Annotated in this window: 51 protein-coding genes and 3 pseudogenes; 31 read left to right on the top strand and 23 right to left on the bottom strand. The window is 46.0% G+C overall.

Going from position 1 to position 57,671, the window contains the following annotated elements; genetic code table 11:
- Positions 1-66: 66 nt before the first annotated feature.
- From H8K55_RS10715 to H8K55_RS10705, 3 genes are read right to left on the bottom strand one after another with little or no spacing between them, the layout of a single operon-like run.
- Positions 67-1,017, bottom strand: coding sequence for a hypothetical protein (locus H8K55_RS10715; RefSeq protein WP_186942098.1), 951 nt, complete (start codon positions 1,015-1,017; stop codon positions 67-69).
- A 1-nt stretch (position 1,018) separates the two neighbouring features.
- Complete coding sequence (locus tag H8K55_RS10710) at positions 1,019-1,312, bottom strand: hypothetical protein (protein ID WP_186942097.1); 294 nt, start codon at positions 1,310-1,312, stop codon at positions 1,019-1,021.
- Positions 1,313-1,368: 56 nt separating this feature from the next.
- Positions 1,369-1,524 carry a hypothetical protein gene (locus tag H8K55_RS10705; protein WP_186942096.1) on the bottom strand — a complete coding sequence of 52 codons (156 nt, stop codon included), beginning with the start codon at positions 1,522-1,524 and terminating at the stop codon, positions 1,369-1,371.
- Between the two features lie 349 nt (positions 1,525-1,873).
- On the opposite strand from H8K55_RS10705, the pseudogene H8K55_RS10700 reads away from it, so the two are divergent.
- The 4 genes and pseudogenes from H8K55_RS10700 to H8K55_RS10685 form a co-directional block, all read left to right on the top strand.
- Positions 1,874-2,116, top strand: a pseudogene (locus tag H8K55_RS10700) (hypothetical protein); the annotation flags it as partial.
- Positions 2,117-2,485: 369 nt separating this feature from the next.
- Positions 2,486-2,866, top strand: a complete 381-nt coding sequence (locus H8K55_RS10695) for a hypothetical protein (protein ID WP_186942095.1) — start codon at positions 2,486-2,488, stop codon at positions 2,864-2,866.
- Positions 2,867-2,925: 59 nt separating this feature from the next.
- The gene (locus tag H8K55_RS10690) at positions 2,926-3,321 is read left to right on the top strand and encodes a hypothetical protein (RefSeq protein ID WP_186942094.1); all 396 of its coding nucleotides are present in this window, start codon (positions 2,926-2,928) and stop codon (positions 3,319-3,321) included.
- Between the two features lie 93 nt (positions 3,322-3,414).
- Positions 3,415-3,921, top strand: coding sequence for a YcxB family protein (locus H8K55_RS10685; protein WP_186942093.1), 507 nt, complete (start codon positions 3,415-3,417; stop codon positions 3,919-3,921).
- 191 nt (positions 3,922-4,112) lie between these two features.
- On the opposite strand, the gene H8K55_RS10680 is transcribed toward H8K55_RS10685, so the two are convergent.
- Positions 4,113-5,234, bottom strand: a complete 1,122-nt coding sequence (locus H8K55_RS10680; protein WP_186942092.1) for a serine hydrolase domain-containing protein — start codon at positions 5,232-5,234, stop codon at positions 4,113-4,115.
- Between the two features lie 167 nt (positions 5,235-5,401).
- Between H8K55_RS10680 and H8K55_RS22310 the strand changes: the two are divergent.
- The 7 genes and pseudogenes from H8K55_RS22310 to H8K55_RS10645 all read left to right on the top strand — a co-directional run.
- Positions 5,402-5,691 (top strand): annotated as a pseudogene (locus H8K55_RS22310) (helicase-related protein); the annotation flags it as partial.
- Positions 5,692-6,065: 374 nt separating this feature from the next.
- Positions 6,066-6,764 carry a hypothetical protein gene (locus H8K55_RS10670; protein ID WP_186942091.1) on the top strand — a complete coding sequence of 233 codons (699 nt, stop codon included), beginning with the start codon at positions 6,066-6,068 and terminating at the stop codon, positions 6,762-6,764.
- A 102-nt stretch (positions 6,765-6,866) separates the two neighbouring features.
- Positions 6,867-7,379 (top strand): P-loop nucleotide/nucleoside kinase family protein, encoded by a 513-nt coding sequence (locus H8K55_RS10665; RefSeq protein ID WP_186942090.1) that lies wholly within the window; start codon positions 6,867-6,869, stop codon positions 7,377-7,379.
- 778 nt (positions 7,380-8,157) lie between these two features.
- The gene (locus H8K55_RS10660) at positions 8,158-8,967 is read left to right on the top strand and encodes an alpha/beta fold hydrolase (protein WP_230408566.1); all 810 of its coding nucleotides are present in this window, start codon (positions 8,158-8,160) and stop codon (positions 8,965-8,967) included.
- A 559-nt stretch (positions 8,968-9,526) separates the two neighbouring features.
- On the top strand, positions 9,527-12,154 hold the full coding sequence (locus H8K55_RS10655) for a DUF4214 domain-containing protein (RefSeq protein ID WP_186942089.1): 2,628 nt from the start codon (positions 9,527-9,529) through the stop codon (positions 12,152-12,154).
- A 249-nt stretch (positions 12,155-12,403) separates the two neighbouring features.
- A pseudogene (locus H8K55_RS10650) lies at positions 12,404-12,808 on the top strand (helicase-related protein); the annotation flags it as partial.
- 592 nt (positions 12,809-13,400) lie between these two features.
- A complete protein-coding gene (locus tag H8K55_RS10645) occupies positions 13,401-13,799 on the top strand; it encodes a hypothetical protein (RefSeq protein ID WP_186942088.1) in 399 nt (132 codons plus the stop codon).
- Between the two features lie 290 nt (positions 13,800-14,089).
- Here H8K55_RS10645 and H8K55_RS10640 read toward each other — a convergent pair whose 3' ends face one another.
- Entirely contained in the window at positions 14,090-16,294 is a 2,205-nt protein-coding gene (locus H8K55_RS10640) for an NHL repeat-containing protein (protein WP_186942087.1), read from the bottom strand.
- Positions 16,295-16,660: 366 nt separating this feature from the next.
- Between H8K55_RS10640 and H8K55_RS10635 the strand changes: the two genes are divergently transcribed.
- Positions 16,661-17,290 carry a pyridoxamine 5'-phosphate oxidase family protein gene (locus H8K55_RS10635; protein ID WP_186942086.1) on the top strand — a complete coding sequence of 210 codons (630 nt, stop codon included), beginning with the start codon at positions 16,661-16,663 and terminating at the stop codon, positions 17,288-17,290.
- 337 nt (positions 17,291-17,627) lie between these two features.
- Positions 17,628-18,032 carry an excalibur calcium-binding domain-containing protein gene (locus tag H8K55_RS22040; protein ID WP_222612445.1) on the top strand — a complete coding sequence of 135 codons (405 nt, stop codon included), beginning with the start codon at positions 17,628-17,630 and terminating at the stop codon, positions 18,030-18,032.
- 654 nt (positions 18,033-18,686) lie between these two features.
- On the opposite strand, the gene H8K55_RS10625 is transcribed toward H8K55_RS22040, so the two are convergent.
- Positions 18,687-19,613 carry a phytanoyl-CoA dioxygenase family protein gene (locus tag H8K55_RS10625; protein WP_186942085.1) on the bottom strand — a complete coding sequence of 309 codons (927 nt, stop codon included), beginning with the start codon at positions 19,611-19,613 and terminating at the stop codon, positions 18,687-18,689.
- Between the two features lie 501 nt (positions 19,614-20,114).
- Here H8K55_RS10625 and H8K55_RS10620 point away from each other — a divergent pair.
- The 6 genes from H8K55_RS10620 (at position 20,115) to H8K55_RS10595 (ending at position 23,889) form a co-directional block, all read left to right on the top strand.
- Positions 20,115-20,549 (top strand): DUF1493 family protein, encoded by a 435-nt coding sequence (locus H8K55_RS10620; protein WP_186942084.1) that lies wholly within the window; start codon positions 20,115-20,117, stop codon positions 20,547-20,549.
- Positions 20,550-20,674: 125 nt separating this feature from the next.
- Positions 20,675-21,418, top strand: coding sequence for an AAA family ATPase (locus tag H8K55_RS10615; protein ID WP_186942083.1), 744 nt, complete (start codon positions 20,675-20,677; stop codon positions 21,416-21,418).
- A gap of 54 nt (positions 21,419-21,472) precedes the next feature.
- Positions 21,473-21,865, top strand: coding sequence for a hypothetical protein (locus H8K55_RS10610; RefSeq protein ID WP_186942082.1), 393 nt, complete (start codon positions 21,473-21,475; stop codon positions 21,863-21,865).
- A 145-nt stretch (positions 21,866-22,010) separates the two neighbouring features.
- Positions 22,011-22,646 (top strand): hypothetical protein, encoded by a 636-nt coding sequence (locus tag H8K55_RS10605; RefSeq protein WP_186942081.1) that lies wholly within the window; start codon positions 22,011-22,013, stop codon positions 22,644-22,646.
- A 177-nt stretch (positions 22,647-22,823) separates the two neighbouring features.
- A complete protein-coding gene (locus H8K55_RS10600) occupies positions 22,824-23,477 on the top strand; it encodes a hypothetical protein (RefSeq protein WP_186942080.1) in 654 nt (217 codons plus the stop codon).
- A 205-nt stretch (positions 23,478-23,682) separates the two neighbouring features.
- Complete coding sequence (locus tag H8K55_RS10595; protein ID WP_186942079.1) at positions 23,683-23,889, top strand: hypothetical protein; 207 nt, start codon at positions 23,683-23,685, stop codon at positions 23,887-23,889.
- A 227-nt stretch (positions 23,890-24,116) separates the two neighbouring features.
- Here the strand turns inward: H8K55_RS10595 and H8K55_RS10590 are convergent, their stop codons facing one another.
- Entirely contained in the window at positions 24,117-25,241 is a 1,125-nt protein-coding gene (locus tag H8K55_RS10590; RefSeq protein ID WP_186942078.1) for an MBL fold metallo-hydrolase, read from the bottom strand.
- A 114-nt stretch (positions 25,242-25,355) separates the two neighbouring features.
- Here H8K55_RS10590 and H8K55_RS10585 point away from each other — a divergent pair, with 114 nt between their 5' ends.
- Both H8K55_RS10585 and H8K55_RS10580 read left to right on the top strand, forming a co-directional pair.
- Positions 25,356-25,976, top strand: coding sequence for a TetR/AcrR family transcriptional regulator (locus H8K55_RS10585; protein WP_186942077.1), 621 nt, complete (start codon positions 25,356-25,358; stop codon positions 25,974-25,976).
- Between the two features lie 92 nt (positions 25,977-26,068).
- Positions 26,069-27,811, top strand: a complete 1,743-nt coding sequence (locus H8K55_RS10580) for a DUF4214 domain-containing protein (protein ID WP_186942076.1) — start codon at positions 26,069-26,071, stop codon at positions 27,809-27,811.
- 119 nt (positions 27,812-27,930) lie between these two features.
- Here the strand turns inward: H8K55_RS10580 and H8K55_RS10575 are convergent, their stop codons facing one another.
- A complete protein-coding gene (locus H8K55_RS10575; protein WP_186942075.1) occupies positions 27,931-28,680 on the bottom strand; it encodes a hypothetical protein in 750 nt (249 codons plus the stop codon).
- Positions 28,681-28,892: 212 nt separating this feature from the next.
- Here H8K55_RS10575 and H8K55_RS10570 point away from each other — a divergent pair, with 212 nt between their 5' ends.
- From H8K55_RS10570 to H8K55_RS10545, 6 genes are all read left to right on the top strand, one after another.
- Entirely contained in the window at positions 28,893-29,666 is a 774-nt protein-coding gene (locus H8K55_RS10570) for a helix-turn-helix domain-containing protein (protein ID WP_186942074.1), read from the top strand.
- Positions 29,667-29,815: 149 nt separating this feature from the next.
- Entirely contained in the window at positions 29,816-31,045 is a 1,230-nt protein-coding gene (locus tag H8K55_RS10565; protein ID WP_186942073.1) for an MFS transporter, read from the top strand.
- A 106-nt stretch (positions 31,046-31,151) separates the two neighbouring features.
- Positions 31,152-32,717, top strand: a complete 1,566-nt coding sequence (locus H8K55_RS10560) for a S41 family peptidase (RefSeq protein ID WP_186942072.1) — start codon at positions 31,152-31,154, stop codon at positions 32,715-32,717.
- 57 nt (positions 32,718-32,774) lie between these two features.
- A complete protein-coding gene (locus tag H8K55_RS10555; RefSeq protein ID WP_186942071.1) occupies positions 32,775-33,818 on the top strand; it encodes an oxidoreductase in 1,044 nt (347 codons plus the stop codon).
- A gap of 319 nt (positions 33,819-34,137) precedes the next feature.
- A complete protein-coding gene (locus tag H8K55_RS10550) occupies positions 34,138-34,740 on the top strand; it encodes a helix-turn-helix domain-containing protein (protein ID WP_329605021.1) in 603 nt (200 codons plus the stop codon).
- A complete protein-coding gene (locus tag H8K55_RS10545) occupies positions 34,740-36,038 on the top strand; it encodes a type II toxin-antitoxin system HipA family toxin (RefSeq protein WP_186942069.1) in 1,299 nt (432 codons plus the stop codon). The genes H8K55_RS10550 and H8K55_RS10545 overlap by 1 nt, the downstream gene beginning before the upstream one ends.
- A gap of 35 nt (positions 36,039-36,073) precedes the next feature.
- Here the strand turns inward: H8K55_RS10545 and H8K55_RS10540 are convergent, their stop codons facing one another.
- From H8K55_RS10540 to H8K55_RS10485, 12 genes are all read right to left on the bottom strand, one after another.
- On the bottom strand, positions 36,074-37,465 hold the full coding sequence (locus H8K55_RS10540) for an amino acid permease (protein WP_186942068.1): 1,392 nt from the start codon (positions 37,463-37,465) through the stop codon (positions 36,074-36,076).
- 332 nt (positions 37,466-37,797) lie between these two features.
- On the bottom strand, positions 37,798-40,959 hold the full coding sequence (locus tag H8K55_RS10535) for a DUF4214 domain-containing protein (protein WP_186942067.1): 3,162 nt from the start codon (positions 40,957-40,959) through the stop codon (positions 37,798-37,800).
- A 12-nt stretch (positions 40,960-40,971) separates the two neighbouring features.
- Positions 40,972-42,327, bottom strand: a complete 1,356-nt coding sequence (locus tag H8K55_RS10530) for a DUF1501 domain-containing protein (RefSeq protein WP_186942066.1) — start codon at positions 42,325-42,327, stop codon at positions 40,972-40,974.
- On the bottom strand, positions 42,324-44,021 hold the full coding sequence (locus H8K55_RS10525; protein WP_222612444.1) for a DUF1800 domain-containing protein: 1,698 nt from the start codon (positions 44,019-44,021) through the stop codon (positions 42,324-42,326). Before H8K55_RS10525 ends, H8K55_RS10530 begins: the two co-directional genes overlap by 4 nt.
- 249 nt (positions 44,022-44,270) lie before the next feature.
- Positions 44,271-45,971 (bottom strand): DUF1800 domain-containing protein, encoded by a 1,701-nt coding sequence (locus H8K55_RS10520; protein WP_186942064.1) that lies wholly within the window; start codon positions 45,969-45,971, stop codon positions 44,271-44,273.
- Positions 45,972-46,394: 423 nt separating this feature from the next.
- Positions 46,395-47,000 carry a DUF2306 domain-containing protein gene (locus tag H8K55_RS10515; protein ID WP_222612443.1) on the bottom strand — a complete coding sequence of 202 codons (606 nt, stop codon included), beginning with the start codon at positions 46,998-47,000 and terminating at the stop codon, positions 46,395-46,397.
- 24 nt (positions 47,001-47,024) lie between these two features.
- Positions 47,025-47,471: a nucleoside triphosphate pyrophosphohydrolase family protein gene (locus H8K55_RS10510; RefSeq protein ID WP_186942063.1), complete on the bottom strand. Its 447-nt coding sequence runs from the start codon at positions 47,469-47,471 to the stop codon at positions 47,025-47,027.
- Positions 47,472-47,570: 99 nt separating this feature from the next.
- A complete protein-coding gene (locus tag H8K55_RS10505) occupies positions 47,571-47,789 on the bottom strand; it encodes a hypothetical protein (protein ID WP_186942062.1) in 219 nt (72 codons plus the stop codon).
- 81 nt (positions 47,790-47,870) lie between these two features.
- Positions 47,871-48,248, bottom strand: coding sequence for a hypothetical protein (locus H8K55_RS10500; RefSeq protein ID WP_186942061.1), 378 nt, complete (start codon positions 48,246-48,248; stop codon positions 47,871-47,873).
- A 139-nt stretch (positions 48,249-48,387) separates the two neighbouring features.
- Positions 48,388-48,702, bottom strand: a complete 315-nt coding sequence (gene sugE / locus H8K55_RS10495; protein ID WP_186942060.1) for a quaternary ammonium compound efflux SMR transporter SugE — start codon at positions 48,700-48,702, stop codon at positions 48,388-48,390.
- A gap of 126 nt (positions 48,703-48,828) precedes the next feature.
- A complete protein-coding gene (locus H8K55_RS10490) occupies positions 48,829-49,347 on the bottom strand; it encodes a GNAT family N-acetyltransferase (protein WP_186942059.1) in 519 nt (172 codons plus the stop codon).
- Positions 49,348-49,454: 107 nt separating this feature from the next.
- Positions 49,455-49,889: a hypothetical protein gene (locus tag H8K55_RS10485; RefSeq protein ID WP_186942058.1), complete on the bottom strand. Its 435-nt coding sequence runs from the start codon at positions 49,887-49,889 to the stop codon at positions 49,455-49,457.
- Positions 49,890-50,233: 344 nt separating this feature from the next.
- On the opposite strand from H8K55_RS10485, the gene H8K55_RS10480 reads away from it, so the two are divergent.
- Positions 50,234-51,355: an SPFH domain-containing protein gene (locus H8K55_RS10480; RefSeq protein ID WP_186942057.1), complete on the top strand. Its 1,122-nt coding sequence runs from the start codon at positions 50,234-50,236 to the stop codon at positions 51,353-51,355.
- Between the two features lie 87 nt (positions 51,356-51,442).
- Complete coding sequence (locus tag H8K55_RS10475; RefSeq protein ID WP_186942056.1) at positions 51,443-52,525, top strand: TFIIB-type zinc ribbon-containing protein; 1,083 nt, start codon at positions 51,443-51,445, stop codon at positions 52,523-52,525.
- 72 nt (positions 52,526-52,597) lie between these two features.
- Here the strand turns inward: H8K55_RS10475 and H8K55_RS10470 are convergent, their stop codons facing one another.
- Together H8K55_RS10470 and H8K55_RS10465 are read right to left on the bottom strand one after the other, a co-directional pair.
- The gene (locus tag H8K55_RS10470) at positions 52,598-52,888 is read right to left on the bottom strand and encodes a helix-turn-helix domain-containing protein (protein ID WP_186942055.1); all 291 of its coding nucleotides are present in this window, start codon (positions 52,886-52,888) and stop codon (positions 52,598-52,600) included.
- A complete protein-coding gene (locus H8K55_RS10465; RefSeq protein ID WP_186942054.1) occupies positions 52,889-54,193 on the bottom strand; it encodes a type II toxin-antitoxin system HipA family toxin in 1,305 nt (434 codons plus the stop codon). It abuts the gene before it with no gap.
- Positions 54,194-54,675: 482 nt separating this feature from the next.
- Between H8K55_RS10465 and H8K55_RS10460 the strand changes: the two genes are divergently transcribed.
- Both H8K55_RS10460 and H8K55_RS10455 read left to right on the top strand, forming a co-directional pair.
- Entirely contained in the window at positions 54,676-56,010 is a 1,335-nt protein-coding gene (locus tag H8K55_RS10460) for a sigma-54-dependent transcriptional regulator (RefSeq protein ID WP_186942053.1), read from the top strand.
- A complete protein-coding gene (locus H8K55_RS10455; protein WP_186942052.1) occupies positions 56,000-57,310 on the top strand; it encodes a sensor histidine kinase in 1,311 nt (436 codons plus the stop codon). The genes H8K55_RS10460 and H8K55_RS10455 overlap by 11 nt, the downstream gene beginning before the upstream one ends.
- A gap of 26 nt (positions 57,311-57,336) precedes the next feature.
- Here the strand turns inward: H8K55_RS10455 and H8K55_RS10450 are convergent.
- On the bottom strand, positions 57,337-57,671 hold a 335-nt coding region (locus H8K55_RS10450), incomplete at its 5' end, for a transposase (protein WP_186942051.1).

Here is a 57,671-nt window from a genome sequence, read left to right as displayed (position 1 = left end):
CGCGGCATCCAGGATGAACATATTTAAAAGATAATTCTGGATGCCGGATTCAATCACAGTAGCTTATTAGGGTTTCTTGATAAACGCATCAATATCTTCTCGTTTAATGGCATCGACCAAGCGTTGTCGATACTCAAGCATACGGGCATAGCCGTGCGGGTTGTTTTTGTAGGTAACTTCTCGCACAGAATCAATCACGTTGTCGTAGCAAAATCCATTTTGTGCGCAGGATATTGCAAAGTTAAGATTGCTTTGATTACAAGGATCGCCGAAAGAACAGCGTGCTAAACGGATAGCGTTGCGCATATCGTCTTTTTGCTCCCCACTAAACTCTTCGCCATCAAACCAATACACTTTCGCTTTACCCGATTGGCTTAGCATGATTTCCTGTGTTAAGTCGTCAATCAAATATGGATCTTTAATGGAGAGAAATTTTTTAACTTGAGGGGAAATGACAGATTGCTTGCTTTCACGTAATGCAGAGCCTAATTCTATCCATAAATTGCTGCGGATATCGCCCTGTTTTTCGGCCAAATTACGTAAGACCTCTTCTTTTTGCCGAGTAACATCTTCTTCCTGTAAGCCTTGGCAAATATGTTCCGTTAGTCGCAAGGCATTGACACGCTTGGCATAAACTTGACTATCCATACCAGCTTTGAATGGGATTTCTTTCGGTAATTCCATCCTATGCCGACATAGCAGCATGCCTTGCAAAGCCATAGATATACCACCTTCCTGTGGTCTTTTCACGGCATTTTCCATAAAGATACGCATATTTTTAGTCGCGTAAAACTCGTGAGTAATTTGATCGGTGGATAGCTCTGATCTCGTAGGCATCGTGGTGTGACCAGTATCACCTGCGTTGGATGTTGACGTGGTAACTGCAGCTTGACTCACAGTAGAGGTAGGTGCAGCTTGAATCGGCACCATTTTTTCATTTTTATAAAAAAAAATAGACCCCACGATCATGCCGAAGATCGCTGCTACTACAATAAAAAATTTGGGTAACCGAGACATTTTAGTTTCCAGAAGCATCACAATTGGGACTTGGTTTTACTGAGGTATCATCAGTATTCTTTAGACTCTTTTCTACACGCGTTAACACTTTCAAAGACGAGTAACTACTCGGATTAAGCTGCCATTTTTCATAACTATTGTCCGCATAAATGACGGTAAATTCAAGTTTAGTATTGCTGAAGAAGGTGAAAAAAGAGCGGGTTAACACGGCAAAACTACCTGCCTTGACATTGAAATTCGCTACCACTTGATTCGCAGCTTGCATTCTATCTTGTTCTGAACTCGTAGAAGTCACTGTTCTATTTTCACCAGTGGCGGAACAGCGCACATCTTGATCTTTTGGTGTCGCTTTTAATTGGCGCGACGGTCGGAAGGCGGTGGTTGTTGTTGCGATGGATTTCGATTATGGGTATTGCCACCACCGCCTCCACCACCGCCACCGCCTCCTCCACTATTATCCCAATTACTTGCCCAAAGTCTGGTACCGACGACCTCAACTGTTTGCATTCCACCTGAGTCCTGCGCAAAAATTGGCGATGAAAAGAAACTTGACAGGACTAAAGCGAGAATTAGGCTGTGACGTGTAGTTGTTATATTGTACATTTAATGACTTTCAAATTATTAAATTAAATTGGATATTTGCATTGTTAAAATTAATTTACATATTAAATTTAATTAAAACAATTTAGTAATATTATATTAATATTTTATAGTCAACATATACATAATCCATACTCGTAGAACGTGATTTTGCTTTTTTGTCACCCTGACGATCACAAACTGGTACCCATTCCTAACTTATGCCGAAAAACATACATGCGAAGATAAAAGAAAATTTGGGGTCACCCATTCTTCTGTGCACCTCGACCCCTGGTGGAATCCCGCAGTAGAAGACCAAGCCTCAGACCGCGCCCACCGCATGTGCCAACAACGCCCGGTCACCATCTATCGCTTAGTCACGCAAGACACCATAGAAGAAAAAATCCTCGCCCTGCATGCGGAGAAACGCGAGCTGGCAGATAGTTTATTGGATGGTGGTGAAATGGCTGGACGTCTTGATACTGAGGCTTTGTTGCGTTTGTTGAAGGGTGGGGTTTAGGTTGATGGAGGTTGGTTTTGTTTTTCTGCTGTGCATATATGTCCTGAACGGAGTGACGACAGATGGTCGCCGACCTTCATGCTGACGGATTTACTTTACTTGGATGCCTATGATAAATGTACGCATGTAAGATGTGCCGTCAGTTGCTCAATTGGATACGGAATTCTCGAAACTCCCCCCCACTCGCTTTGTACATTTCCAATTACCCCTCCTTCTAACATAGGTTCTTTGTGTTATACCTTCTTGCGGTAGATATAACAAAGAAAAGCTAGGCTGGGTGCGGCTTTTGAGAGGATTGGAACTTCATTGCCTATTTTTCACTAATGTGTTAACTTTGGTTTTTTCACTTTAAAACAAGTTAAAGCTCATATGAAATTGTTCATCGGTTTCTTGCTGTTTTGCGTTTTGCTAAATGCTAAAAGCGCAGATCAAAATTCAATTCCATTGCATCTAAAAAATGGGGAAAGTGCTAGAAGGTCAGGGGCATTTGAGATCGCGATTTCCGAATGCAAAACGGGGATTGAAAAGCTGGGGGATCGATACTTTGACGAAGATGTTATCGACGACACCGGGCAAAAAATACTTCTTGCCGATATCAAAGTAGGTGAAAAGGAACTGAAAACAGCTTCCTTGCTTTATTGCAGTATGCTTGAAGAACGTATTGGTATTTACAATCGAAAATTAGAGAAAAAGAAGAGTCGACAGATCGACAAAGCTTTAACAGGTCAATCGACGGAGAATCGCCAATGACTATTTCACTTAAATTTTTGACCGTCGTGGCGATCCCGTCATCTCGGCGTTAAACCTCAATGTTCAAGTTCTGGCGTACCCCTGAATTTACAGATCCCGAGATCGGGATTCTCAAACGTGCGGGCAAAGGCATGTGGTATTCAATGTCAAAAGAAGGAGCACCAAGCATCACCGTAGAAGGTAGTAAAGATCGCCCGTTTCCGCAATCACTTGACGTAGCGCGTAGGCTTTTACGCGAAGGTAACCATATAACTTCTGTAGCTGAGGAGTTTTTAACGCAAGACTCGCAAGCTACGGAGTTTTTGCAGTCTGGTGGGAAACTTATTTGTGATGGATTTACCGTTTACGAGACACAGGAGTTCGCTGTAGAGTTTTCGCTTTCGGACTGGCCGGATGCCATGATTACAGTGCTGTTTAAAGGGGGCCAACCATGCGAAGTTCAGCTCGCAGACTGAGGTTTAACGTTTCATTCGTGACAGACGCGCAAATTAGCGCTTTCTTCGATTTTGTTCACGTGCGAGCGCGCCGCACAATTCGACGTAAGCACCATGAATACAACTCAGCGAATTGAAGCGAGCTTCTCCCCAAGCTTTCGAGAACGGATAAGTGCCGAATGGTCTCTCTTACTCCGTAATCCTATCGGTCTTATTGCTATGCTCGTATTTCCGGGAGCTGGCGTGTTGCTCGTCTCACTTTTATTGCTCCATCCCGATAAGGTGGCAAATGGCACTTGGCTCACTGCTCTCATAGCCTTTATCTTCTCACCTGCCATGTTCTTCTTCAACAGCTATCGCGCACACCGCGTTATGCAGGCTCAAGGACTGTTTACCTACGCATTTGATCAAGAAGGTATTCACATTTCAACGCCGCTCGCGCAATCGCTCCAACGTTGGCCCGCCATCATTCGAGTTCGGACCTCAGGCAACTTATTGTTTGTGTACTTTAGCAAGCGCTGCGCCTACTTCGTGCCCATGCGAGCATTTGTCGACTCAGATGCAGTTGATGCGATTGAGAAGCTGGCAAGAGCTGGTGGTGTCCCGAGAGTAGGCGCCTGACAACGCATTCGCGCCGAAGCCGCTCAATTGAGATCACCCATTCTTTTTCAACAAAACGCGTCTCGTTATTTGATCAAAAATTAAACGTGACCGCACGCTTACCTTCGGTTACGCCAACCAACTTCCACATAACAAATAATCCTCAAACGCTTTAGTTTTCTGTGCTTGTGAGAATATTTCACCTTGCAAGCTTACTTCAAGGTTTGCAAGAAACGCGCTATAACCGACAGCAGTTTGTTTGTGCTGTCTTCACCTTGCGCTAAGGGGATATTCCATTGCATCGCCGTAGCGATTGCGATCCGCAAATCAGGTACCAGAATGGCCAATTGTCCGCCGAATCCCCAAGCCAGCGATATTGCATGACCGCCCAAGGTGCCAGTCCACCATAGATAGCCATAACCGATTTTAGTTAGAGAACCAAATGCGCTTAGATTTGCAGAACTAGTCAGACTACTGGCAATCCAGCTTGCAGGGACAACTGAGTGACCTTGCCATTGACCACCATCGAGTGCCAGCCAAGCTAACTTTAAAAAATCACGCGTGCGCATTTGTAAACCAAACGAGCCGTGGTTGTTGCCAGTCGCATCATGTGACCAAGCGACCTGCTTAATGCCTAACGGCTCAAACAAATTACGCGTGGCGACTTCCAGTTCACTCAGGCCGTAGGCATGAGCTAGGATCGGTGAGGGTAAATGAGAGGATGCAGAGTTGTAATTCCACGCTGGAGGGTTCAAACCACTAATAGGAAGACTCAGGGCTAAGGATGCCAAATTGGGCTCTGTGAACATGGACGGAATATGTGCATCGTCATCCCACGCTTGCCCAGTGCGCATTTGAAGTATCTGCTCAAGCGTGATAGTGCCCGCTACTGAATTAGGTAGCTGCGCCAATTCCTTTGGCAGCAAACTTGCCAACGTCGCATTAACGCCACTGATCTTGCCGTCGCGTATCGCCAGACCAATCAATAAGCTACTAACGGTTTTGGTAGCAGAGCGTACGTGTCTAAGATCGGAAGACAGCGCATCGGCGTAATAACGCTCCCCGATCAACTGCGCATTACGAACCACCAACAAACTACGCATCTGCGGTATGGTAGCAGCGTCAACCAGAAAGGTCTGCATAGCGGTATCGGCAATACCTTGGCTTGCCGGCGCAGCCATCGGCCAATCATCGGGCGCTATCGTGGTTCTTATTACTTGTTCGCGATCAATCTCAGGTTTATCGATAACATTGCTACCATTACTTCCGCCACCGCACGCCGTTAACCAAGGAGCGAGTGCTCCCAGCAGACAAACATCTCGCCTTGTCACCATATATGATGTTCCAGTTAATTATAGAAAAAATATAAAGTAACATGCATTGCGACGTATAACCTAAGCTAATTTTCCTCACGTGAAAAAAATTGGGGTCACTCATTCTTCGAACAGCAATATTGCAAAAATTGAGTCCAACATTAATACATTTCCCCAAAGAGGCCTTACTCAAAGCCGGTGGCACAGGCCTCAACCTAACCGCCGCCGACTACGTGATTCACCTCGATCCATGGTGAAGTCCCGCAGTAGAAGACCAAGCCTCAGACCGCGCTCACTGCGTGCGACAACAACGCCCCGTCACCATTTATCGCTTAGTCACGCAAGACGCCATAGAAGAAAAAATCCTTGCTCTACATGCAGAAAACGCGAGCTGGCAGATAGCTTATTGGATGGTGGTGAAATGGCTGGACGTCTTGATACTGAGGCTTTGTTGCGCTTGTTGAAGGGTGGGGTTTAGGTTGCTGGAGGTTAGTTTTATTTTTCTGCTGAGCATGCATGTCCTGAACGGAGTGACGACAGATGGTCGCCGACCTTCATGCTGACGGATTTACTTTACTTGGACGCCTGTTATAAATGTACACATATAAGATGTGCCGTCAGCTGCTCGATTGGATACCGTATTCTCGAAACTACCCCCACTCGCTTTGTACATTTCCCATTACCCCTCCTTCTAACATAGGTTCTTTGTGTTATACCTTCTTGCGGTAGATATAACAAAGAAGAGCTAGGCTGGGTGCGGCTTTTGAGAGGATTGGAACTTCATTGCCTATTTTTCACTAATGTGTTAACTTTGGTTTTTTCACTTTAAAACAAGTTAGAAATAGGCAAACAATGGATGCAATAGTTACCCTAGCGAATCAAATCTCTTCACACATCGAAAAGCAAGACTGTAAAAAAGCTGCGTATTGCTTATTGGACTTGATCGAAGAATTGAGCAAAACCAAACCCGATTCTGACGTTGCAGATAAGCTATCGGAACTGGCCATCCAATTGTACTCAACCTTAGCAAGTGATCAAGGTTTTATTGGCGCCTCCGATGAATTGAAGTCCGCCCATGCAAAGATTGAGCATCTCGAGGTAACATTTATTAGTGCAAGAAAGTGGTTTGTTGATATTTTCGAAAAAGTAAATTTAGTAACAGTGCATCCTCCTGGTGCATTTCTTCGACCTAACAGCAATGAGGCCAGATTCAAACGAATCTCTGGAAACGATAGCTATGACTACTTTTTCGATGCACTTATAACTGACATAGAAGCGCATTGTCAGTTTGTTTTCGATCTCTCACTAAAATGGTCATTCATTAACGGCTTTTGCTATATCGAAAAAGGAAAACTCAATATTTATGCAAAAGCGCGATTTGAACTCTTGGATGGGCATAAAAAGCACATTCAAGATATCAATCAAGTTTTAGTAGAAGCAAAGCCACTTCTCTTAAAAATGCGGGAACTTGAAATATGTTCCCGTAGGGCTAACGAAGAGATGCTAAAAATTAAAAGTGAAATTTTCCGCCTTACTTCAATCAATTTCTAACATGACAGTCGATCGGAATCGCGAATGAGGCTTTTCTTCTATTTATTTTCGGTGAGCGCGATCCGCTCACCTCGGCGTTAGCCATCACCCGAGATTTCCAACATGCCTATAGTTCGAATAGTTGAAGGCCCCGTGGGAGCGGGAAAGTCGACGTTTTCCGGTTCGCTCGCCGCCCGCACTGGCGGCGTGCATATTGCTCTTGATGAATGGTTCGCAAAATTGTTCAGTCCAGATCGACCGGAGGGTGACTTCATCCCTTGGTACATCGCTCGAAAAGAGCGTCTTTTGGGGCTTATCTGGGCCCACAGCAAAATCGTTTTGGCTTCTGGATCAGACGTAATTCTCGAGCTTGGTCTCATACAGCGGCAGCCGCGAATTGACTTCTGCCGTAAGGTCATTAACGAAGGTTATAGCCTAGTGATGTATGAACTTGATGCACCCAGAGAAATACGACGAGCCCGCGTCCACCATCGCAATTCAAATCACGGGCCTACGTTTTCCATGGTCGTCCCAGATCACATCTTTGAAATAGCTAGCAATATGTGGGAGCCATCGGACGAACTTGAACGCGATGAGTACAAGATTGAATACGTACCGTCACGATTTATCGCTTAGTCACGCAAGACACCATAGAAGAAAAAATCCTCGCCCTGCATGCGGAAAAACGCGAGCTGGCAGATAGCTTATTGGACGGTGGTGAAATGGCTGGACGTCTTGATACTGAGGCTTTGTTGCGTTTATTGAAGGGTGGGGTTTAAGGTGATGGTCTTTTTATCCGCTGTGCGTCGATTTGCTGAGTGAAATTGCGAACTATGATTATCTACTTTCCTACTGATGGATTCACTTTGCTTAGCCGATTTTGATCAATTTTCACGTAAGAGATGTGTCGTAAGATTCAAAATTGGACGCCGTATTCTCTGATCTGAATTAACACGTCTTTTTTAATCTTTCAGTGCTATTTCTTCGACAGATAGGTTCTTCTTGTTATACCGTTTTTGAGTAGGTATAACAAAAAAAGCAAGTCGTGGTGCGGTTTTTGAGCGATTTGGAACTTTGTTGATAGATTCTTAAGAATGTGTTAACGTCGGTTTTTTCACTTTAAAACAAGTTAAAGAGCTTATGTTCCAAGCGCGAATCTCAACATGGGTAGTATTGGTAATCTTGGCCCCGTCAGTTTACGTAACGATCAATTTATTGGGCACATACTTGGAAGCTGTTTTCGGGAGGCAGGCTGCACAGTAGCAGTTCGAATTTTTCTATACTCCAATTCCGATCATGTTGGGACTATTTGCTTTTGTCGTGGCTTATCTTTGTAAAGCGAATCGTGTATTAACCGGTGTTTGCATTGGAGTCTCGACTCTTCCTTGTTTGTTGTATGTTTTGGTAAAGCTTCATGCATTCTAAGCAGCTGTTTAACATGACGGTCGATAATGACGCCGTGTTATTGTCAACCTTTCGTGCAAACTGCAACTCGCGGCGCACATCACTTTTGCGTTTGAGAGCAATGGCAACGCTAGTCTTACTGCCCGGAATGGACGGAACCGGCGATCTGTTTTCGCCCTTTATTGATGCGCTCGGCGACAGGGTGAAGACCGTCGTTATCCGGTATCCCACTGACAAGGCGTTGAGCTATGAGGCACTAATTTCCTTTGTCAGGAGCGCATTGCCGCCAAATGAGCCCTACGTGTTGTTGGGTGAGTCTTTTTCGGGGCCCATCGCAATTTCGCTTGCGGCAGAAGCGCCCAAGCACCTTAGGGGCATTGTACTCTGCTGCACGTTTGCCCGCAGCCCGAGGCCGGCCCTGTCACCGTTCACGCACTTGGTGGCCGCATTGCCCTTGAACCTTGCACCTTCGTCAGCCCTTGCCTGGGCTCTGTTGGGCGTATTCAGTACGCCATCACTGCGGGCTGCGATCACGAATGCAGTGCGCCAAGTTTCGTCGGCGGTTCTACGGCGCCGATTGCTTGCTGTCGCTACCGTGGACGTTACCGGTTTGCTAGCTCAGGTCCATGTGCCGTGCTTGTACCTCCAAGCAACGCAAGACCGGTTGATTCCAGCGCGTGCCGCTGCTGAAATAACCAGTGCAAATCCTCGCATTGCAGTGGTACAAATCGACGCACCGCATTGCATGCTTCAAGCCGCTCCTGCTGCCGCAGCGCAAGTCGTAGCACCATTTTTCGGCCAAGTTGTGGCGGCCCTCTAACCCATCGTTCAAGCGGACATACTCCGGTGCTCCTCCGCTGGGAGTCATTTCATTTTTGCCCGGCTACGTCACTCTGTCGTATGCCGGTTAACTCAAACGTTAGAGTCTGTAATGATATTAAAAAAATTGTTGGTTTTATTGTTTTTAACCTTTGTTTCAAAGTTTGCGTTCTCATCTGATTTCAACATTGGCAATTGGCGACTCGGGATGTCGAGAAGCGATGTCACTTCTGTCCATAACGCATCGCCATTTAATCCAGTCGCCACTACGGGTGGGCACGAAACCTCATATCCAATATTAGGCGAACCTTCGACAGTTTCTTTTGTTTTCAATAAAGATACATTGAGCTACGTCCAGGTTTTTGCCTACGAAGGTAAGGAATTTAAAAATGCCAAAGATGCAGCAATGCGAATATTGAAATTATTCAGTTCAGTGTCTGATTGCTTCGGGATTCATGCCCGTCTCTTTTCTATTATTCAGACCAAAATTTCGCATTATAGTTATTTCATGTTTTGCAAGTTATACTTGCGGCTAATCTTGACTATTCATTAGTTCCCCAATGTCTATCTATAACCTCAATCATTCATCTGAGCGCGAACTCGCACTGAAACTAGTCGCTGGCGATACCATCAACTTTACAGAATCACTCGACTTTATTCAGTTATATGAAGGATTGGCACATCTTGGATACATGCTGATTCAATACCGTTTCATTGGCGAATCGGAAATTCATAATTTACGTTTCGAGGGACAGTCCATTACACGCGATTCCTTGAGTTTGCTTCATTTCGTGCGAGCCGATGGAGGATTAATCCAGTTTTCATCAAGTGACGCGTTGATCAATGGTAGTGCAGCAGTCGACCTGCTTTATGCCTCTGTTGGTGGGAGCAATATTTTTGCTGGCGCAGGTAACGATGAAATCATTGGTGGGATTGGTAATGATAAGTTGTATGGTGGTGAAGGCAATGACAGGCTATTTGGCGGAAGTGGCGACGATGGTTTATTTGGTGATCAAGGCGACGACATTCTATTTGATGATGGTGGCAATAACCAATTATATGGTGGAGCCGGAAAAGATGTATTAACCGTGAGAGGCACGGGGGCCAATTATCTCGATGGCGGCGATGGCGATGACACACTGTTCAGCTCTGATAGCTCGGATAGCTCAACTGAGGCAAATCAACTGCTCGGTGGCACTGGAAACGACTATTTATTTGGCCGCGCCACCGACCTTCTGTTCGGCGGTGACGGTGATGATTATTTGAGTGGAGGCACGTTGCTTGATGGCGGCGATGGCGACGATCGACTTGATGCGACAAGATCAATTGGCGGTACTCATTTGATCGGAGGCAATGGCAAAGATCATCTTACTGGAGGTTTGTTTGACGACCTTCTACAAGGAGGCGATGGTAACGATGTCATTTTGGATTACAGCGGCAATAACACAGTAGATGGAGGCAGTGGTAATGACTTCATCTTTATCGATAACGGTGCACATCAGCAAATTGAAGGTGGTGCCGGTGCAGACGTCATCATAACGCTTGAAGGTGATAATCTGATTTCAGGCGGCGCAGGAGCAGATCTACTTATCGGCGGCGATGGGATGGATAAGATGGACGGTGGAGACGATGACGACTATTTTATCGGAGGAATCAGCGAGGTCACCAGAGACTATCTTTCGCTGTTCGCTTCGAATGCTGTACATAGTGGCTTCGGAAATGATGTCATTGATGGTGGCGCGGGATTTGATCTTGCTTTGTACCCTGGTCCACAATCTCGCTATCAGATTAGTCAAGTCGACGGCAAACTCATTGTCATTGATAGCTTGGGAGAATTCGGGCGCGATGAGTTGACGAATGTTGAAGCACTCATGTTTGAACATGATACCCTCGCATTCGGCATCGATACCACCGCAGCAAAATTGTACCGCATGTACCAAGCCGCCTTTGATCGTATGCCAGATGCTGATGGTTTAGGTTATTGGATGCGTGAGATGCAAGTGCATAAAGCCAGCCTTTATCAAGTGGCATCGGATTTCATAGGGTCACCGGAATTTCAACAAATCTACGGCAAAGATTTAAATATCGAACAGATTTTGTATGGGTTTTATCAAAATATTTTGGGACGAGCACCTGATCAGGCTGGACTAAACTATTGGAAAAATGAAATTGCAATAGGCAGCTTGGACTTGGCCGGCGTGCTGATCAATTTTTCAGAAAGCCCTGAAAATAAGGAGTTAACAAAAATCGCCATAGAGCAAGGCATCCATTTCAACTACGCGATGCCGTATTTTCAAAACGACTTACACGCAACTGATGATGTGCCGATTTTTTCCAATTTGAATAATATTATCTTGTGGGGCGATGCTAGCAATAATGTGCTTGCGGGTGATGTCGGCAATGATCGCTTACTGGGCGGCGCAGGCAATGATTTGCTGATGGGACGTGACGGGAACGACAGGCTCGATGGTGGCGAAGGAAATGATCAACTACTGGGTGGCAACGGTAATGATAATTTATATGGTGGTGCGGGCAATGATTTTATCGATGGCGGAGATGGCATTGACTTCGCTTACTTCGGTGCGATTGAGCCAACACTATTGGGCATCGAAAATTACACTTACTCAATGACAGGTGGTGTACTCACCGTGCGGGATAATAGCAACGCGATGAACGTCACTCAATTGAGAAATGTCGAACGCATTGCATTTCCGATGTCCTTTCAGCCAAACGGGGTTTCGTCACGGCCAAGTACAGTAATCGCCTTTGATGTCGATGGTGTCGCTGGCGACGTGTACAAATTGTGGCATGCTGCGCTAGGGCATGACACTTCCATCAGCGATGAAAAGCATGTATTAGGTTATTCAATCAATCAAGCAGATAGTGGGCGAAGCTTGGAAGAAATTGCGGAAAACATGCTGACAATTATCGAATCATTTCGCCATCCACAGGGATCGGTTTCTGACCTTCAATTTATCAGCGAGCTCTATCAATCGTCGTTTGATCGCGATGCAGATACTGCCGGTCTACAATACTGGTTGAATGAATTATCGAGTGCACACATGACTCGTGCTCAAGTGCTCATGTCTTTTGCACATAGTCCTGAGTTTTCCGCAAAGATCATCGGATCAATGGAATCAGGGATAGAATACGTATATGACGTTACACCAAGTCGTCCAGGAGTCTGATTTTGACATTGACCGAACTAGAGTCTCTAGCTCTATCTTCTTGCAAAATCACAAGAAAAGAGATCAGCTCTAACATTAATACGCTTCCCCCAAAAAGCCATAGCGGCATTCTGAAATGGCAAGGGTATTAAGGATGGAATTTGACGGATCGGTGTCTTATTGCCGTGATTGGTTGATGATGCATTTTGAATGTATAGGTGTTAGAACTGACCCGATTCTTTACTAGAGCTGACCTCAATCTTTCTTTGGCTGGATGAACAAGGCATCGCCTATCAATATCTCGATGGCAGCACGCCCGCCACCGAACGCAAGAAACGCGTTGATGCATTTCAAGCAGGCGATGGCGGTATCTTTTTAATCAGCCTCAAAGCCGGTGGCACAGGCCTCCACCTAACCGCCGCCGACCACGTGATTCACCTCGATCCAAGGTAGAATCCAGCAGTAGAAAACCATAGCTCAGACCGAGCCCACCGCATGGGCCAACAACGCCCGATCACCATTTATCGCTTAATCAGGCAAGACACCATAGAAGAAAAAATCCTCGCCCTGCATACGGAGAAACGCGAGCTCGCGGATAGTTTATTGGACGGTGGCGAAATGGCCGGACGTCTTGATACTGAGGCTTTGTTGCGCTTGTTGAAGGATGGGGTTTAGGGTGATAACTTTTTTAGCCGCTGTGCGTCGATGTACTGAGTGAAATTGCGAATGATGATTGTCTACTTTCTTATTGATGGATCCACTTTGCCTGGCCGACTTTGATCAATTTTCACGTAAAAGATATGTCGCAAGACTCAAAATTGAATGCTGTATTCTCAGACTTTACTCCACACGTCTTTTTTAATCTTTCAGTACTATTTCTTCGACACATAGATTTTTCTTGTTATACGTTTTTTGATAGGTATAACAAAAAAGAGTAAGGCTGAGTAAGGCCTTTGAGAGGCATAGAACCATCTTGCAAATTATTTATCGACATGTTAACTTCGGCTTCTTTGAGTTTAAAACAAGTTAGACTTTTCGAAAACGTCAGACAAAGATAGTTGTTGAAGATCAAAAATATACAGATGATCGAAAAAAACAAATTGAAGGAGTTAAAAAAGATGCTTAAGAATATCGCTGTGGGCTTAGGATCTGGCTTGGTCGTCGGTGCAATGGCAGGAAATCTCCCGAACTTTCAATTTTGGTGTTTTGTAACTGGCATAGCACTTTTAAACTTTGCGCACTTCAAATCAAAATCTAGCGAGAATTGATGGTAACTATTAGAACTTTTTTACTCATTCTCGTGGTCGCCGTGGCAGGCTGCGGAGGAGATGGTTCGCCGGCAGTACCGAGCGCAAACCAGTGCCCGCTGATTACTGTAAAGTCGGAACAAACTCAGGGCGGCTTTAGTGGCTGTGTAGTTCCATCAAGTAGTACGCAACCTGTCAATGTCAATGGCGTCAATACAGAGATAGGATTTTGGGTTCGTGGATATGGACCAAATGGAACTCAAAGCAGCGACCTACGTTTCTACATCATCGTCCGCCATTTGTATGCTAATGGCTTGGTTGAATGCTCGTTCGATATTGATGGAACTGTCTTGGGCGAGAAAACACACGTTTGTCAGGCGCCTATGGGAAACGTACAAATATCGGTTACGCCGCAGTAGCTGCAATGTCGTTGGCGCATAGCCAACTTGCGACCTAACTCTTTACCTCGAAAATGAGGAAATAATTACGAAGGCTCGCAATTGGAATTGCCAAACGGTGCTTAAAAAGAAAAATTGGGGTCACCTATTCTTTTCTTATACCAATTCGGTTCAAAACAAGCCGCAGAGGGGGAGGAGATTTTTTAAGTCACTTCTCTGCGCTCTCTACGGCTAAGTTGTTGAATTGCTTTGCTATAGCTTCGGCTAACTCACCACCGCTATGTCGTCTAGCCTGTGGTCAATACTCAGCCTCACAGCTGTATTTTTAACAGAGAATTCTCAGTGTATAAATACATCACATCATTTTGATCAACGTGCATGCCCGAGACGAATGAGATGCTGGTCGGTAGCTTACCCAAAGCTACGCCGCGTATCCCTGAGATGCCTACCACGTTGGAAACCTGCCCCTGAGGCGTAATTTTGCGGATCAAGAAATTGCCGCTATCCGACACATATAAATTGCCATGCTTATCAAAACACACCAAGTTGGGCTCATTGAAACTGGCCTGACTGGCTAACCCATTTTTATCGCCCGCCACTTTAGGTGTCCCTGCAAATGTAGACACATAGCCATCGGGTCGAATTTTGCGAATAACATGGTTAAATGCATCAGCCACGTAAAGATTATTTTGTGGGTCGCGTGTGATGTGCATGGGGCCATGGAAACGGGCTTGGTGGCCGGGACCATCGACATGGCCATGCTCGTCAATTGATCCTGCTAAGGTAGTGACCGTGCCATCGGCAGATACCTTACGTACTAAGCCACCTCGGGCGCGACTAAACCAAAAAATCTGATCATCGTCCCACCTCGTAAACTTTTCACGGTCTATCAGATAAATATTGCCTTGCTCATCAAAAACATGCGCCCGAATATTATTAAAGATCGCATTTTCACCTTTGCCATCTTTGGGATCAGGATTGATTAGTTTGTAACTGTAATCGTCGGGGAGATGAGTCTTTCCGGCTAAAACAGCAAATTCTTCACCATAGCTCACCTTGCGTTTAAACCAAATTTGATCCGGGGCAAGAAAATATTGCGCGCCATTTGGAGCCATATAGGTCGGTGCTGATGGAAAAGAACTTTTATAAATGCTTCGTGTCGTGATTTCACCCTGTGTATTAATTTTGCTATATGCACGTTCTTGAGTGGTCCATGGAAGAAAGTCGATATGAATACTTCCAGATGTGTCTACAGCGATCTCTTGTAATCTATCAAGAGGGAGATCTATCCACGCGCTATTATCAGCAGGCACAGGAAATTTACTAAAGTTAAGATACGGCACATGTTGTGGAGCTGACGTTTTACCAGCGAACGTATTAATTGAATAGAAAGAACCAGAATATGGTGGAGATTCAAGCTTTATTTTTCTTAGCGCATGATTAAATGTATCCGCAAAGAAAATTCCATCGGTCACATCAACAGACTGTGTTGAACCGAATGCTAATTGGCCGGGTGAGTAGCCAACACCACTGTTACCAAGTTGAATAAAACCTGGATTGAATCGCACATCGTCATAGAACGTTACATTGTCATAGGTGGTTAGAAAATTTCGGCTGTAGTTAAGGTCAAAGACATTATTTAATTTAATCAATCCACGTTCCGACATTGCGTACAGGTCGATGCTGCTCATGAATAATGAACCAGTAAATGAGCCATACTCTGCAAATGTTAGTGTTTTAACTTCGCCTTGGGTATCGATAGTTCGTATTATTGAATAATTGTCAACAATAACTAATCTTGGGCTTCTCGCCAAAATATTGTCTTCCATTGCGATACTCGTTAACTTGCCAAAGCGCGCAGTGTCTAAGCGACCATCTTGTATGCGTTCGTCGCCTGGTTTGCCTGCAATGGTTGAAACTTGGCCATCCGGTGATATTTTTCGGATGCTGTGATTCTCCCTATCCCCTACATAAATCGCGTTTCTTCGTTGATCTATAGCGAGCAAGCCCACTGAACGAAATTGTGCTTGGTCTTTTGTGCCATCTCTATACCCGCAGCTTGAACCCGCAAATACACTGACTTGTTCACTCGGTGTCACTCTTATGATGCGGCAATTTTCTAAGTCGCCAACATAGACGTTTTCATCCTTATCCAAGACAATATTTCTGGGTAAAATTTCAACGGGGTCGGTTTCTGACCAGCGTAAATCATTGGGCAGCAGAGAAATGCTTTTTATTTGACCATTGGGAGTTAGTTTGCGCAAAGCGCCGCTTGGCGAGCTAATGGTATAGGTTGTCCCATCGGCAGTAATTGCCAAGCCTACAGGCCGGTAAAAGCGCCCAACTCCCAAGTCACTATTGCCTTCGCCACCCAAACTTCCCGCGACGAATTCTAAGGAAGGCGTTGGTTTCACGGCTTTTTCCACAACTACGGTGTGGGTCTCACCGCCTCCGCATGCGCTAAGTAAGAAAACAATTAAATAAAGGTAATTCGAAAAATGTTTTTGTGACTTCATCTTTTTTCTATGTATTTTAATATAGTGCATTTTAACTTAATGACTACGTTAAGTGTTTCGCAAAAAGTCTCATATGTATTAGGGTCTGTTATGAAAGGCAAGAAACCAGAGCCGTGATAGTCAAAGTGAGCCAGCTTTGTCAAAGCAAGAGGAAGCGAATCAAAAGAAGTATCAAGACAAGCTATCTAAAGAAGCGCAAAATAATTGCATGCGCTCCATTTTTCGTATCTCTTCCGTTACTGTATTAACAGTTCCAATAGCTAACTAGACGATGGACAGGGAATCGCTGACAATGGCTGCTCTACTATTTCAAATTTCGATGTCGGCGATCCCGGCATCTCAACGTTATACGCTTCCAATTTACCCATGACTCACACAGCAGAGCAATACATCGTTAGCACACCGGAACAATTGGCCTCGCTTTTCGGCGAGATTGGTGAGGCGTCGCTGAAAAAAGAGGTGTCGTTCGTGCATCCGCATTATCGGGCACTCATTGAAGCATCTCCGTTCGCCGTGTTGGCAACGAGTGGTCCTGATGGGCTAGATGCATCACCCCGTGGTGATCCTCCTGGTTTCGTGATCGTCAAAGACGAACACACCTTGCTAATACCCGAACGCAGAGGCAATAACCGCGCCGATAGCTTGCGAAACATACTCACTGATCCACGGGTCGCTTTGCTGTTTCTCATTCCCGGTGTAGGCGAGACATTGCGCGTCAATGGTCGCGCCAGCATCACTGCCGACCCTGAACTACTGCAATGCTTTTCAATGGAAGGCAATTTACCCAAGTGTGTGCTTATCGTCAAAGTCGAGGCTGTCTTCTTTCAGTGCGCGAGGGCAATTCAACGTTCCAAGTTGTGGCAACCTATTGCACCAGATGCCAAGTCCCAAATCCCAAGCGCTGGCACGATGTTGGCGGCTCTTACAAATGAGCAAATCGACGGTGAGAAATACGACCGTGAACTACCCTCAAGGCAACGAGCTACGCTCTACTAAGGTTGTTGGCACCGTGGGTAAAAAGCGTGTAACAGGACATTTGACTTCGCTTCGCTGGACGCGCAGGCACGTGCATTTCAAATTAAGGTTAAAAGATAATTGAGCAGATGGAATTAACCGAGAGAATTGCAGAGCTTGAGCAATGGTTGGGACTTCGCTTGCCCGAACAGTATGCAGAGTTTTTACTTAATCATCCCAAGAAAATTTTTGGTGATCGAAAAAGAATGGGGTCATCCATTCTTTCCGCTTCCGAGATGCTTAGAACCTTATTGCAAATTATTTATCGACATGTTAACTTCAGTTTCTTTCACTTTAAACCCTATTAGATTGCACCATCATGTTCAATATATCATCGCTGCTCATGGCAGCTGCTGGTCTCGTATTAGCTGCCACTTGCGTCGAGGCTGCACCAATGAACAAGTGCATCATCAATGGTGCCGTCACCTATCAACAGAGGCCTTGTCCCTCGAACCAAGCTCGGAAGCCCCCCACGTTAGAAGAACTCAACGCTGCTGAGAAGAAGCGACGCGCTGCGGCCGCTTCCGCGGCATCAGCACGCCCAGGAGAAGTTGCTTCTGCCCCAACCGCTTCGCCTGGCAACTTTAGTTGCGATGGTCGGCAGTATTGCTCTCAAATGAAATCATGTGAGGAAGCAAAGTACTTCCTCGCCCACTGCTCTGGCGCCAAGATGGATGGCGATAAGAATGGAATTCCTTGCGAGAAGCAATGGTGCTCTCGCTAGCATCGCTTCAACGATTGGTGTGCGGTGCGGACTAACTCTTCAATCGAGAGGACGTTAAGTCTCATGACACTTTCAATGATTAGAAACAGTCCTGGCTTACTTAGTATCGCTACTGTCGCCATATTTTTTGCAATATGCTGGCTAAGTGGCGGGCTATCCAGCATCTCAATCGCATGCCTATTTATTGTTAATGCTCTTATAGGTGGTGCGAAAATTTCACAGCCATCAGTGTATTTTGGCGGTATAGCCGCGCTAGGTGTTAGTGCGTTCACGATTAGTCTATTTTTTGAATCAGTACGAAGCTCGGCAATAATTATGGTGCCGTTGCTATTCATGATTGTTCTGTTGTACTGCGCCATCGGCTATTTTTCAGGGCATTGCATTATGTTGATATGGACACGCATAACAAGACAGTCGAAGGTGAGACCGTGATGTCGCTAAACGCTGCGCAAGAAAACCGCATAAGTCAAATTAAGTTAGAAAACAACTAGCTCGACAGCCCCAGCAATTCGGCATGAATATGTTTCGACACAGCGTGATTGGAATAAATGACGACGGCATGATGAATCGCAAATCGCATCGCAAACCCAGATACAAGCATCAAAAAAACGGACCCGACGCTTCCGCAACGAGCCACGATTTGCAGTCGGTGATTCAGGTGCCGATTGGTTTGCGCGCCAACGACGCCATGCGGAATTTAATCCTCTGCATGAAACTACGTGGCTTTTGTTCTGCCGATTCCTGTACACGCTGATAATAGCTGCCGCCGGGAAGACTGACACGACTCCAACCCACATCGAGACTAGGTTGCTCTGCTGGAATACGGGCATAATGGCACACCAAACTCTTGCGTGTTGGTGGCGTATCGCTCGGCGACTGGATTGCGCCACCAGCGTGGATAAAATCACCGTGCCAAAACAAGATGTCACCCGGCTCGGCGCGGAAAGTCACACCCGTGAAACCGTTCTCTTGCAACCAGGTATCTAGCCAGCAAGTATAGGCTTCGTAGCTTTCCTCAAAGCCATCGAACAAGCTACGCTTTGGCAGTTTGTGAGAGCCTGGATAAATGATGAGCGCACCATTGGCTTCGCTGGAGGCTTCCAGTGCCAACCAAGAAGCAGCCAGCGTGTCGCGATCATACGGGCCGACATAAGGCGGACTAACCAGCACTTTGTCCGAATGAGCGCGCTGCTCGCTCGAGAACTTGTAAGTAAGCGTTTGCAAGCACGTGCCAGGACAGCCGTAAAGTGCATGGAGGAATTTGGCAATGGGCGATATCAAAATCAGTTCGCGCGCCAGTTCGGAATGGCTTTCGATGTCGATAATACGCGGTAATTTCTTGCCATCAGGTGGCGTGTTGGGTCCCTGGTAAATTTTGCCATAGAGTGAATAACTCAATCGCTCGTTATGGGCGATCTGATGGCCTACATCGCCCCAAAAGGCCTTCGCCAAAGCCGGATCAAAAGCCTTGCTGAACACGCAATAGCCATGCTCATTAAAATACGCCAACGCCGCATCAATCTGCTGCGGCTGAAAACGTTGAATCACATGTTCGCTACCTTGATTGTTTTGCTCCGCCATACTATTGTCCATCCCATTCATAAAAAACAAAAATCACTCGCGACTAAATTACAAAGGCATAAGGCGGCGATTCGCCGTTAAAGTATACAATTATCGCATCGCTAAGATTTTTTTGGGGACAGTCCACAGCTATTTTCAAACGTCGCAGGCTGAATTCAGAAATCACAATCACTTCGCACGCAAAAAATGGGGTCACCCACCTTTTACAAACGATGATTACCTGCTTTCAGGCTGTTGAGTTCACTTTGTATGAGCATGTAAGAGGCGTCGCAGCTCTCGTGATTGGATGTCGCATTCACAAGCCAAATCCCAATCGTTGTTTTACACGTCTAATTATCCTGTTCAGAATATAAGTTCTATCTGTTATACCTTTTTTCAGTAGGTATAACAGAAAAGAACAAGGCAAGACGCGGCTTTTGAGAAGCTTAGAACTTTATTGCAGATTATTTATCCGCATGTTAACTTCGGTTTCTTTCACTTTAATAGAAATTAAGCACTCGCATGACAACCAGCATAGAAGAAATTTATGAGTTTGTTGCGTTAGAAGTCGGTATCGAGAAATGTAATATTGAGCCGCATAGTGACTTGGAAATTGAACTAGGCATTGCAGGCGATGACTTCTCGGATCTAATGTCTTTTTTCGCTGAGAAATTCAATGTGAAAATGGACGCCTATCTTTGGTACTTTCATCACGCAGAAGAGGGGCTTTTCAATCTCGGTGGACTAATATTTAAGCCTCCCAATCAACGTGTCTTACGCATTCCAGTAACGCCTGCGTTACTGGAGAAGGCGGCAAATCTTGGATATTGGCCTGTTGAATATCCACAGCATAATTTGCCAAATCACCGCTATGATCTCCTTCTAAACAAGGTTTTCATACTGTTTTTTGTGTTGGTATCCGGTATCGCATGGTTATGGAATAAGAGAAGTGCTTAACAAATTGCTCAAGATCTTTCCTCGCTTCGCTCGTCACTGGACAGTCACAAACGGCGCATACTTCGCATTTTGTGCGCCGTTTGTCACTCCCCCTTAGTTCAACATTAAGCACCTGCAAATAGACAATGACACTTAACCGAAAACCCTACTTGCTCCAGGCCTCGTATCGACCAGACGCAGAACTCGACTTTGACTCATATCCGTTTTGCATTCCAGCAGTACGCGAACTAGAGAGTATAAAGTTTCATTCTGATGTCACTTTTTTTGTGGGTGAGAACGGTGCAGGTAAATCTACCGTCTTGGAAGCATTGGCTATCGCTCTGAGTTATGGGGCAGAAGGAGGAACAAAAAATGTGCAGTTCAAAACTACAGAATCAACGTCGTCCCTCCACTCCGCATTGCGGCTAGTGCGCGGACCGTGGCAACCTAGAGATGGCTATTTCCTCCGTGCCGAGACTTTTTTTAATGTGGCAACATACATGGATGAAGTCGGTTACCTGGGTGGCTATGACAACAAGTCATTGCATTCTCGCTCACACGGTGAGTCCTTCATGGCGCTTCTGATCCACAAATTACGTGGGCGCGGCCTCTACCTTATGGATGAGCCTGAAGCTGCACTGTCACCCAATCGGCAACTTGCCGCATTGAGCGCGATTCACCAACTAGTTAAAAATGAGTCCCAATTCATTATAGCAACGCATTCACCTATCTTGCTATCGTACCCAGGTGCGAAAATCATTCAGTTCGATGGGTATGGAGTATCAGAAATCAATTTTGAAGATACCGAACACTATTCAGTGACTCGCGACTTTCTAAACAATTATCCACGCCGACTTCAACAACTACTATCAGATGAAAATGAAGCGTAACTCAGTGTGAAACATTTTAAGTGATATTGATTAATCCACTTACCAATCAAAACCATGCAACGCGGCTATTACCTGCACCCCCATCGATTTCCCATGAACGCTGAAGGTGCATTCTACACACTTGGCATGCAATTCAAAGATGGCACGTGGTGTGGCGAATGCATGTCTTGCGGCACGCCAGAGAAGGAAGCTCCGACCTTATTAGCTTCTTTTTCCGACGAGTGTTCTGACACCTATTTCATTCGTCAACCCGAAACAGACCAAGAAGTTGTCATCGCCTGCAATGCTCTCAATGTCTGTTGTGTGAATGCTTTACGTTATGCGGGGCATGACCCAAAAATTCTAGCGCTTTTAGATCCGTCTGTTTGTGATCATCCGACTTTCTTCTCGCGTTTTAGTCTATTTCGCTTTTTTATACGCTTAAGATACTGGGGGCTTGGAACATGATTTATGATTTCGCATTCAACCTAGATACTTTAGAAAATGAGAAGGAAAATAGTGGACTCCAATTTCTTGCAATAAATTTCATTGACATGATCGGCATGTTGAGCTTCGATTTCTTTCACTTTAAAACAAGTTGGACTTCATAATTATGGGCTACTCCATTTCTTGGTTTGCTGTACGAAACAAAACCCCTGATGTCTTATTGGATGAGTTATTACTCAAACGCACAGGGAAGATGTCTGACTACCCTGAAGTGCCAATATCAGGCCGTTCACTTCCAAGTGGCTGGTTCATCGTTGTCTTCAATGACATCGAACATCCTTTGGTCAGCGCAATCTCGTTGGCAGCAGTTTCTAAGAACTGCGACGTCATCGTTTGCATGGTCAAAGAACACGTGATGGTATCCACATCTGCACTGTGGAAAAACGGCGAACAAATCTGGCATGTTGAGCACGATGCACAAACCAGCATCGACCATCTACAATCATCTGGTGATTTGCCAGACGACTATGCAACCATCGTACAAGAGTACGCTGCTCAGCAAGAAGATGCCGGGGGCAAAGAAGCCGATACAGATTACTTCTTCGAAATACCTCTACGAATTGCTCAAGATATAGTCGGCTTCAAGCATGATGAATCAGATTTCGAGGAAGAAAGTTTTGAAGAATTCCATACTACTAGATCCTCTACACAGCCCAAGCCAACAAAAACTCCGCGTCCGGCAACACCCGACAACCCTCAGGAAAATATTCTGAAAAGCAAACCGTGGTGGAAATTGTGGTGACATCCCAGTCGAATACGATGACCACAACTTGCACTTCATTTCTACGAAATCACATTAGGGCTGCAAATTCATAATCCGTGCTCTTGTGTAAGATTCGGAACACCAAATTGAGGACTTAGCAGTGTTCCTTACAGAAAATCGGCGTTGTTAACGCTTTACCAAATAATTGGAATTTAAATGAGACAAATAAATTTTCTATTCATATTCGCGATTTTAATTACTGGCAATGCATGTGCTGCAACTGAAAAGCGCAAGGTTTGCGACTTTCTGTGGTCCGAAAATGCTAAAAATTTAGAGCGGGATGTCGATAAACCTAATGAGGCTAAAAACATCTACAGTCAAGATAGAAAATCGTCAGTGAAGATTTCAAGAGATGGGATTTTCTTTGTAAGTAATGGCAAAGCTACTCATCTAAAAGAAATTGAATTCTATCCGTATTACAATGAAGTTTTGTGGGCAGAAGACTCAAAACGATTTGTCATTACCAGCTCCGATGGTGGATTGTCTGGCGGTTGGCATGTTTATGTATATGAAATAGACGAGAATTCTAAGTTGAAACGACTAAAGCTTCCAAACAAAGCAGTCAAGATAATTGATAAACTTCCGAATTGTGATGGAGGCTATTCTACAAATGTTGGCGCTATAAAATGGGAAAATGAGGGGAAAAATCTTGTTATTGGCTTAGTCGTGCCACACAATGGCGTATGTAAAAATGCTGGATGGACGTTGGGAATGAAGGTGTCGTTTGACCCATCGGAAATTGTTGAAAAATATTCAAAAAAAGAACTTCTTAGGCGCTTTTCAGATTCCACGGGATGTGAGCTCAAGTAGTCAAATAGTCGAACCATATACTCGCACGTTACCGCGACAAGATTCCCAAAAAAACGCCATGCCAGCCTTCTAAAATGGCATGGACATTAAAATTGAATTTGCAAGATAAGAATCTCATTGACGTGTTTGGTTGATCATCTTGGATTTTTCATGTTTGAATTAATTGACCCCTTTTTCGATTGATGCACTAGGTAAAGAGTTAAAAATGAAAATATTCAAATTCTTATATATGTTTATCATTTTAATTATTTTTTTTGAGACATCGAAATACTTTTTTGGAGAAACAAAAGGTATTTGGAAAGATGTTGCGGCAGCTGTTACTGGAGCAATTGGTGGACCTTTTGCCTTTTATTCTTCTGATATGGTTGCAAAATTTATATTTTTCCGCATTGAAAGGTTCAAGCCAAAATAGAAAATCGGCAGTTCTCTTACAAAACAATTTTAACCAATTGACTCAGAATAAGTAGAGGAAACGCGGCCTTTTCCTTTAGACGACAAGGCCTTAAATGTCGCAATACCACAAGGCCATAGTAAGCAGCTGTGCTGTTACAAAATGCAGCTGCAACACCTCATCTCAAAAAAGTAAAAAGCACGTCCTGGATCAAAATGGGGATGGCAAATCCACGCTCCCAGCCTTAATCATTGTTCAGCGATCACAGAGTATAGTGAAGCGATTTTAGGCCGTGCTTTGTTGGTTACTTTATTGGTTGCCTGCGTTGCGGGCAATTGCTCCAACCACCAACGTTGGCCCGCTTGCGCTTCCGCAATATCGACGGCTTCACCCATCATAGGCGTACTGATTTTGACTTGATGTCGCTGCGCCAGATCGACGATACGATCAAAGGGCTCATGCCATGCGTGCAGTGCCAGATCAAAAGTGCCATTGTGAATGGGTAGCAAACGTTTGCCGCGCAAATCCAGATGCGCTTGCAAGCTTTCTTCCGGTTGCATATGCACGTCCGGCCATTGCTTGTCGTAAGCGCCGGTTTCAATCAAGGTCAAATCAAAAGGGCCGTATTTGTCACCGATCTCTTTAAAGCCCGTGAAGTAACCCGAATCGCCGCTAAAGAAAATGCGCTGATCTTGATTTAAGATAGTCCATGAAGCCCATAAAGTTTGATCACGATCACGCAAACTACGTCCTGAAAAATGTTGCGCTGGCGTCGCCACCAGTTCCACTGCATTTTCAAGACCTTTAATTGAAGTGCTTTGCCACCACGCTAATTGCTGAATTTTTTCCGCAGGAAGGCCCCAAGCGATCAACCTGTCTCCAACACCAGTTGGCGTAATGAAGTGCTCCACTTTATCGGCGAGTTGCAAAATAGCGGCGTGATCTAAATGATCGTAGTGATCATGCGACAGGATCACTGCCTTAATCGGTGGCAAGTCGGCGATGCTGATTGGCGCATGATGAAAGCGCTTAGGTCCCATCCATTGAAACGGCGAAGCGCGTTCAGAAAACACGGGATCGGTTAACCAAAACACGCCCTGCATCTTCATCAACAAAGTCGAGTGCCCCAAGCGATACAAAGTGTTGTCTGGTGCGGTTAACAATTCTTCACGTGTTAATTCCATCACCGGAATACTACCTGCAGGTTCGGTATTCTTTGGTTTGCTAAAGAAGAATTTAAAGGCGATTCCCAAGGTCTTTAAAAAGCCTGGTTCGCGCAAGGCATGTGCATTTTTGAATTTGGCAGGCGTCACTTTTGTTGATGCTTTCTGATCGGATGCTAAAACAGAATGAGGGTCGCGGCGAACAGTCATAGGAAAACTCCTTCACCAATTAAAAAGTACACTACACAGTGTAGTTTCAAACTTTAAGAAAGTAAACTACTTAGTGTAAAATTTGTGTAATTTCTTAAATCTTGATTGAAAGCCATGTCCACGCCTCTCCGCCAAACCGATCGTAAACGTATTGCGATTTTGCAAGCTGCTATTGCTGAGTTTCGCAGTAACGGCTTTGAAGCCACCAGCATGGACAAAATTGCTGCCACGGCAGAAGTTTCCAAGCGCACGGTGTACAACCACTTTCCCGGCAAAGAAGATTTATTCGCGGCGATTTTGATGCACTTGTGGGAAAGCGCATCGGCACAAAATGAATTCACATATCAAAAAGAGCGCACGCTAAAGACACAGCTACAAGATTTCTTAAACAAAAAAATGCAAATGATGTGCGACCAAGACTTCATGGATCTAGTCCGCGTCGCCGTTGCCGCCACCATACACACGCCAGAGCGCGCGCGCGACATGGTGGACAAACTCAACAAGCGAGAAGAAGGTATCGTCACCTGGATCAAAGCAGCACAAACTGACAAAAAACTCAAAGCTGGCGATGCAATCTTGATGGGCGATATGCTGCAAGGTCAATTAAAATCCCTAGCCTTCTGGCCGCAAATCGCTATGGGACAGCCGCTGCTCACAGATGCACAACAGAAAAAAGTTATACAACTGACGGCGGACATGTTTTTGACGTATTACGAAAAAAAGCACGCATGCTAAGATAATGAAAAAAATAATTTTCTTAATATTTTTTATTTCATCATGCATCTTTTCGTGCGCCCGTTCTTAGTACTTTAACTCACACCGCCGATATGAAACTATCATTCTCGCCTCGCATCCTCACCTGCTATGCCTTACTCCTTCTGTTGGTTGCCTGTGGTGGTGAAACACACGAATCCCGCGCTGGCTTATCCATGACGCCAGCATCGCCACCGGTAGCAGATAATGTAGTAGAGCTCAGTGGGCAGCGGACTGATTATCTAATCACCCAAACCGCGACGCAGTTTCAAATAAAAAATAAGCAAAGTGGCGTGACGGCACTGCATCCTTTGAGCACCACCGTGTTTAAATTTTCAGATCTTAAACTCAACACGAATATGCAGGCCTTAAGCACAAGCATTCCTGCAAACGAACTCAAGATATTAGTTGAGCTGTACGTGGCTTTTTTTAATCGCGTACCTGATGCCGAAGGTTTAAGCTATTGGATCAACGAAAAGCGTGCTGGAAAATCGATAAAGGAAATTGCTGATATTTTTTATGGCGCTGCAATCTTATATAGCGAACAAACTGGCTATACCGCTCAAATGAGCAATGCTGACTTCGTTAAGATTATTTATAAAAACGTGCTAGGGCGTTCAGGACCAACCGCACCGCCAGAAGAAGATGTTGCTTATTGGGCCGGTGAACTCAATACGGGCAAAACCAGCAAAGGTGGTTTAATTCTCACCATTCTCGACGTCGCGCATCAATTCACCAATCATCCCCAATTTGGCTGGGTTCCCCAACTACTCGACAACAAATACACAGTTGCCGCCGACTTCGCAATCACACAAGGTCTGACCTATGTCAGTGGGCAAGAATCTATTATCAAAACCATGGCAATCGCCAATGCAGTCACTCCCACGAATATCACAGTGGCAAAAGACTTGTTCAAAGTCGTCGGCTTTGCAGCCGACATGCGTAAGTCGCCACCGCAATTAGTGGGTGAACCCAAGTTGACGATAGGCTCACCATCCTTGCTGGAATTAACTTTCGATATGGATATGGATGAAAGCTTCCGCACAGAGGGGGCATATACACATAAATCATCGGGATGGCGCAGTGATAAACGCACCTTCTTTATCGAAATGGAAGCGTACGAGGCAAATGGGCGAGTAACATTTTTTGGCACTGGCGTTACCGGTCAGCCTGCATTTAGTTCAGCCGAACACATCCCCATCAGTGAAGATATTGTCTTCTACTTTCCTAAAAGTGCGTCTCAATTGTTAGATCCCCCTGTAATCGCCAGCATCCCACAGTTCACCTCAGGTGCGACGCCGACATTAGAATTCAAGTTTGATAGTGCGATGCAAGCAAGTTACGCAGTGGAAGGCAGTTTTAACGCGAAAGCAATGTATTGGAAATCCGATAAGCGAAGTTTTGTGATCGAGTTTAGCGATTTTATTCCTGGCAGTGACGTAACCCTTAGCGGCGTTCGCAACGATGGCCAGCCTGGTTTCATCTCGACTGCTAATGTTGCAATGAACATGCCATTTATCTTCCGTTTGCCACAATCTGGCACACCGGGTTTTAGTAAAATCATCAGTGGCCCGACCTTCACCGCCGGAACGGATCCCAAGATCACAATCAGCTTTGATCGGGTGATGGGCCCTGGTTTTGTAGCCACGGGCGACTATGTTCCAAAATCATCCTATTGGACAGCCGACCGCAAGACTTTTGTAATTGAGTTTATCAGCTACACACCTGGTGGCACCATTCAATTTATGAGTGATGGATTTAGATCAGCTAGCGGTGATCCTATGGCGGAAACAGTGATGTTTAAGTTCCCTAACTAGAACCGTAAGGCGCAGTGATTTCATAGCACGCACTGGTCGTAAATAGTCATAGATAGTCGTGAGTAGTCGTGGGCAGTTGTGGGCAGTTGTGCGCAGTTGTGAATAAAGACTGACAAAATTTATTTCAAATCCTCGGTCTCAAAATAAATGACATCTCCAGACCGCCAATGCTTGCCCAATTGCTGTTGCAATGCCGTCGTTATTGCGCCTTTCTTGGGCAATGTCAGGTCTTGGGTGGTGACGACTATTTGATTTAACTTACGCTCAGATTTGTCTGCATTCTTGACGCTCATCAGCACATCAAAATCGGGTTGCCGGTCAATTTTCTTCATCAGAAATTGTGTACTCCCCTGCCCTATTACATAATAAATGCCTTCACCTTTTGTAGTTTCATTTGGCGTGAGCCGATTGAACACTAGTACTTCATCGACTAGCACTGTCTGCATTGCATAACGTTGCTTTCCGCCGCGTTCAAAGTGACCTTGAACTAATTTTCCAGTAAATTTTTTTAGCGCATTTGCTGTGTTTGTTTGCAAGCGATCCAAGTCAAATTCTTCTGGTTCTAAGGTCCAAAGTTCTTGCTTTTCTGCGAAATGTTTTTTGACTTTCGCATCAATTTTTTTGTCGCTAAAGTGAAAGCGAAAGATGACCTGTCTATCATGTGGTGCATGAAACATCGGTAGATGCGAGGCATACAAATCGTTCTTATCACCGAAAATCAACATGCCATGCAGTCCCCAATGAACGGGTTTTGCTGTAAGGATTTCTTTGGTCGAGGAGTTGGATTGCGCCGATGCGGAAAGAGAAAGGCTAAAGCCGATGCAGATTGCTAACAGCATTGTTCTTACTAGCTTGGTGGAGTAGCGCATCTTTGGCCTTCGTCTATGAATTAACAGATGTATGATCATAATCGAAATCAGCAAACCCGTTGGGCGGAGTCGTTTTGTAAGATATATGTAATCAAAAGAACAATGAAGACAAATAGATAGGCGCGAGGAGCCTTAATTGAATCCTGTGATATCGTTAACCCAGCGCGAAGACCAAATGATCAAACCACCACCAATTATTCAAAGACGTTTCCATGCCTCACATCGAGTACACCGTCGCTCAGCCTGATGCCTCATTGTCTCGATTTGTTGAGAGTTATTGGATGGTTGTTAATCGCTCTGAGCAAGGCAAGGATATCGTCGTCATGCCCGATGGCAGAGTCGATATTCACTTCCGCTATTCTGACGACATCCCTTTCCACATCAGTCTCGCCGGATTAGAGCAGCAAGCTTTCTATACCGCGATACCCGCGCACTCTGTCATGTTTGCAGTCAGCTTCCGGCTAGCGGCGGTTGAGTACCTACTCAATACAAGTATTGCGCCTATCTTAAATAGTCGCGGGCAATTGCCAGATGATTTTTGGGAAATGTCAAAAAGCGATCTTGAAGATTTTCCTCGTTTTTGCCAAAAACTTAATGACAAGCTTATTGACAAACTTTCGCAGCTTGTCAGCGCTCAACGCATGAGCGCCAAGCTCGACGCCAGAAAGTTAGCGATGTTTGATCTGATTTACGCAAGCAAGGGATCCGCCAGCGTTAAACAAATAGCTGAGGCGGCTAATTGGAGTAGTCGGCAGATCAATCGTTACTTCAATGAATGGTTCGGACTGTCACTGAAGACCTATTGCACCATTTTAAAATTCAGATCTAGTTTTCAACATATCAAAGAAGGCAAGCTCTTTCCCGAAAGCGAATTCTCTGATCAATCGCACTTCATTAAAACCATCAAAAAATACTCAGGTCACACCCCCAAAGAGTTATTCAAAAATGAAGATGACCGATTTGTACAATTGTCCGAGAGAGACTGAAGGTAAACTTGCTTAGCCTATAAAATTTGAACCGGCAATTTGAACTACCGATTTGAACCAACAATTTAAGCCAACAAAACAATTAGAACAATTCGGAACAGCTTTCATTCAAAGTCACTGAAAGCAAGACCCCCACATCAGGAAACTCCATGAAGCAAGAAATCAGTACAAGCTTTAGTACCTACCAAAAAATTATTATGCTGAGCCTGGCTTTCATCCAGTTCGCTATTATTTTAGATTTTATGATCATCGCGCCTATTGGCGACATTTTGATGAAAACCTTGAGCATCAGTACCGAGCAATTTGGTCTTGTTGTGTCTTCGTATGCTTTCAGTGCGGCGATCTCTGGCATTGCCGTCGCAGGATTTGTCGATAAATACGATAGAAAGAGAGTTTTATTAGTTTTTTTCACTGGCTTTATCATCGGCACTTTACTGTGCGGTCTATCGACGACCTACGTCGAGATTTTGGCATCCAGAATTATCACTGGCATCTTTGCAGGCGTCACCAGCTCCGCTATTTTTACCATCATCGCTGATCTGTTTGCGCCGCAATTGCGGGGGCGTGCCATGAGTGGAGTACAAATGGGATTTGCGGTGAGTCAAATTCTCGGCGTCCCACTCGGCATTTTTATCAGTAATAAGTTTGGTTGGAACAGTAGCTTTATTTTTATTGTTGTCCTGTCCGTATTGATGTTGATCGGGATTGTGTTTCTGTTTGAACCTATCAATGCACATTTACAAAAACAAAGCGACAAAAACCCCTTCTTGCATTTGTGGCATACCGTCAACAAGAAACAATACCAAACCGGCTTTTTGGCCATCATGTTCTTAGCAGTGGGTGGGTTTATATTGATGCCATTTAGCACGGTATTCTTGGTCAATAATGTCCACATTTCTTACGATAATTTACCTATCGTATTTTTGTGTACGGGCTTGTCGTCCTTAGTCGTGATGCCTATTGTCGGTAAACTTAGTGACAAATTTGATCGTTATCGCCTCTTCGTTTTTGGGTCGTGTGCAGCGGCCATTATGGTGACGATCTATACGCATTTATCGGTCTCACCGCTATGGTTAGTCATTGCCATTAATATGCTGCTATTCGCAGCAATCATGAGCAGGATGTCGCCCGTGATGGCATTAAATACCATGGTGCCAAAACAAGAAGACCGCGGTGCCTACATGAGTATTTCTTCTTCACTACAACAGATTGCGGGCGGCGCGGGATCGATCATTGCGGGCATGATCGTCTTCCAGCCAACAACCAGCAGCCCTTTGCAGCATTTTGACATTTTGGGTTATGTAGTGATCGGCATATTCGCGATGTGTATCTATCTGGTACATCGTATGTACTTAAATATTCAAAAGAACGCTGCCTGATTTCCAAGTTCGCTTTGCATGGCAGAAGTAAATAGGCATTTAGAAAATATTAGCTCTCCGCTTATAATTTGAGTTCATGCAAACTCATTCAAGCAAATAGATCTCAATGTCTGCCATCCCAAAATCATCTGCACATCTGCGCGGCGTGCTGTTTTTCTCGGCACTCGCGCTGTCCTCTCTGGTAAGTGCGCGTAGCACCGATACCAATTCAGATCAAGCGTATAAGGCCTTACCGAATTCACCAGCGGCATGGTCTGCGGCTGCGCGCAACGATATCAAGATCGCTTATCAAGAAACTTACGATAATCATCCCGGTGTCTATGACGCGCAAAATCCGAACTTCCGCAAAAATCTGCAGCGAGCCAAAGAGCGTGGTTTAGCCCTGGCAGCGAAGGTGACAAATGCGGCTGGCTATAAGGCCGCGATTGAACGTTTTAATGTGAGTTTGCAGGATGGTCATGCGGGTGCTTACACGAATTTAACTGAAACAGATTTACCTCCACTGCGCTGGCCTGGTTTTATCACGGTGTGGCGTGGTGACAGTTTGTATGTGTATGCCAGCGAGGCTGGTGGGCCTGAATCTGGCGCAAAAGTACTTAGCTGCGATGGTGTCAAGACGCGTGATTTGGTGATGAAGAATTTATTTGCGTTTCGCGGTATTGCCAGTGAACCGGGCGCGTGGTGGGTGCTGCCTCGTGCGATATTTTATGACGTGGGCAATCCGTTTATTACACGACCAAAACGCTGCCAGTTTGCACATGAACGCAGGACGTTTTCCAAGACTTTGCAATGGCAATTAACTAACGACAATTTCAACAAGTGGCGCAACGAAAGTTATAACGGTGATGAATTAGCAGTGGGCATGACTGAACCTCGCCCGCGACTCTTTTGGGTTGCGATGCCGAGCTTTCAGCCGAACGAAAAAGAGCGCGACGCTTATCGCACACTGACCGCCGATATCGAAGCACAACGTCAACGCTATTTGGATAGCGATGCTATCGTCATCGATTTGCGCCACAATCAAGGTGGATCGTCGACGTGGAGCAAGCAATTCGCACGCGCATTGTGGGGTAATGACCGAGTCAATCGACGCTTACAAGCTTTTGCGCAAAAACAGGAAGTATGGTGGCGTAGTTCCAAGGCAAATACCGCTTATCTGGCAGACATGGTGGAGACCTTAAAACAAGAAAAGCAGGTAGAAGCGGCTGCAGAATTTGGCAAAGTTCAGGTCGGTATGCAACAGGCTTTGGCGCGTGGCGATACTTATTATATGAATACAAAAGACGCTAGCGACGAAACGACATTGACGCCTGAAGAAGCCAAACGCGATTTAGCTAATGATCCTCCAGCGTTCAACAAACCTGTGTATGTAATCGTACCAGGGCAATGTGCGAGTGCATGTCTCGATGCGCTGGATGTGTTCACCCGATTTGACAACACAAAATTAATCGGCGCACCGAGTTCCGCGGATTCGACCTATATGGAAGTGCGTCAAAAGAAATTACCTTCGGGTTTAGCGACCGTAATTATTCCGAACAAGATGTATGTCAATCGCCCTCGCGGTGCGGGTGTGTTTTATATGCCGGCGATTCCAGTGACTGACATCAATTGGTCTACTGCCACGTTTTTGAAAGTGATTGAAAGCGATCTGGCTAGCAAGAAACCGCGCTAAGTTTCGATCTTTTTAACACGATTTATCAAGCAAATTTATCCGAAAGAGTTCGTCCCTATGTCCTCAACACTTAAAGTCGGTATTCTCGGTTATGGCTACGCTACAGCGACCTTTCACGCGCCGTTGATCAATGCGGTGCCGGGATTGAAATTGGTCGCTATTTCTAGTAGCAATGCCACCAAAGTTCACGCGGACTGGCCACAACTGCAGGTATGTAGCACACCCGAAGAACTCATCGCGCGCACCGATATTGATCTAGTGGTGATCCCGACACCGAACGAGACACATCATGCGTTAGCCGTAAAGGCTTTGACAGCAGGCAAGCATGTGGTGGTGGATAAGCCCTTTACGCTGGATACCGCTGAAGCGCATGATTTGATTGCACATGCCGATGCGGCACAAAAATTATTATCGGTATTTCACAATCGGCGTTGGGTCGCAGATTTTTTGACAGTACAAAAATTATTGGCGTCAGGCCAGCTTGGACGCATCACGCATTTCGAATCGCACTTCGACCGTTTTCGTCCAGAAGTCCGGCAACGCTGGCGCGAAGGTGCTGGCCTTGGTAGTGGATTGTGGTATGACTTGGGTCCGCATCTACTCGATCAAGCTATCTGCCTGTTCGGCATGCCGCAGACTATCTACGTAGACCGCGTCCTACAACGCGATGGCGCATTAGCGGATGACTGGTTTCACGCGGTGCTCGGTTACGGTGAATTACGCATGATACTGCATGCCAGTATGCTGGTGGCGCACGAAAGTCCGCGCTTTATCATTCACGGCACCAAAGGCAGTTACACCAAAGAAGGTATCGATCCCCAAGAAGATGCACTAAAAGCAGGTGTACGACCGGACGCCAAAGATTGGGGCGTGGATGAAACCATGGGCAGACTCGATGTCATGCGCGGCACCTGGATGCAACACTCACAGGTAGCAAACGAACGCGGCGACTATACGCGTTATTACGCCGCTATACGTGACGCAATTTTGCACGGTGCCCCCAATCCAGTGCCTGCGACTGAGGCTTTGCAAGTGATGCAGTTGTTGGAGGCTGGTATGCTCAGTGCTAGAGAAGGTCGCTTAATTCGACTGCATCACTGATTTGCAAATCAGTGGGCAGCCTGACGTTCGTAGATGACAATATGACCGGTATCAGATCCCCCTTACAGGTTCCATATCAAACTCAGCTTTGCAAATCGTACCTTACTAATTCGCCCCACACAAAGGCAAAAGTGAGGCTTGGCCTGATATCAACACCATTCTCCCCCAAAAATCCAACTGCACACGGATTGCGCTCCATTTTATGCAAGCTATAATAAGCATTATACTTAAATGCTTATTATAGATTGCATAATTCGATAACTTGCAAAGCCATAAAAGCATATTATAATAAGCATTATGTTTAAAAGCTTATTATAGTATGCACATGACTTCCCTTCTTTCTATTGGCAGTGCGATACACGATGCACGCATCTTGGCACAGATGAGCATCATTGAACTTGCGGCAAAAAGCGGTTTAAACAGAAATACGATCGCCAATCTCGAAGCTGGACGTGGCAATGTTGAGCTAAATACCTTGATCAGTATTTGCCATGTATTAAAGCTGGCAATTCAATTGATCCCAGAACATGAAACCGACATTCCCAAGCCTAACGAGATGCGCAACGAGACACCGCTTTATAAGCTGTTGAAGTCCAAATCCCAAATAGAAAATAGCGCCTCAAGCCTATACCAAAAGCTAACTGAAGCCAGCACCTTACACAATCTGCGTGAAACTTTCGCTGGCCTCAGTTCTCCCGTGGCAGAAACATTAGCATCGCAATTCGATGACACAATAAATCAAAGCTCTTCAACAACGCTTGAACAGCACCTTGCTGCCGTTGCGAGTCCGATAACGCAATATCGCATAAACAATCCGCAAACTTCGATTCAAAAACAGTTTAAAGATACAACTCCCAAGCCACGTAGTCTTAGCAAGCGCACAGCTGATGCAGCAACGAAACCTCAGAAAGAGAAGAAATAATGTCTGGTATACGCTGCTTACAGATTTTATTAGGTGATCTCAAAATAGGTTCTTTATTTGGACTCGACAACGGCTACAGCTACTTTCGTTTCGACGAAGCATATGCGAAGAATCCGCAACGGCCAATTTTGTCCATTCAATACTTAGGTGCGGATGATGTAGACACCACCTCGGTTCTGCTAGATCGTCATCTCAAAGTCAATGCAGGAACAGACAATCGGTTGCCTGTTTTTTTTCGCAACTTACTGCCAGAAGGTGTTTTACGAAGTCATTTGATGAGCGAAGCCAAAATTAGCCCCGATGATGAATTAGGCTTACTCGCTTTTTGTGGCACAGACTTACCTGGTAATGTTGTGGCAATACATGAAGAGCTGACGGAAAAATCACTAGGCCGATTGTTGACGCAAGACCTGGACGCCTACGAGATGAGTAGCTATCAGCTTCCCACACCTGAGGCTACATCACTTTCGGGCGTACAGCCTAAGATATCCTTGATTAACGATAGTCAGGGTCGCTATGTGATGCGATCTAAAAATCAATCCGGTTTACATTTCATAGGAAAGTTACCTGCATCAAATTATGCAGGATTACCAGAAGTGGAAAATCTATCTCTTGCGCTAGCGCACGCTGCGGGGGTGAATACGTGTAAAACAGAGTTGTTGCCCTTATCCGCGATTGCAGGAAATTTACCCTTCACCATGAATGACGATGCGCGTCAGTTTTTGTTGGTACATCGGTTTGATCGCGATGTGGAGACGCCTAGCAAGCGATTACACATGGAAGATTTTGCGCAAGTTCTCGGCCTCGATCCAGAGTCAAAATATAAAGGCAGTTATCTGGAAATTGGCCTAGTACTCCTAGCCCGATCTGCAAATCCGATGGGTGATATTGAACAACTGCTACGCCGGATCATGGTCAACGAGTTAATTGGTAACTTCGATGCCCACGCAAAAAATTTCAGCCTTTTATACGCAGGCGATGGATGCTCATGCACCCTCTCTCCTGCGTATGACATCGTAGCCTACTCTGCTTATCTTCACGGTCAAGGCCACGGCATGCGCTTTTTACCTCAAGACACACAGCGACGACTTATCACTCCCAGCGTAGTAAGATCTTTAGCAAATTACTGGAGCATCCCTGAGAACTTTATCAAAGCCATATTAAGAAACGTAGTAATGCTCGCGATCCAAAATTGGCCTGCTATGATTTCCAGTTCCCTCATTTCTGATCAGCAGAAGAGTATGCTTTTGCAGCACTTCAATACTCACGCTCACATCAAGAAACTCATAAAGACATAGTGAAAAATACTTCCATCAAATTGAGCACATAAATATCAACGCTCGCGATACCAAACAAAATACAAAACGCTAAGCAAAATCAAAAATGGCACGCCCGTCGCCAATGTCATTTTGAATTCTTCTGTGAACGCCGTCGTAATCATCAAGGCCAGCATCAGCCCCGCACCGAGTAAAGTCAACCACGGAAAACCCCACATACGAAATGGCAGCTTAGGCTTATTGTGTTTATCCCAGTATCTACGAAACATCCAATGCGTGACGAAAATCATGAACCACGCGAACATCGCACCGAACATACAGATTGCCATCATCAGCACAAAAGATGACTTAGGATATAGGACACTCAAGACGCCAGCGACCGCAATTCCGGCACACGATAAAAATAGAGCGTGCATAGGTACACCTTGACGATTTAATTTGCCAAATACTGCGGGCGCAAAACCAGCACGTGACAGGCTAAACATCATGCGCGTTGCAGTATAAAGCTGACTATTCATCGCCGATAAAGCAGCAACCAGAATCACAAAATTAATCACGCCTGCTGCACCAGGAATATGTGCGGCCTCCATCGCAGTAACGAAGGGACTCTTGCCCTGCCCCGCTTGTGTCCACGGCACGATCGCCAACACCAAAATCAAGGTCCATAGATAGAACACGACTAAGCGAACCAATGCCGAACGAAAAGCGCGTGTAATGGCTTGCTCTGGGTCTTTGGCCTCACCTGCTGCAACGGCGATCATTTCTATACTGAGATAACTAAACAGCGCGACGATCACCGCCAGCCACATGCCAGTCAAACCTTTAGGAAAAAAGCCGGCGTACTGTGTGCAATTGGCGAAGTCTATCGTATTTTGCGCGGAGTGTTCTGGTGCGAAAAAAACCATCCACGAACCAAGCACTATGAACACCACAATCGCGATAATTTTGATCGTCGAAAACCAATATTCTATAGTCCCAAATACGTGCACACTCAAGGCATTCGCAAAGACCAAGCTGGCGGAAAATAAAGCGATCCACAACCATGCCGGCGAATCGGGCAACCAGTATTGCATATACAAAGCAATCGCCGTGACCTCGGTACCGATCACCAACACATTCGCCGCCCAATAAGAATAACGCACAACGAAGCCCGCCCAAGGGCTCACATAATGTTCGGCAAATGCGCCAAACGATCCCGAGGTCGGATGCGCGACTGTCATCTCCGCAAGACAAGCAATCAAGAGCAAAGCGATCAAAGCACCGATGGCATAACTCACTAAAACACTAGGGCCAGCAAAGCTAATCGCAAACCCGCTGCCCAAAAACAAACCCGTACCAATCGCACCACCTATCGCCAGCATCGACATTTGTTTACCACTTAGACTACGCTGTAATCCTTGTTCGCGCGCGACGATCTGATCGAAATTGCTGTCATTATTTTTCTGCATAATCGTCCTTGAGCACGCTGTTGTTATGGAAGTGTAGTGAAGCATTATAGAACGATGGCACACTCACAGCAGAAGTATGCGCCCGGAGTGTGGTGTGGATTGATCAAACGCCTTTTTGCAGCGAAGAATAATGAATTAGCGCGATGGCGAATTTCATGATGAACTGCTTAGTGAACTTATTGGTGAACTGCTTAGCGACTACTAGATGAGCGTATTAATGAACAGATCGATGAATTCAGTGAGCAAGCATTGCATCCTCTTTTGTGGAGCTTTGCAAGCTGTCTCAATTGCCTAAATCTGCTCATGTCTGTTGATATCGTCTAACCATCCATTCACAGCAAACTCATATCCGCAGCAGCAATTCCCACCAAAGTTAAAGCATCGACCGTACTAGTCGACGTAACAGCTGCTGCAATTGCCATGCCTTTGACGATGGACTCGTTTGCCGTGTTATAGGAAAGTCCCCAATCTATCGCGAAAGTTTTAGCGACGAGGATTTTGTTGTCTAATAAATTGGCGACCCAACCCCATGTCGCATCACCTTTAAAATTATGTGCCGCAGTCAAAATATCGGATACCAGCGAACCATGCGTCGCCTTGCCGCTGGATAGTTGTCCATTCCAATAATCGAGCCCGCCCTGATCCGCGCCGCTGGTGCGTCCTAATACATTTTTATAGACGACATTAATAAAATCCGTGTTGCTCATGCTTGCCGAAAAACCTGTCAAGTCAGAATATTGTATGCCTGCGTTATAGAAAGTTTCTGCGATCTGATTAATTTTCTGACCGGCATTCATTTGCCCTATCCAATACGCCAAACCTTCGGCATCTGGAACACGATTAAAAAAGGCGACGTACAATTCCATCAAGCGTTGCACATTCGCTTGCGGCGCGCTGGCAGCTAAATTTTGTATCGTCAGGTTGACCGTAAAATCATTGAACTTGAGCGATTCAACATTCTTTATCGTATCGCTTCCATCGCTGCCCGTTTTCGCTTGCACCGTGTAATTAGCGCCACTATGAGTGAGATGATAAGTGTTGAGATTACCACTGAACATGGCCAGGTCAATTCCAGCACCACCGTCTATCACATCGTTGCCTGCGGCACCGGTGATCGTGTCGTTACCAGCATTCGCATTAATGATGTCATCGCCAGCACCACCCGTTAATTGTTCACCATTCGCAGTGCCTTCTATCTGCAGCGGTAAGGTGCGTGAACTGTCATTGATAGTGACGCCAATAGCTGTAGAAAGCGCCACACCACCCGGTGTTAGGCTGATGCTGGTAATCAGTGTCTCTGCACCTTCGGTGAGTAGATCTGCCACCAAACCTACAGAGAATTTTGTCGTGCCACTAGCATCGATGGTGATACTGCCAGTCAGTGCACCACCCGTGATATCGGCAGCGCTAACACCACTTAGCTTGTAATGAACGACGGTGCCCGCTGTAATGCCATTGGTGTACAAATAATAGTTAACACTGCCTCCTTCATCGACTTTCGTCGTATCGGGCAGCAGGCTATATGGTAATGTCGGGACAACAGCATGGACATTAATAAAGGCCATGTAAACATTAGTATTATTCTTACCGTCGCTGAGCGTGTAGGAGAAGCTATCAGTAGAACTAAAAACAGGATTCGGTGTATAGACAAAGTTACCGGCACTATTCAGCGTCAACTCGCCATGTGCTGGTAGAGATTTTATTTGATAGCTCACCAGTCCTCGGCTGAGATCACTGGGATCGGGCAATTGTCCACTAGCACTCAAGCCTTGATCCATGTCTATTTCTATATCCGAGCCCAGCGCGGCGCTACCGAGGATAAGTGATTGGTCATTAAATCGCAGCGATTCAATATTGAGTAAGGTATCAAAACCACTAGTGCCATCACGCGCCGTGATGAAGGTATTGCCAAAGCCTGTGCTGATCAGATAATCGCTACGTGCGCCTACGAAGATCGCCGTGTCTTTTCCTTTACCTCCATCGATCCAATCATTACCTTTTCCACCGGTGAGTTGATTGTCGAGATCATTTCCTAACAAGACATCATCGAAAGCTGTGCCTACCGCATTTTCAATATTGCTGCCTAATGCAAGCGCTAAATTGTTCGTGGCTAGAATGCCGTTTGCCGTGACGCCAACGCTGCTTAAATGACCCGGCACAAGATCTAAAGAAACCCCGATTTTAGAAAGCGAGGCGTCGAGCGTATCCGTCCCTCCATCGTCAATCAGTGTGGTTTCTGACAGAAATTGTATGCCACTAAATTGATAAGTGTCGTTACCGCTATGTACTGGCTTGCTGCCATACAGGTAGCGCAAGGCGGTAATATCAAGAGCACCAAAGGTGGATGGGAATAGGCCATCAGACGAAGCATTTTGCGACATCACAGTCAAACTGGTGAGATCGTATTCCGTCATGATTTGTTGTGCATAGTGATCGTTCGCGTCGACATTGCGTGTATGTCGCAATCCTAAAGCATGACCGATCTCGTGCAATAAAGCGGCATAGCCTTCCGAGCCTGGTGCCAGATTGATGAGCGAATCGAGATCCATCCACACATCACCAGCAGTTTCACTATTTTGTGCAGGGAAATTGGTCACGCCCTTAGTATCTGTCTGTTGACTGGCACCAAAACGTATGCTGCCGGACGAACCATTGGCTTCACTGACTTCTCTAAAGCTCAACCCGGATGCTTGGCTGATACTGAGCAAGATTTCGCGTACTGCATTTTGTTCTGCCGCAGAGAACGCATGAAACTGGTTGGCACCAACGCCATTGGCTGGTGCTTGCAACACGAAACTGTAAGTGACTTCTACGGCGCTACCAACTGCACTACTCACATTCCAGCGATTGCTTAAACCTTGCACCAAGCCATCAATGGCGAGGTCTTGCGGATTAATAAAACTGCTGAGTAAGCGTGTGTCGTTATTAGTTCCAGTCCAGATCTGAAGAACTTCAACATTACTAATGTTCATCAAAAAATTATTATGCCCGGGGCTGGTGATCACCGCACTTAAACCGTCGATGCTCACTTTGATATTGAAGTCGCTCCAGACTGGTGGCGTGCTGCTAAATCCTGGCATATAGATCGCATCATAACCGCCTCTGCCATCAACTATCGTTTTACCGCCACCTACAAAGAATGTATTGTCTTTCGACGAACCATAGAGCTCGTTGTCATTCCAGCTTCCTGCGACGTTCTGTACACCGATCAAGGTATCAGTCCCACCCCAGCCATCTTGCGCCCAACCTGCTTCCAAATCTACGATGACTTTTCCAGGCGCCCCATCCCAATAGGCTGCGGTAACGCTGCGCCAAGGTTCATTCGGAGCAATGATAAGTTCAAGCGTATCATTACCCGGACCACCGATCAGGTTACCGCCATAGGCACGAATAATGTCGTTGCCTTTTTTACCGAAAATATTGTCGTAGCTGTCTTTTTTTTCTATCGGTTGTACGTAGGTATCATCGCTGTCGGTTAAATTGAAATCAGCCATATCGAATTCCTATTAGCTCAGCATAAAATTCAAATTCTTTTTGGGGAAGTTCACCAAATTCGGAAAAACAGTATTGAATTGACTGCTCGGCAAACCTAGCCATTGCATGACCGTGGCGCCAACTTGATCAGTACTGGTAGAGGGAACCATGCGTCCACCACGACCAGGATCGGCATCGTCTACGCCGCCCAAAATATAAGACGATAATTGCCCTATCACTTGGCCGCCAGCAACTGCGCCGCCCATCACAAACCAATTATTACCCCAGGCATGATCCGATCCGGCACCAGATGCGGGACGCAAAGTACGTCCAAATTCACTCATCATCAGCGTAGTCACATTCAAATCCATACCCGCCGCAATATTTGCCTGATCAAAGGCGGCGACGGCGCGTCCAACGATATCGAGTTGTGCATCTTGGGTGCGACTATCATTGCCACGTTGACCGTAATGCGTATCAAAACCACCCCACTCGACCAAGAAAATTTGACGTTTGTATCCCATAGATTTAAAGACGGGCAGAACCGACGCCAAGGCACTCAATTTGTTGGCTAACTCGTCGGATCCAAAATTCGCCGCTGGCGGTTTTGCTGCTAAGAAAACTTGCGTGAGAATAGTAGATTCAGAAACGCTTTCGTTAAAGGTTCTGGCATACTCGGCTTCATATTGATTGGCAAATTGCGAGCGCGCCATATTATTGAGTGATTGTGACCAATAGCTTTGTGGTTGTGCCAAATCAGCGCGCCCCCAATAGCGCGCACCATTTGGGGACATAAAGGACACTGATGATCGACGCCCTAAAACAAAGGTTCGATTATTGCTCATCGTGACCGCTCTTAGTCGATTAGAAAAGCCCGAAGGTAGCTGTTCAAGCGTACGCCCAGCCCAGCCACTCACATCCGCATCACCGTCCCAGCCTTGTTGCAAGGCTGTCGCATCACTGTGGGATTGTAAAAAAGGGGGAATCGGCACTGAACGATTAATTACCTGCTCACCGGTTGATGGCACAATCAGCAAACCCGCATTCGCGATCCATGCTAATCGTTTTTTATTATAGAGTGTAGCGAGCGGCGACAATCCCGGATGTAAGCCGAAACTATGCCCTGCACTATTGCCATCCAGACGAATCAGAGAGTCTTTTGGTAAAGCGAGTATGGGGCGTGCATTACTATAATCTGTATAGGCTGCATCGGTCGGTATTAAGGTGTTATGACCGTCGTTACCGCCACTCAAAAATAGACATACCAAGGCTTTGTAATCACCGCTATCGGCAGCCAGACTACTCTCTAAGCCTGACAACAGGCTTACACCACCGAGCCCCGCAAGGAGCGGGATGCCGCCCGCCTTTAGAAAATTTCTACGATTCATTTGATCACTCCAAAGTAGGGACTGCTTAAGGCGACCTGCAATATAATTAGGGCACCTTCCTCAGGTGAGTTCCAATTTCTTTCGCCGTTAATAAGTGACTGTAAATTCGCCCTCAAGGTTGGGGGCATAGCACCGCGGAACCAGCGTTGACTAATCAAATCAAGGATAGCCTTTGGCGATTGAGAAAATGCTTTGCCAAGCGCCGCCACCTCGCATCCAGAGTTCGCATAATTATCTGCTGCCGCACTATTATTCTTATTTAGCAATGTCCATTCTAAGCCGCCTATCCGACTAGTGAATTCAATCGTATTTAATAATTTCTGTTCAGGCGCCAACAAATTACTACCAGGAGCACGGTCCCCTGCCTGGTAAAAGGAAAAAACATTCGGAGGGTAAGTCGCGTTTTGATTTTGCGGTTCAAGGACCCATTTCACGCCTTCATAGGGCGGTGAGTGAAACGGCTGTTTGCAATTCATGCCACGCATCATTGCAGACATCCACTGCACGGGTTCACGCAATTTCCCAAATTGATTCGGACTCGATCCGATTTGATCGCCAGCACGAGCTTCGGGGTCTAAAAGTATGGCGCGTACCACCGCTTTTAAATCGCCAGTTACACCGTTGCCATTGTTACGAAATACGGTGGCAATACGTGTCAAATATTCTGGACTGGGATTGCTAGTAACGAGATGTTGAATCAGGCGCAAACTGATGAAAGGAGCGATATTCGGATGTTTCATTAATATCGCGATGACCGCATTTAATTCTACTGCGGCATTCATGCCCGCCGCTAATGGCGTACCTAAAACGATCTTTGCACCACTATCATGGAAAAACGCCTGAGACTCTGGCAGCATAGGCGTACCGAAATGCGGCCAGGCATAATCAGGCAATCCTGTATTGTTTGGCGGTTGGCGCCAGCCTGTTAAAGCACGCGCTAACTCTTCGACATCTTTCTGCGTATAGGTTTCAAGCGGCTTGCCTTGTGCATCTCGTTTGGTGCTGCCGTCGGTGTTGAGCTGCACCACACCTAGAGAAAACAATTGCATCAATTCGCGTGCATAATTTTCGTTAGGCGCACAACCTAGGCACTGTGGCGAACTCGGGCGATTTAATTCATTGTTGAGGAAAAACCCCATCATGGGATGGATACTGACATCGTGTAATAGCGTGCCGTAATTATCGAAAGCGCGGCTAATCAGCAAGTTGTAGTATTCGTAGCGGCCATTCGACTGCCCTTGTGAGGTCGGGATAAATTCAAATATGGCCCATGCGACTCGTTGGCGTAACTGATCAGGAGCACCAAGCACACGCTGCCAATACACTTCATGGGTGTAATTATCGAGCGCGCTGACTGCCGCATTGTCGGTCTCTTTATAATTCAAATAACTGCGCGGGATAGCGCTGTTTGTCACTGGCAGCGCCATTTGCGCATCTATCCAGCCCTCAAAACCTAATTTGGAAATCTCATCGATCAATGCCGGCGTCGCGCCAAAACTGACTTGATCGGCGAATCGGGCTGCCGCGTAATAGGTGACTGTAGTACTCGGTTTATTGCTAACCTGACCTGTAGAAGTTTTGGAAGTTGTTTCATCGAGGCGCGCACGTTGACCACAGCTCATCAATCCGACACACAAGAGCATCACGCAAAAATAGGAAAGAGGCCGGATAAAAATAAGCGATCGGTTATTCATTGTACATGCTCGGTTAGTAGGTAAAAACTTAAGCAATTTCAGCCTTGCACTGAATCCAAGTGACACAACTTTGTTCGAGAATAGTACAACTATTCATTCAGCGCAGCTTAATAAATCACTACGCTCATAGTTGAACCTAACAACAATGCCACAATGTTCAATCTCTTCAGTATTTTCGATCCAGCTCTTAATTTATGTCAAAAAATTCCGGCAATCGTCAATGCTGACCTGTCTAAGAAATTCTTCTATTCATTTGATCACGCCAAAGTAAGGGCTGCTTAAAGCGACTTGCAAGATAGTTAAAGCGCCATCCTCAGGAGAATTCCAGTTTGCCTCGCCATGTATGAGCGCTTGTAGATTCTCCCTCAAAGTTGGTGGCATCGCTCCACGGAACCAACGTTGGCTTATCAGATCAATAATCGCTTTTGGTGACTGAGCAAATGCCTTGCCGAGAGGTGCTATTTCACATCCTGAATTAGCATAGTTATCCGCAGCAGCAGGGTAATTTCGATCTAACAAACTCGCGCTTAAGCCACTAATATGAGTTATGAATTCGTTGGTATTTAATAGTTTTTGTTCTGGTGCCAGCAGATTACTGCCGGGGGCACGATCAGTTGCCTGATAATAGGAAAAAACATTGGATGGAAATGTTGAGTTTTGATTTTGTGGTTCCACAACCCATTTGATGCCATCGTTATTCGCAGGGTAGTGGAAAGGTTTTTTACAATTCATGCCACGCAGCATCGCAGACCACCATTGTACGGGTTCGCGTAATTTGCCAAAGGAATTTGGACTAGATCCAATTTGATCGCCAGCACGTGCTTCTGGGTCTAATAGTATGGCACGTACCACCGCTTTTAAATCCCCGGTAACGCCATTGCCATTATTACGAAAGACGGTGGCGATGCGCGTTAGATATTGTGGACTAGGATTGCTGGTGACCAAGTGCTGGATCAAGCGCAGGCTGACAAAAGGCGCAATATTCGGATGTTTCATTAACATCGCGATAACGGCATTCAATTCTTGCGGGGCATTCATGCCTGCAGCAAATGCCGTTCCCATCACGGTTTTAGCACCGCTATCATGAAAGAAAGCAGCTGATTCCGGCACCATAGGAATACCAAAATGCGGCCAGGCATAATCCGGTAATCCGGTAGTATTGTTTGGCTGACGCCAACCAGTTAGAGCCCGTGCCAACTCTTCTACATCTTTCTGCGTATAAGTTTCCAATGGCTTGCCATGTGCATCACGTTTGGTGCTGCCATCGGTATTGAGTTGTACTACACCCAGCGAAAATAATTGCATCAATTCGCGTGCATAGTTTTCATTTGGTACGCATCCCAGACACTGTGGGGAACTCGGCCGGTTTAAATCATTATTCAGAAAAAAACCCATCATGGGATGGATGCTGACATCATGTAACAAAGTACCGTAGTTATCCAATGCACGACTGATTATCAGATTGTAATATTCATGTTGCCCATTTGATTGTCCGGGTGCGGTAGGAATAAATTCAAATATCGACCACGCAACTCTTTGGCGCAATTGATCAGGGGCAGTCAGTAGCGTTTGCCAATGGACTTCATGCGTATAAACATCCAGCGTGGAAATTGCGAATTGATCGTTTTCTTTGTAATTTAAATAGCTACGCGGAACTTCGTTAACCGTCGCTGGCAGTGCCATCTGCGCATCTATCCATGCCTCAAAACCCAATTTAGAAATTTCATCAATCAATGCCGGCGTCGCGCCGAAACTGACCTGATCGGCAAATCGGGCAGCCGCATAATACGTGACCGTAGTACTCGGTTTATTGCTAACCTGACCGGTAGAATTTTTGGATGTTGCTTCATCAATTTGTGCACGTTGACCACAGCTCATTAGCACCACACACAGACAAATCAAGCTCCAGCGTGGAAGAAGGCGGGGTAAATCAATTGATTGATTATTCATTGTATTTGCTCGATGAGTAAGTTAAAACTCAAACAAATCAGCATTGCACTGAATCCAAATAACAAAATTTTGATCGAGAAATAGTACAACTATTCATTGAGCATTGCACGATAAATTGAAGGGCCCTAAACAAATAGACAAGTATTAGTGCGCTGTTCAATTTTAGGGCTCGCGCAACACAGGTACTGGCGTCGCTGTGTTCGTTTGCGGGACGCGTTCAAGGGGGAGTCCGTATTGGCTTCAACAATAAAAGGGGGAAACCAGGGAGCGCGCCGATGTAGCGGACTATGTGTGTGGTGCGCACGGCACACCCTACCTTACTCCATTTATTTTAGAGGCCAATACACCGTCCCTTTTTGCGCACTACAAGGTAATCCAACAAGGTCTGCCACTGCTCCGCGCAAGTCCTGATAATCTAAGAAATTACACAGACGCAGGACGGTTATAAATCCATTCAGCAAGCAACAAATTTGGTAACCAGCACAACCAAGAAATAATCGGATAGGCGATGTCAAACGGCCACCCGAAAACCAAGGTTAAAGGCAAATAAATACGCAAACTTACCGCTGCCAAGGTCAAAGAAAAATTGCGTATCATCCAGCGCTGATGGGCGAGTACATCGCCATGACGGATCGCCCAATATGCACGTGCACCGGTGTACAACCATAACACCGCCAAAATTCCAAAACCAAGATTAGAACCCAGACCGCCATACGCGAACACGGCCATCAACAGGCCTGCAACACCGCCAAGTAACACACCCACACACAAATATATTTTTCCAAGCGTACGATGCAAGCGTGGTTTGCTAGCACGTAATTTCTTGGAAAACTGTAATGGGCCTATCAGTAAAGCGATGCTAGATGCAAAAATATGCAAGTAAACCATCAACTTGTGGTTCTCAAAATTCGTCTTCATATCCGGATGCACTAATGATCCCAAGGGCAGCGCCGCGTACGCAATAAATGCGTAACCCGCGATGCCGACACACAGAGTCAACATCAAGCCATACAAAAAATTTTGTTTCATAAATGTGTGTTCTGGTAGATGGTTTTAGTCGGCAATTTTGCTCTGCGCATGCACCGCAGCAAGCATCGCTTGAATTTTCGGTTCAGGTTTCCAATAATCGGGCCCTTTCATCACTTTGCCGCGCTCATCATAAATCGGTAAGCCATCGGCACCGAGTTTGGAAAAATTCGACTGCATAATAATCGCCAATACTTGGTCTAAGGGTAGTCCAAATTTTGCCATCTCGGACGCACAGTACACTTGTATGTCACCCAGCAAATCGGCCAGCATGGTCAAGACTTCGAGAGGGTCTTTACCAGCATCTTGTGCAGCGATGATTTCGTCCATCTCATGCACTTCTTCCATCAAAATATCTTTAAATGCCGCCATCCGTTGCGCCGCTGGAACACCGACATCCAAGGTCGGCACGGCGCTCACTGGCAATTTATAAATGCCGTTAAATTTCTTAATATCTTCTGCAAATGTACCCATGATTATTCACACTCTCTCAATTTTCTAAACGAACTCTACCGACTAATTTCACGCACAGATTTAGTTCCATAGTGCTTAATCGCCTAAGCACTTAATTGCTTAACGCTTTACCCACCACCAACGCAAGGCAACAAATACCAAGCCGCCTATCAGCCAACGAAATGCCAGCAAAATATCACCCCATGAATTTTCTCCGACACCAGACCAAACTTGAACTCTAATCGATTCGAACTCAAAATTTTCTGCTTTCACCAATCTTAAAATCGGCTGGATAACTTGAGACTCTTTGAAACGTGTCGGCTGTGTGGCCTTAGTCATCTCGATGTGCTCACCAGCCCTTACATTCAGTTTTGTTAAACCTGGGAAAGGAACTATACGTGATACGTTGCCATCCAAAAACTAGCCAGAATTCCACAGAGTAACTGCATCACCATTTGCCTTAGCTTTGCCAGCAATGGTCACCACCACGGTATAGGGGCCACCATCTTTGCTGGCATTAAGCTTTTCGCCGATCCAGTTTTCTGTAGTTACATTCAACACCTGACTTGGACCAAGTGCTTGCAAATTCTCTGCGGGCTGCCTAAAGGCGGCAAGCCTAGCCAAATCCTCGGTGCTAAGCTGTAATTTGAGCTCTATACGTCGACCGTATTCACTATATACACTTTTGCCGCGCCCTTGCGCCAAGAGATGCTCAATTGCTGTCAACAGCAAGAATAGACAGACAATATTCGAGATTCTTTGACGTGATGAGTGCTGTAATGTGTGACGAAAAGCCATAGCCAAACCACAGAAAATGAAAGATTCCGCAGACTAGCATTACTTATGCTTAAAATATAGAGAAATAGATATCGAGAAACAGTTCATCTTTAAATTTAACAATCACGTTTTGCTCCGTCAAAGGCAATAGGGCAGTCGCTTAGCTAGTCAGTTTTAAGCCGATGATTCCACCTAAAATCAACAACAAACTCAACACGCGCGCCACGCTTAGCGCTTCACCAAATAAGACGATACCGAAGATCGCCGTACCTATCACCCCAACGCCTACCCACACAGCGTAGGCCGTGCCTACGGGCAAAGACTTCATTGCCATCCCCAACAAACCTACACTGATCAACATAGCGAGCGCCGTACCGACACTTGGCCACAGCCGTGTGAAACCATCGGTGTATTTCAGGCCTATCGCCCAAACTATTTCGAACAAGCCTGCACAGACTAACATCAGCCAATTCATATTACTTCCTTAGAGTTTTGTTGCAGGGTCGTCCCTGCGCAAAGTCATACCAGCTGGTCGTCCAGACTGGGACACATTAGCTATTCCGTATGTGTCTACTTTATTGATATACAGAGCCGTTATCGTTCAGTGATACGCGCCATGCATTTTATAAACCAGAAATTCAGCATCCGCAGGATAGCTCGCCAGTTTTTCTGTCAGCGCCGTCGATTCTGGTGCGGGTTGAAAACCAAACCGTCGCCAGTAGCCAGCAGAATTTTGTACAGCCACCAGACAAGCCTGCGCGTATTGCCATTGCGCGCAACGAGCGAAAAAACATTCGATTAACAGTCGGCCGACACCTGATTTGCGCGCATTCGGATGCACCGACAAATCATGTAAATACAAACAATCTGCATCAGCGGGAATATGACATTCTGGCGCATTGAGTTCCGGCGGTGCGGACGAGATCCAAGGGATCGCAATCAGATAAGCGATCACTTCCTCTTCTGCGGTCGCAACAAAGCAACTGCGTGGTGCTGCGCTTAGCTTGGCACTTAAGGAGCCGACGGATTCGGGAATATCACCGCTATAGCATGCCGCTTGAATTTGCAGCACACTATCCATATCCTTGAGTTGCATGGGGCGTATATCAAATAGGCTCATCATGATTTGCTGATTAAAAGCGAACTGTACAAAACACTCTATCGATGAAAATTATTCTGGAGATCTAGGATCAGACAATACATATTGTCCAATGCGCATTACTCATCTCAAAAATTACGACGGGCGCGGCGTTCACGCAGAATCGCTAAACGCGCACTGACAAATTCAATTTCTGCCGGACGCTCACATGCACGAATCAAGGCTTCGTTTGCTGGCCCATACGCGACTACCAAATAAGTCTTACCTGGCGCAACAGTTGTACCGCATTCTGCACTACTCAAAGCTGAAAATACAACCACAGAAGAACTCGTTGCACCCTTAAAATTTTCCTGTACATCAAAGCGAAAACTACGTTTTGCCTGTCTCAAAGATGGCAACATGCTAGCACTGACTTTTCCAACAAACACCAGACTGGCATCTTGTAAAAAGGAGTCTACCGCTTGTTGCTCCGTCGGCACAGTACTTGGACATGAGCAGGCAACTGCGAGCTGAGTCAAACCAGAACTCACAAGCAAAAACAGTCGCGCGAAGATATGTTTCATAGATGGAATGCCAATTTATTCAGATCTTTATAGTCGTCATGAAGCTGTTAACTTAAGCATGCAAATACTACCATGCAAGATGCTAAATTGACCGTCGATATTGACCGCCTAGCTTGACTACTGAATGAGAGCTTCGCGAGCAACATCATGTGGTCAGTAGTTCAATCCCAGCAAAAAAACCACCACAAAAATTCAGACATGCCACTTGTGATATTGTGCCAAATAGTCAATACTAAATTGTTGGACAGCTTATTGTGCAAATTAATTGCATTACGCGATTAATTTTGGTGCACTAAGACAGCAAGGTCAATTTCACTGCAAGACTAATTGAATGGGAGCACGCTATGGGACTGTGGAATAAATTAAGTAATGAATTCATCGATATCATCGAATGGCTAGACGACAATCCCAATGTGATGGTGCATCGCTTTGAACGTTACCAAAACGAAATCAAGATGGGCGCAAAACTCACCGTGCGAGAAGGTCAGGTTGCGATCATGGTCAATGAAGGCCAGATGGGTAAAGGACAAGTAGCCGATGTATTCATGCCAGGCATGTACGAACTAAGCACTGAAAACATGCCCTTGCTCAGCACGATCAAAGGCTGGAAATATGGTTTTAATAGTCCATTCAAAGCCGAAGTTTACTTCTTCAAAACCACACGCTTTACGAATTTAAAATGGGGTACCGCGGGTCCGGCAACCATGCGCGATCCTGAATTTGGCGTGGTACGTGTGACTGCATTTGGTATTTATGGTTTGCGCATTCGCGATGCAAAAACGGTGTTGCTGGAGTTAGTCGGCACTCAGGCAGATTTCACCATTCAAGACATAGAAGAAAATCTGCGCGGCAAAATTGGATTACGGATTAAAGAAGTCATGCCTGAAATCGGCGTGCCCGTCATTGACTTAGAAGGTAAAGTCAGCGTCGTTGGTCAGCGCATACAAGAAAAAATTGCTGGCGATTTTGAGCAATACGGCTTAGAACTGTGTGAAGTGCAGGTACAAGACATCGGCCTACCAGAAGAAGTTGAAAAAGCCATTGATCAACAAGGTGCGATGCGCGCCATCGGCAATATGCAACAGTTCGCCCAATATCAAGGTGCACAAGCGCTGCGCGATGCAGCGCAAAACCCCGGCATGGCTGGCGCGATGATGGGGGTTGGCGTGGGTGGCATGTTAAATCAAAGTATGGGAAACCTGTTTGCCGCAAACAATTCAGCGCCTGCAGCTACGGGTGCGACGCCACCACCATTACCGGGAGCAACGCCTTACTTCGTCGCCATCAACGGTGCACAAGCAGGCCCTTTTGAGCGCGCTGCTTTACAAGCACAAGTCGTCAATGGCAGCTTGACACGCGATAGCCTGGTTTGGCGTCAGGGCATGGCAGGCTGGGTCAAAGCGAGCGAACAAACAGATTTGCAAGATCTGTTTGCCGCCTTGCCACCACCACTGCCGCCACAATAAATACGATCTAACTGATCTCACATCGGCGGCGTATTTGCCGATGTGAGATCAACTCCACCATACCGCCATCGTCTCTTGGACCAGCTTGTGACAACCAAAACATACCCTTGCACTCAATGCGGTGCCAAACTTGAATTTGCTCCCGGCCAATTGGCACTCAAATGTCCGTACTGCGGCAATCAGAATCAAATCGAAGCCGATGAGGTCGCGCAGGCAATTGCGTATGAAGAATTGGATTATCAAGCTTACCTCAGCAAGCAAGCAGGTAACGAAGCGGTACTAGAACAGCAAACCGTCAAATGCACAGCTTGTGGTGCGCAATCGCAGTTTGCACAAAATATTGTCTCAGATCGCTGTCCATTTTGCGCAGCACCAATGATCGCCGCCAACGCTTACGCAAAACGTCAAATTCAACCCAAGGCCATCGCTCCGTTCGACATCAAAGAAAGCGATGCCCGCACAAAATTCAGCGACTGGGTCAGTGGTTTATGGTTTGCTCCCAACGCACTCAAACGTGCTTATCGTGCCGAACGTGGCTTAAAGGGTATCTATACGCCGTATTGGACTTACGACGCCGATTCTGACACCACGTATCAAGGACAACGCGGCGTCGATTACACCGTCACCGAAACCTATGTACAAGATGGCGAAACCAAAACACGCCAAGTCACCAAAACGGATTGGTACCCAGCCGCAGGTGAAGTGCAAGTCAGTTTCGACGATGTCTTAGTCATCGCCTCCAAAACTCTACCGAAACAATACGCCGACAATCTGGCGCCATGGAATCTCAATAAGCTACAAGGCTATCGCGACGACTACGTTTCCGGCTTTACAGTCGAAGCATATCAAGTCGCCCTAGAACCGGGCTTCGTCGATGCCAGAACCATCATGGAAGACGCCATACGCAACGCCATCTGCCGCGACATAGGCGGTGACCATCAACGTATTACGTCTATGCAGCCACGCTATTCCAACATCAGTTTCAAACACATCTTGCTACCGATCTGGCTATCGTCCTACAAATACGGCGAAAAGACTTATCGCTTTTTGGTGAATGGACAAACGGGTGAAGTACAGGGGGAACGTCCTTACTCGTACTGGAAAATTGCAGGTGCGGTTTTGTTAGCGTTTGTTGCTGTGATGGTGGTGATTGCTCTGACGAAAAAGTAGCGTGGATTTGAACTTGGCGTATGAAATAAAAGACCGATGCTTGCATCACATACAGCTTGTTTTCAGATGATCTCAGCGCGAACTCGACTTAGGCGCGACGCTAAGCACCATGCCCATAGGACGCAAAAGTTTTTCTACTGTGGCTAAGCTCGGACTTGATACTTCGCGTTCAATGTCTTGCAATGTACGTGCCGACACGCCACATAATTTTGCATACTCGGCGATAGTAAAACGTAAGCTGGTGCGTATCTTTTTGATGACTGCGGGGATGGGCATACCGGGATCTGCGGCAAGCTCCTCGGTCAAAGCACGCCGCGCTTGTATTGCCTCGGCGGGCGACAATGGAATAAAACGTTTATCCATCTACAATCCCTCCAATTGTGATCGAACATTCGCTATCGTCTTTTCAAATGGTCTGATAAATTCTTCCTCTATACCTAAAGACAAGGCATCCGCAAACAGCGTTGAAAGAGGCTCCACCAACATCTGAACGCCATTTTTCACTGTATTGAAATCTAACTCTGTCGCATCACAAGCCTGATGTATGGCGCTCGCCCAATTGGGCAAACCATCATCATCTTGTTGCCAACGTATACGCCTTGCGATGCCATCGGGATGTAAATGCATAGGCGCGAAATCAAATAAAGGTGTCAGGGATATCGTGCCATCATGTCGGCGTTGTATTGCTGTGTTACGCCCATGATTATCTTTATTGCCCAGCGCAATATTGGCAATATCACGCTTGATGTACTCGATAATGTCTTTCATGGGATCGCTGGCGACTTTAGCTAACTGACGACAGACTTCATTGTGCGAAGGCAGCTTACCAAATCCATTGACACCGCAAAGCGATGCAATACTCTCTTGGGCGTGACGTAACACTTTTCCATTTTGCAGCTCGCGGTCAAAACGCGGTATGAACAAAGCACGTTCACACAAACTCAATTCGGCATGGACATGCAATCCCAATCGCTTTGCCAATTGCATATACGGCGCTTCCAAACGCAAAATATTTGCTAAAGCGAGGTCACGGCCTCGACCAAACTTCACAATAAAGTGCGCCTGTGCTAGCTCGTCAGGCAAGGTGTGATCAAGGTAGTACAGCCCATCATGTGCACGGGTCAACAAGATCTTTGGCCACTCACCTTGTATGCCAGAAGACCCCGCTAAAAATAGCCCGTGCTGGGCGAGGTATTCATTAAAATCACCAGCTCTAGATGCGATCTCCGCCATGGTAAAACCACGCATATTGGCATCGAAGTTTTGACCACTACGCGCAGCAATCCACTTATGCGCCTCCTTAATTCGGATATTTCCAATAGGATTACCTGCACCTGCACAGAGCAAAGCCCAGTCTGCCGCAGGCCCTGCTGTTTCGCTCCGCGCCAATTGCTTCAACAACTCGGCCCGGCCGTAGCCTTGCGGCAGCAAGTCAACCAAAAAAGCTGGCCAAGCCTCGCCCGGATAACTACGCAAATCAACTGGCACATTCACAGATAAGGCGGCAGCGTCTGATCTCTCCCAATACGGCAACGCATACTCAGGCAAGTAGATCAAATAGGTAGACGCAGCCATCCCTAGCGCGGGGTCGCCAGTCAAATCAAGCGCAGCAGCATCACGCCATGCGCCATCGATAAACAACTGTAATGTACAGGTTAATGGATTCATATGCACAGAATACTATCAGTAATATAGGCAGATTAGCGCATATTTATGTAGGAAAAATGTGCAAATGTAGCAAAAATTTGAAAGCGATGCGATTTGCTACTACCTGAGATTAAGCAATGCCTGAGATTCAATTACATGACTAACATGTGTAGGTTGGCGCTGAACGAAGTGAAGCCCAACTTTAATTCAGAAATATCTAAAAATTGGAAAACATACGAAATATCCAAAATATTACCTCAACCACTATCTAGCGTTTTCAGAATGAATATCCCGTATCAATCACCAAAGAGAAAGCCATCATCGCCTTTAAAAAATCATTGAATTTCAGCAAATTATCTGAAACCGAAAAGAAGTTAGCACAACTGCGTAAATCCAAATAATTTGCTTTTTGACTTGGCAGACCAAGGCGCAACAAAAGAAGCGCCTTGTCGCATGCATCGCGCAACGATAGAATGCCGCTTTGACTTTAAAGCCCCTCCTCCATGCTGCATACTGCCAAACTACTCGTCATAGATGACGACTTCGATGTCGCAACTGCAGCGCGGCTTCTGCTTCAAAGACATTATGCTGAAGTCCGTGTCGCGCATTCACCAGAAGCGGCATGCGAACTTCTACAGCACTATCAGCCCGACTGCGTGCTTTTGGATTTCAACTTTACCAAAGGCTACACCGACGGCAAAGAAGGTCTAGCTCTGCTCAAGTGGTTACACGAACACCACCCAAAATGCAAAGTCATTGCAATGACTGCTTATGCCGATGTACCGCTAGCGGTCGCTGCTTTGAAACTGGGTGCCACCGACTTCATCACGAAACCTTGGGATAACGCGCGCCTGGTCGCGACTGTCAGTGGTATCCTGCACCAAGCACCTGTGCAGAATACCGACGCATGCGGCAAATTATTAGGCTCCTCAAGCGCGATGCAAGCCTTGCGCAATATGATCAATAACGTCGCACCAACGGAAGCCAATGTCTTGATTCTGGGAGAAAACGGCGTCGGCAAAGAGCTAGTAGCGCAAGCCCTACATCAGGGATCCCCACGCAAACAAGCACCGTTCCTGGCAGTCGATATGGGTGCGCTGGCCGAGTCGACGTTAGAGTCGGAATTGTTTGGCTACAAAAAAGGTGCGTTCACCGATGCCCGCAGCGACAAGCAAGGGCGCTTTCAAGCCGCCCGAGGTGGTGTGATTTTTCTGGATGAAATCGGTAATCTTCCCTTAGCGGGACAAGCGAAATTACTCACCGCATTAGAACGCCGTGAGGTAACACCGATAGGCAGCAACCAATCCGAGAAAATCCAGGTGCGTGTCGTGTCGGCCACCAATCTCTCAGAAACTGAACTCTATGACCCAACACGTTTTCGCACCGACTTACTGTTTCGCTTAAACACCATAGTTCTGCGCGTACCCGCCTTGCGCGAACACGCCGAAGATATTCCACTTTTACTGGAGCACTATCTCCAGCATTATCAGCAGGCTTATCAAAAGCCAGCACGTCAACTCAGCGCTAGCCTTATTCAACAACTTTGCCAACATGCATGGAAAGGCAATATTCGCGAACTCAAACATGCCTGTGAACGTGCTGTCATATTAGGAATAGAAAGCAGCTATCAACTTCAAGACTTTGGGGTGATATTCGATAACAGCCAATCCTCCAACAACGCTAGCAAACAAACCGAACAACTTAGCTTAGAAGTCATTGAAAAAAATACGATACAAAGCGCGTTAAACCAAACCACAGGCAATATGAGCGCGGCAGCCAAACTACTGGGCCTAAGCCGGGCAGCACTGTATCGAAAACTCGAAAAACATGGTCTCTGATATCCAAGCACGCAAACGTAAGACGCGCCAACGCAGAACAGCACAACTATTTTCCGTGTTTGCATTAAGCGGATTTGGATTCGCTACTTATTGGGCAGGTTTATTACATGCCAATAAGGCAGAAGCAGATCAGGCAAGAGCTTGGGTACTATGCGCGCTACTCGCCAGCATCAGCGTGATCACATTGCTCGTCACCATCAAAAAAATCATACGGCTGAGTCTTACCCCCATCATCGAAAAAACACCTGCCCTACCTTCGGGAGATAGAACAAGTCAATCAGATCAAGCGACCCAGTCACATTTTGAAAATCGCATAGAACATGCGCCCATCGCGCTATTTTCGCTGAAACGCGATAAGCCAGTACAAGCACTCAATACTAATGCACGCCGGTTGCTCGCGCCAGGCAGAGTCCTTGAAAAAGATCTGCTCTTAAGCACTCTCCAATCATTAAAGCCACAAGGACGCGCACTCATAGAATTCGAAACGGAGCGCGGCATAGAACGTGCACTGGCCTCCAGCAATCAAATTATCGTACAAGGCGAAACTGAACAACTCATCGCCTTGATGCCTGTCGAAAGTGAGCTACAACTAGAAGCACAAAACGCCTGGCTAAAACTACTGCGTGTGCTGATACATGAAATCAACAATTCGCTTACCCCGGTCGCCTCGCTGTCTCGCACCGTTAGCGAAGAGCTGACAAACCACCAACACTTATTTACGCCGGATCTCTCACAAGTTCAGGTCGCCAATACTTACCAAGATTTACAGAGCGCCTTGGAAGCGATACATCGCCGCGCCGCGGGATTGTCGGACTTCGTCAACCACACCCGCGACCTGACGAACCTCGCACCAGCCAAGCCCAAACGCGTATTACTCACGACATTATTTTCTCAGTTAGAAAGTTTGTTCGCACCAGATTGGAAGAAGCGTGGCGGCACATTGACGTTCACATGCGATCCCGACAATATAGAAGTCATCGTCGATCCTCTGCAGCTTGAACAAGCGCTTATCAATCTTATCCAGAATGCCTACGATGCCACTGACGATATAGTGCAAGCCAGCTTACACATCCACGCCAAACTAACGCACGGCGCACGACTGAGTATCGAAGTCATCGATAACGGCAAAGGCATCAATGAAGAACACTTGCCGCACATCTTCACGCCCTTCTTCTCCACCAAGGAAAAAGGCAGCGGCATAGGACTAGCGTTGACACGTCAACTGATACAGAACAACAACGGCACTGTGCGCTACGCCCAAAGCGTCGGCGGCGGTGCAAAATTTATTATTACTCTGTGATTTTTGCGTAGATACTGTTATCCGAGTCAAGCAGAATGCAAGCTTGAATCGAAAGGTTTTCCTGATTTTAAGACCCCAAATGCGACATGAATGAGTTTTCTCATCATGGCACCAATAATCACCATGGGAGGTTTTCCCGATGCCGTAAGACGCTGGCGGAAAGCCGTTCCCCATGTGGTTCGATATAAAGCAACCATGGCAGGCATGTAGAGCGCTTTGCGAATAAAAGTATGTCCCACTTTTGACATACGAGTCTTGCTCCGCACACTACTGCCAGATTCATGATGACGTGGGTCGAGTCCTGCAAATGCAATTGCTTTCTTCACTGAAGTAAATCGCTCTGTATCAGCATAGTAGGAAA

This window comes from Affinundibacterium flavidum (genome assembly GCF_014284175.1).
GTDB lineage: Bacteria > Pseudomonadota > Gammaproteobacteria > Burkholderiales > Burkholderiaceae_D > Undibacterium > Undibacterium flavidum.
The sequence above is the reverse complement of the archived record's forward strand: the minus strand, read 5'-3'. Positions and strand labels throughout refer to the sequence as shown.

Bases quoted from the DNA above. Each gene is read 5' to 3' on its own strand.
- H8K55_RS10455 (WP_186942052.1), top strand. From the start codon at position 56,000: ATGGTCTCTGATATCCAAGCACGCAAACGTAAGACGCGCCAACGCAGA.
- H8K55_RS10565 (WP_186942073.1), top strand. From the start codon at position 29,816: ATGAAGCAAGAAATCAGTACAAGCTTTAGTACCTACCAAAAAATTATT.
- H8K55_RS10620 (WP_186942084.1), top strand. From the start codon at position 20,115: ATGACAACCAGCATAGAAGAAATTTATGAGTTTGTTGCGTTAGAAGTC.
- H8K55_RS10480 (WP_186942057.1), top strand. From the start codon at position 50,234: ATGGGACTGTGGAATAAATTAAGTAATGAATTCATCGATATCATCGAA.
- H8K55_RS10545 (WP_186942069.1), top strand. From the start codon at position 34,740: ATGTCTGGTATACGCTGCTTACAGATTTTATTAGGTGATCTCAAAATA.
- H8K55_RS10590 (WP_186942078.1), bottom strand. From the start codon at position 25,241: ATGACTGTTCGCCGCGACCCTCATTCTGTTTTAGCATCCGATCAGAAA.
- H8K55_RS10465 (WP_186942054.1), bottom strand. From the start codon at position 54,193: ATGAATCCATTAACCTGTACATTACAGTTGTTTATCGATGGCGCATGG.
- H8K55_RS22040 (WP_222612445.1), top strand. From the start codon at position 17,628: ATGTTCAATATATCATCGCTGCTCATGGCAGCTGCTGGTCTCGTATTA.
- H8K55_RS10485 (WP_186942058.1), bottom strand. From the start codon at position 49,889: ATGAAACATATCTTCGCGCGACTGTTTTTGCTTGTGAGTTCTGGTTTG.
- sugE (WP_186942060.1), bottom strand. From the start codon at position 48,702: ATGAATTGGCTGATGTTAGTCTGTGCAGGCTTGTTCGAAATAGTTTGG.
- H8K55_RS10580 (WP_186942076.1), top strand. From the start codon at position 26,069: ATGAAACTATCATTCTCGCCTCGCATCCTCACCTGCTATGCCTTACTC.
- H8K55_RS10695 (WP_186942095.1), top strand. From the start codon at position 2,486: ATGAAATTGTTCATCGGTTTCTTGCTGTTTTGCGTTTTGCTAAATGCT.
- H8K55_RS10500 (WP_186942061.1), bottom strand. From the start codon at position 48,248: ATGGCTTTTCGTCACACATTACAGCACTCATCACGTCAAAGAATCTCG.
- H8K55_RS10705 (WP_186942096.1), bottom strand. From the start codon at position 1,524: ATGCAAACAGTTGAGGTCGTCGGTACCAGACTTTGGGCAAGTAATTGG.
- H8K55_RS10690 (WP_186942094.1), top strand. From the start codon at position 2,926: ATGTTCAAGTTCTGGCGTACCCCTGAATTTACAGATCCCGAGATCGGG.
- H8K55_RS10715 (WP_186942098.1), bottom strand. From the start codon at position 1,017: ATGTCTCGGTTACCCAAATTTTTTATTGTAGTAGCAGCGATCTTCGGC.
- H8K55_RS10600 (WP_186942080.1), top strand. From the start codon at position 22,824: ATGAGACAAATAAATTTTCTATTCATATTCGCGATTTTAATTACTGGC.
- H8K55_RS10570 (WP_186942074.1), top strand. From the start codon at position 28,893: ATGCCTCACATCGAGTACACCGTCGCTCAGCCTGATGCCTCATTGTCT.
- H8K55_RS10490 (WP_186942059.1), bottom strand. From the start codon at position 49,347: ATGAGCCTATTTGATATACGCCCCATGCAACTCAAGGATATGGATAGT.
- H8K55_RS10515 (WP_222612443.1), bottom strand. From the start codon at position 47,000: ATGAAACAAAATTTTTTGTATGGCTTGATGTTGACTCTGTGTGTCGGC.
- H8K55_RS10575 (WP_186942075.1), bottom strand. From the start codon at position 28,680: ATGCGCTACTCCACCAAGCTAGTAAGAACAATGCTGTTAGCAATCTGC.
- H8K55_RS10460 (WP_186942053.1), top strand. From the start codon at position 54,676: ATGCTGCATACTGCCAAACTACTCGTCATAGATGACGACTTCGATGTC.
- H8K55_RS10550 (WP_329605021.1), top strand. From the start codon at position 34,138: ATGCACATGACTTCCCTTCTTTCTATTGGCAGTGCGATACACGATGCA.
- H8K55_RS10685 (WP_186942093.1), top strand. From the start codon at position 3,415: ATGAATACAACTCAGCGAATTGAAGCGAGCTTCTCCCCAAGCTTTCGA.
- H8K55_RS10615 (WP_186942083.1), top strand. From the start codon at position 20,675: ATGACACTTAACCGAAAACCCTACTTGCTCCAGGCCTCGTATCGACCA.
- H8K55_RS10680 (WP_186942092.1), bottom strand. From the start codon at position 5,234: ATGGTGACAAGGCGAGATGTTTGTCTGCTGGGAGCACTCGCTCCTTGG.
- H8K55_RS10560 (WP_186942072.1), top strand. From the start codon at position 31,152: ATGTCTGCCATCCCAAAATCATCTGCACATCTGCGCGGCGTGCTGTTT.
- H8K55_RS10525 (WP_222612444.1), bottom strand. From the start codon at position 44,021: ATGAATAACCGATCGCTTATTTTTATCCGGCCTCTTTCCTATTTTTGC.
- H8K55_RS10510 (WP_186942063.1), bottom strand. From the start codon at position 47,471: ATGGGTACATTTGCAGAAGATATTAAGAAATTTAACGGCATTTATAAA.
- H8K55_RS10535 (WP_186942067.1), bottom strand. From the start codon at position 40,959: ATGGCTGATTTCAATTTAACCGACAGCGATGATACCTACGTACAACCG.
- H8K55_RS10610 (WP_186942082.1), top strand. From the start codon at position 21,473: ATGCAACGCGGCTATTACCTGCACCCCCATCGATTTCCCATGAACGCT.
- H8K55_RS10660 (WP_230408566.1), top strand. From the start codon at position 8,158: ATGCATTCTAAGCAGCTGTTTAACATGACGGTCGATAATGACGCCGTG.
- H8K55_RS10625 (WP_186942085.1), bottom strand. From the start codon at position 19,613: ATGGCGGAGCAAAACAATCAAGGTAGCGAACATGTGATTCAACGTTTT.
- H8K55_RS10670 (WP_186942091.1), top strand. From the start codon at position 6,066: ATGGATGCAATAGTTACCCTAGCGAATCAAATCTCTTCACACATCGAA.
- H8K55_RS10555 (WP_186942071.1), top strand. From the start codon at position 32,775: ATGTCCTCAACACTTAAAGTCGGTATTCTCGGTTATGGCTACGCTACA.
- H8K55_RS10505 (WP_186942062.1), bottom strand. From the start codon at position 47,789: ATGACTAAGGCCACACAGCCGACACGTTTCAAAGAGTCTCAAGTTATC.
- H8K55_RS10665 (WP_186942090.1), top strand. From the start codon at position 6,867: ATGCCTATAGTTCGAATAGTTGAAGGCCCCGTGGGAGCGGGAAAGTCG.
- H8K55_RS10585 (WP_186942077.1), top strand. From the start codon at position 25,356: ATGTCCACGCCTCTCCGCCAAACCGATCGTAAACGTATTGCGATTTTG.
- H8K55_RS10655 (WP_186942089.1), top strand. From the start codon at position 9,527: ATGTCTATCTATAACCTCAATCATTCATCTGAGCGCGAACTCGCACTG.
- H8K55_RS10540 (WP_186942068.1), bottom strand. From the start codon at position 37,465: ATGCAGAAAAATAATGACAGCAATTTCGATCAGATCGTCGCGCGCGAA.
- H8K55_RS10530 (WP_186942066.1), bottom strand. From the start codon at position 42,327: ATGAATCGTAGAAATTTTCTAAAGGCGGGCGGCATCCCGCTCCTTGCG.
- H8K55_RS10645 (WP_186942088.1), top strand. From the start codon at position 13,401: ATGGTAACTATTAGAACTTTTTTACTCATTCTCGTGGTCGCCGTGGCA.
- H8K55_RS10605 (WP_186942081.1), top strand. From the start codon at position 22,011: ATGGGCTACTCCATTTCTTGGTTTGCTGTACGAAACAAAACCCCTGAT.
- H8K55_RS10470 (WP_186942055.1), bottom strand. From the start codon at position 52,888: ATGGATAAACGTTTTATTCCATTGTCGCCCGCCGAGGCAATACAAGCG.
- H8K55_RS10520 (WP_186942064.1), bottom strand. From the start codon at position 45,971: ATGAATAATCAATCAATTGATTTACCCCGCCTTCTTCCACGCTGGAGC.
- H8K55_RS10595 (WP_186942079.1), top strand. From the start codon at position 23,683: ATGAAAATATTCAAATTCTTATATATGTTTATCATTTTAATTATTTTT.
- H8K55_RS10635 (WP_186942086.1), top strand. From the start codon at position 16,661: ATGACTCACACAGCAGAGCAATACATCGTTAGCACACCGGAACAATTG.
- H8K55_RS10640 (WP_186942087.1), bottom strand. From the start codon at position 16,294: ATGAAGTCACAAAAACATTTTTCGAATTACCTTTATTTAATTGTTTTC.